This window comes from Solwaraspora sp. WMMD937, assembly GCF_029581175.1.
Taxonomy (GTDB): Bacteria; Actinomycetota; Actinomycetes; order Mycobacteriales; family Micromonosporaceae; genus Micromonospora_E.
This window is the reverse complement of the sequence record NZ_CP120738.1, coordinates 2,072,853-2,130,051: the sequence shown is the minus strand read 5'-3', so window position 1 is coordinate 2,130,051 and position 57,199 is coordinate 2,072,853. Positions and strand designations below refer to the sequence as shown.

Here is a 57,199-nt window from a genome sequence, read left to right as displayed (position 1 = left end):
CACCGGAAACTGCCAGACGTCGCGGTCCAGCCCGGCGGCGGTCAGCTCCTCGCGGGCGATCAGATCGGCGGCGCGCAGCAGGTCCAGCCGCTGCCGGTCGACCGCGCCGATGATCCGGATCGCCAGACCCGGGCCGGGGAACGGGTGCCGCCAAACCATCGCCTCCGGCAGCCCGAGTTGCAGGCCGAGCGCCCGCACCTCGTCCTTGAACAACGTGCGCAGCGGCTCGACCAGGGCGAACTGCAGGTCGTCCGGCAGCCCGCCGACGTTGTGGTGCGACTTGATGTTGGCGGTGCCGGTGCCGCCACCGGACTCCACCACGTCCGGGTAGAGGGTGCCCTGCACCAGGAACTCGACGTCACCGGCGGCGGCCACCTCGCGGGCCGCCGCCTCGAAGACCCGGATGAACTCCCGACCGATGATCTTGCGCTTCTGCTCCGGGTCGGTCACCCCGGCCAGCGCGCCGAGGAACTGGTCGGTGGCGTCGACCACCTTCAACTTGATCCCGGTCGCGGCGACGTAGTCCGACTCGACCTGCTCGGCCTCCCCTGCCCGCAGCAGCCCGTGGTCGACGAAGACACAGGTCAACTGGTCGCCGACAGCCCGGTGCACCAACGCGGCGGCGACCGCCGAGTCGACTCCGCCGGACAGCCCGCAGATGACCTCCTTGGCACCGACCTGCTCGCGGATCCGGGCCACCTGCTCGTCGATGATGTTCTGCGGCGTCCAGGTCGGCTCGATGCCGGCGATGTCGTACAGGAAGCGGGTCAGCATCAGCTGGCCGTGCGCGGTGTGCCCCACCTCCGGGTGGAACTGCACCCCGGCCCGCCGACCGGCGAGATCCTCGAACGCGGCGACCGGCGCCCCGGCCGAGCCGGCGGTGACCGTGAACCCTTCCGGCGCGGCGGTCACGCAGTCACCGTGACTCATCCACACCGGGATCTCGGTCGGCAGCTCCCGCAGCAGCACTCCGGCCTCGGGACGGGCGGCCAGCGGGGTGCCGCCGTACTCCCGGTTGCCGGTGTGCGCCACCGTGCCGCCGAGCGCCAGCGCCATCGCCTGGAAGCCGTAGCAGATGCCGAAGACCGGCACCCCACCGTCGAACAGCTTCGGGTCGACCTGCGGGGCACCGTCGGCGTAGACGCTGGCCGGGCCGCCGGACAGGATGATCGCGGCCGGCTCCTTGGCCATCATCTCGGCCACCGGCATGTCGTGCGGGACGATCTCCGAGTAGACCTTGGCCTCGCGCACCCGACGGGCGATCAGCTGGGCGTACTGGGCTCCGAAGTCCACCACCAGGACCGGACGCGGCGTGCTCATGCTCCGGAGCCTACCGACCGTCGCCGAACTGTCCCGACGATGGTTCAGGGTCGCGGCTCAGCTCGCCGGCGGGCGGCGGTCCGGAGCGCCCTTGACCGGCCAGCGGGCCATCGCCCGCTCGGCGAGCGCGACGATGGTCAGTGACGGGTTCACCCCCAGGTTCGCCGGCACCGCCGCGCCGTCGACCACATGCAGGCCCGGACAACCGAAAACCCGGTGGTACGCGTCGACGACGCCGTCGGAGCGGGTGGCCCCGATCACCGCCCCGCCCAGGACGTGGGCGGTCATCGGCACGTCGAACGGCTCGGTGACCGCGCCGCCCGGGATGCCGCCGATCTCGTCGGCGAGCAGCCGCACCGCCCGGTGACCGGTCGGGATCCAGCTCGGGTTCGGCTCGCCGTGCCCGTGCCCGGCGACCAGCCGCCCGCGTCGGTGGTACGTGGTCAGCGAGTTGTCCACCGACTGCATCACCAGCGCCACAATGGTCCGCCGGGACCAGTCCCGTACCGACAGCAGCCGCAGCGTCTCCCGGGGCCGGCCGGCCAGCGCGGCCAGCCAGCGGCGCACCCGGTGCGGCCCGCCTGCTACCAGCGCCGACTGTAGCAGCCCCATCAGGTTGGATCCGTCGCCGTAACGCACCGGCTCGACGTGGGTGCCCGGCTCCGGGTGGAACGAACTGGTGATCGCCACCCCGTCGGTGAAGTCGAGGGCGCGGCGGCGGGCGGCCCGGCGGGGGACAGACACGCCGAGGATCGCCTCCGAGTTGGTCCGGGTAAGGGTGCCGATCCGGGCGGAGATCGCCGGCAGCGCGCCGGTGGCGCGGGCGGCGTGCAGCAGCCGTTGGGTGCCGAGCGCCCCGGCGGCGAGCACCACCTGGTCGGCGGTGATCGTCTGCCGGCCGCCGACCCAGGCACCGGTACGGCGTACGTCGACCCGGTAGCCGGCACCGTCCGGACCCGGCCGCAGCCCGACGACCGTGGTCAGCGGCCGGATGTGCGCTCCGGCCCGTTCGGCGAACCACAGGTAGTTCTTCGGCAGCGAGTTCTTGGCACCGACCCGGCAACCGGTCATGCAGGAACCGCAGTGGGTACAGCCGACCCGGTCCGGCCCGGCCCCACCGAAGTACGGGTCGGCGACCCGCTCACCGGGACGACCGAGGTAGACGGCGACCGGGGTGGACCGGAACGTGTCGGCGGCACCCATCCGGTCGGCGACCGCCCGCATCGCCTCGTCGGCGGCGGTGGTACGCGGATAGTCGACGACGCCGAGCATCTGCTTTGCGCGGGCGTAGTGCGGGGCGAGTTCGGCCCGCCAGTCGGTGATGCCGGACCACTGCGGGTCGGCGTAGAAGTCGTCCGGCGGCTCGTAGAGCGTGTTGGCGTAAACCAGCGACCCGCCGCCGACGCCGGCTCCGGAGAGCACCAGCACTCCGGCCCGGCCGCTGCTCTCCCCCGTGGGTGTCTCCCCTGTACCTGTTCCTCCTGCGCGTACGCGGGCTGCTCCGCGTCGGCCGGCCGGGCGCAGCAGGGTCATCCGCTGGATGCCGTAGCAGCCGAGCGCCGGCATCCACAGGAACCGTCGCACCCGCCAGGAGGTGCGCGGCAACTCGTGGTCGGCGAAGCGGCGGCCGGCCTCCAGCACCAGCACCGAGTAGCCCTTCTCAGCGAGCCGCAGCGCGGCGACGCTGCCGCCGAACCCGGACCCGATCACGACCACGTCGTACCGCATCCCGCCATCATTACCGACTGGTAACCGCTGCACCACGAGCCGATCCGCCGATCCATCCGCTACCGGATCGGCAAGCAGCCAGAGGAAGTAGACCTAAGATGTAGACAGATTGTAGCCTGATACGTAGACTTCTTGTGCATGGCGACGACGACGATCCGGGTCAGCACGGCCACTCGCGACCGGCTGATGCGGACCCGCACGGAAGAGTTCGGTGACGCGCCGATTGACGAGGTCATCACGCGGCTTCTCGATGAGCACGCCGACCAGGCGCTGAGGGCAAAGATGCGGGCCGACGCAGAGCACGCTCGTGGCAACATCGACGACCTCGCGGAGGTTCGCCGCGTACAGGCTGAGATGGACGAGCTCAGTGCGTGGTGACGTTTACCGGCTGCGCGCACCCCGCGATGCCGTCGGTCGCGAGCAACAAGGAGCGCGGTACGCCGTGGTGGTGCAGTCCGACGATCTCAACCTGTCCACGACGATCGTCGCTCCTACCTCCACCTCAGCCCACCCGTACGTGTTCCGGCCCGAGGTCACCGTGCGCAGCGAGCCAACCCGACTCATGCTGGACCAACTGCGTGCCGTCGACGTCGAAAAGGCGATCGGCGAGCGCGTCGGCCGCCTGAGCCCGGCCGAGATGGTCGAGGTCAACCGGCTGCTACGCGCCGTTCTCGACATCCTTTGAGCCGGCCCAACTCCTGGATGGCAGACTACCGGACCCGCGCGTCGGGGTCCTGCATCGAAGCCGCCAGCGCTCGGGCGACCGCCGAGATGATCTGGCTGTCGTCCACGCCGAGTTGACGCGTCTCGCGGACGAACGCGGCAGCCTGGTGACGCAGCATCTCATCCGGACCGGGCCCGGCGGGCGGCGCGGCCGCGACCCGGGTGCCGCCGCCACGCCGGAGGTCACCAGCCCCGCCGCCTCGAGCTCGCGGTACGTACGGGCCACCGTGCCGGCGGCCAACCCCAGGTCGGCGGCGAGCTGGCGGACGGGCGGGAGGCGGTCGCCGGGGGTCAGCGCGAGCAGCACGTGGTGGGCTGCCGCATCGATTCACGGGCGGCTCCGAGGTTGACCGAGCGGTCCACGTCCATCATCATCTCAGGCTGGGGTCGTACTATCATCTCAGGCTGAGATGCGCAGCATCCGCTGATGCGTGTCGTCCACTTCGGGCAGGGATCCGCTTCGGACAGGGACCGGCTGCGGGCAGAGACAGGGCTAGGACACTGATCAAACGGACCTTCACCTTCGCCAAGCACCACACGCCCAGCAACGTGCGCGTGGCGGTGCGGTGGACGATGCTCGAGACGCGGATCGCGAGAAGCCGGCTGACGATCCCGGTAGTCGCCCGCTGCGAGTACGACAACATCTACCACTGCACGGTCCGCAAGACGGGCAGCCAGTGGGTGAAGGCCATCCTCAGCGACCCGGTCGTGTATCAGTACTCCGGCCTGCTGCCCTTCGATCAGCGGGTCCACCGGCGGCGTTACCCTGACGCCATTCCGCCCGGCCGGGTCGCATCGTCGCTCTTCGTCGGCTACAAACGCTTCGAAGCGATCCCCAAGCCGGAGAAGTACCGGGCCTTCTTCGTGATGCGGGACCCGCGCGACATCGTCGTCTCCAGTTACTTCTCGCTGCGGAACTCGCACACCCCGATGGGTGACGTCCTGCACCATCGGAAGATCCTCAAAGAGAAGCCGCGCAAGGAAGGCCTCCTCTACATCATCAACCACCTCGCGGAGAAGAACCTCTTCTCCGCGCTGCGGTCGTGGGTGGTCGCACCCAGCGCCGAGACGTTCCGCCTCTTCCGGTACGAGGATCTGACCGGTGAGCGACAGGCGGACGAGGTGGAAGAGTTGATGCGGCACTGTGGGATTGCCCTGCCTCCGGCCGAGTTGGCAGCGCTGCTCGACCGGCACGGGTTCTCCCGGATGCGCAAGAATCGCCTGGAAACCGGGCCGACGGCGCACTACCGCAAGGGCAAGGCCGGCGACTGGCTCAACCATTTCGACGACGACATCTACGAGGCATTCGTCGCGACGACCGGCAATCTCGTCGAGCTCTGCGGGTACCCCAGCCGAGACGAGGCGCGTGCTGCCCTGGACCCGAATGGTCAGCAGAGCCTGGACCCGAACGGCCAGTAGGCCACACCGATACGGATCGACCGTGGTGCGGGCCGATTCCGGCGGGGCGGGGCTGCGGTCCAGCGATTGAGCCATCACAATGCGTACATGGTCTATGACGCCAACCAGGTGCCTGAGCACCTGTTGATCAGGATCGAGCATCGGGACGACCCGGTATCGGCGGTTTCCGAGGACGACGCCCGCAACCGTGCGGCCGCCTATCCGAAGATCATGTGGGGTGCCCCGATCTACGGCTCTGCCCAGGAGGTGAACGGTCGGTGGCGGATTTTACGGCTGAACGCCGACAGCCCGCAGGATGCCCGTGACAGCCTCGCGTCCCACTTCCGGCGGCTGCACAGTGAGACACCGCAGACCCCCGAGCACGCCGCCGAGCGGGCAGAGTACGAAGCGGTGTACGAGCTGCTGGACTGGGAGGCGGTCGACGAACTGACCGTCAACGGTTCCCGCTACCGGATCATCCGAGCCCAGCCGTTCATCCGGATGGGCGCGGACGGGCCGGAGCCACCCCGGCCGACCGACCCGGACCCGTACCCGCCGGGCCAGACGATGCGGAACACGTCGCAGTTGGACGGATTCGTCATTAACCCGGCCGCCGGCACCGGACTGACCAACGGAATCGTCCGGATGGAGATGGTCTCCGCCTCCTACCATCCGAGAGCTGTCCCAGGGGACGTGCACGCCGATTCCCGGCTGGCGGTGACCACGCATCCGAACGTGGTGTTGCTCCCGGTCGGCTTCACCGTCGGAGAGTGCGTCGCTGGCAGATGGCGGCCGCGGTCGTCCACCACCTACGCTACGCCGCAGGACGCTCGGGACGCGGAGTCGTTCTCGATCTCCGACGTCGGGGTCAAGCTGGACGACGACACCCCGGTGGAGGAGTTCATGGCCGCGTACGAGCGGGCCCGCGCGGCGCACCGGCCGCCCCGCACCGACGACTTCGAGTTGAGGGGCGTCCCGTGCCGAGTGACCCGGGTGGAGACCTTCGTCCGGGTCGGCCCGGACGGCCCGGAGGGGCCCCGTCCGTCGGACCCGGACTCGCACCTGCCCCCGGCGCGGCTCATGCAGGAACCCGACGCCCAAGCATAGACATAGGTTGATGTAAAGGAAGCGCTCCCGTAACATACCCGGCACGGATGTTAACGCTCACCTAACTCTGACCTGCGCACAGAGTGCCAGGTCACCGTCCTGCTGGGAGAGTGCTACATGATCAAATCGAGAACAACCAGAGCCGGCCTGGCGTCGGCCGGGGCCGCGTTGCTGGCGTCGGCCGCGCTCGTCGTGGCGGCACCGGCCGGTGCCGCCGCGGCGGGCTGCTCGGTCAACTACGCGGTGTCGTCCCAGTGGCCAGGCGGGTTCGGCGCCAGCGTGACCATCACCAACCTCGGTGATCCACTGACCAGTTGGACGCTGACGTGGTCGTTCGGCGCCGGGCAGACAGTGACGCAGGCCTGGAACACCGCACTGACCCAGAGCGGCTCGGCGGTGACCGCCAGCAACGTGAGCTACAACAACGCCGTCCCCACCAACGGCACGGTGTCGTTCGGCTTCAATGGCTCGTGGACGGGCAGCAACCCGGCACCGACGAGTTTCGCGCTCAACGGTGTGACGTGTAACGGCGGCACGACCCCGACCACCGCACCACCACCCACCACCGCACCACCACCCACCACCGCACCACCACCCACCACCGCACCACCACCCACCACCGCACCACCACCCACCACCGCACCACCACCCACCACCGCACCACCACCCACCACCGCACCACCGACCTGCAACCTGCCGTCGACGTACCGCTGGACCTCCACCGGCGCACTCGCCCAACCCCGCTCCGGCTGGGTGTCGTTGAAGGACTTCACCCACGCCCCCTACAACGGCCAACACCTCGTCTACGCCACCAACCACGACCACGGCACCAGCTGGGGCTCAATGAACTTCGGCCTCTTCTCCAACTGGAACCAGATGGGCTCCGCCAGCCAGAACGCCATGCCCTTCGCCGCCGTCGCACCATCACTGTTCTACTTCGCGCCGCGTAACGTCTGGGTCCTGGCCTACCAGTGGGGCGGCCCCGCTTTCTCGTACCGGACGTCAACCAACCCCGCCGACGTCAACAGCTGGTCCGCCCACCAAACCCTCTTCACCGGCAGCATCAGCAACTCCGGCACCGGACCCATCGACCAGGCACTCATCGGCGACGACCAGAACATGTACCTCTTCTTCGCCGGCGACAACGGCCGCATCTACCGCGCCAGCATGCCCATCGGCAACTTCCCCGGCAACTTCGGCTCCAACTACACCACCATCATGACCGACACCACCAACAACCTCTTCGAAGGCGTCCAGGTCTACAAACTCCAAGGCCAACAGCGCTACCTCATGATCGTCGAAGCCATCGGCTCCCAGGGCCGCTACTTCCGCTCCTTCACCACCACCAACCTCAGCGGCACCTGGACCCCGAACGCCACCAGCGAGAACAACCCCTTCGCCGGCAGAGCCAACAGCGGCGCCACCTGGACCAACGACATCAGCCACGGCGAACTCATCCGCACCAACGCCGACCAGACCATGACCATCGACCCCTGCAACCTCCAATTCCTCTACCAAGGACGCGACCCCAACTCCGGCGGCGACTACGGCCTCCTGCCCTACCGCCCCGGCGTCCTCACCCTGCAACGCTGACCCACCCCACACCACACCATGACAAGGCGGGCCCGGCACCACGCCGGGCCCGCCACGCACCACCAGTCAGGGCTTGGCCGGAGCAGTGTCGCCGTACAGCCAGGCATCGAAGAATTCCCGCAACCGCTGGCCGGAGACCCGCTCGGCGACCGTGACGAACTCCTCGGTGCTGGCGTTGCCGTTGCGTCGCTCGGCCGTCCAGGTGCGGAGCAGGCGGAAGAACGCGTCGTCGCCGATGGTCAGCCGCAACGCGTGCACGGTCAGCCCGCCCCGCTTGTACACCGACTGGCTGAAGATCCCCGCCGGGCCGGGGTCACCGGCCGGGCTCACCCAGTCAATCCGGTCGTACTCCCGGTCGAACATCTCGTCGACGGTGGCCGCACCTTCGTGCTCGGACCACAACCACTCCGCGTACGTCGCGAAACCCTCGTTGAGCCACATGTCCCGCCAGTGCCGGATCGACACGCTGTTGCCGAACCACTGGTGGGCCAACTCGTGCGCGATCACCCAGGTGACCGGCCCGGAGTCGAAGAACACGTCGCCGTACACCGGCCGGGACTGGGTCTCCAGGGCGTAGCGGATCCGGTCGTCGTTCACCACCACGCCGCCGTATGCGTCGACCGGATACGGGCCGAACACCGACTCCAGGTAGTCGGCGATCTCACCAGTGCGGGCCATCGCCTGCTCGGCCGGGCCACCTTCCGGCAGATCGGCGGAGACGGCGGTCACCATCGGCCGGCCGGCGTGGGTGCCACGCTGCACCCGGTAGTCGCCGATCACCAGGGTGGTCAGGTAGCTCGCCAGCGGCGTGGACTCCGACCAGGTCCAGGTGGTCCAGCCGTCGGCGCTGCTGGTCGGCCCCGGTACGCCGATGCTCAGCGCAGCCAGCCCGTCCGGGACGGTGACGTCCATGTCGAAGGTCGCCTTGTCCAGCGGGTGGTCGTTGACCGGAAACCAGGTGCTGGCCGACTCAGGTTGGCCGAGCGCGATCGCCCCGTCGTCGGTCACATGAAAGCCGCCCGCGCCCAGGTCCGGGCTGGTCAGGAGCTCGGGCCGGCCGCCGTAGTCGACGACCACGGTGAACTGCGTACCGTCGGCCAGCCCGGTGGCCGGGGTGACGATCAACTCGTTGCCGTCGCGGCTGTGCCCGGCCGGGGTGTCGTCGACGGTGACCGCGTCAACGACCAGCCCGGCTAGGTCAAGGTTGAACCGGGACAGATCGGCGGTGGCGGTGGCGGTGATCGTGGCGGTGCCGTCGAGCCGCTCGCTGTCCGGGTCGTAGCGCAGCGTCAACTGGTAGCCGGCCACGTCGTAGCCACCGTTGCCGTACGTCGGGAAGTAGGGGTCGCCGATGCCGGCCGCACCGGGTTGGAAACCCCCCGTCGAGCTGTCGTCGCCCCGGTCGACCAGCTCCGGCAGTACGCCGCAGCCGGTGCCGGCGGCCAGCAGCACCGCCAGCAGCGCGGCCGGGCCGGACGTACGCCGCCGCGACCCGGACCACCGACTGCGGCCCGGTGCGGACGACGGACGGCGGATGGTCACCGGTCGAGGACCAGACCGACCCGCTGGAACTCCTTCAGGTCGCGGTAGCCGCACTTGGCCATCGCCCGGCGCAGCCCGCCGAACAGGTTCTGCTGGCCGTCCGGGGAGTCGGCCGGCCCGAACAGCAACTGCTCCATGGTGCCCAGCGGCTCGTCGGCCACCCCGAACGCGCCACGCGGCAGCTTCGGGTGGCTGGCCACCGAATGCCACCACGCCCCGGCTGCCGGGGCCTCGGCACACAGCGACAGCGGCTCACCGAGCATCACCGCGTCGGCACCGCAGCCCAGCGCCTTCGCGATGTCACCGGAGGTCTGCAGGTCACCGTCGGCGATCAGGTGCACGTACCGACCGCCGGTCTCGTCCAGATAGTCGCGGCGGGCGGCGGCCGCGTCGGCGATCGCCGTGGCCATCGGCACCCGGATGCCGAGCACCGAGTCGGTGGTCGACCACTCGTCCGCGCCGATCCCGACGATCACCCCGGCCGCGCCGGTACGCATCAGGTGCAGGGCCGTCTTGTAGTCGGTGCAGCCGCCGACCACCACCGGCAGGTCCAGGTCGGCGATGAACTCCTTGAGGTTCAGCGGCTCGTCGGTGGTGGAGACGTGCTCCGCCGACACCAGGGTGCCCTGGATCACCAGGATGTCCACGCCGGCGTCCAGCACCACCGGGGCCAGCGCCAGGGTGTGCTGCGGCGACACCCGGGCGGCGACGGTACCGCCGCCGGCCCGCATCTGCCGGACCCGTTCGGCGATCAGCTCGGGCCGGATCGGTTCGGCGTACACCTCCTGCAGCCGGCGGGTCGCCGGGTCGTCGTCGCCCAGCGCGGTCAGCTCGCCGAGCACCCTGCTCGGGTCCTCGTAACGGGTCCACAGCCCTTCGACGTTGAGCACACCGAGCCCGCCCAGCTCGCTCAGCTTGGCGGCGCTGGCCGGGCTCATCGTGGCATCCGACGGATGCGCCACGCACGGGATCTTGAACTGGTACGCGTCGAGCTGCCACGCGGTGGAGACGTCGTCGACGTCCCGGGTCCGCCGGCTCGGCACGATGGCGATGTCGTCCAGGTGGTAGCCGCGCTGCGCGGTCTTGCCCAGCCCGATCTCGACCACGTCACGCATGGCATATCTCCGTCATGGACAGGTCGACCGCCCGGCGGCTCGGCCACCGCGCGGGCAGGTCGACGGCGTAGGTCAGCGGGTGTGGTAGTTGGGGGCCTCGACGGTCATCTGGATGTCGTGCGGGTGGCTCTCCTTCAGACCGGCCGCAGTGATCCGGATCAGCTGGCCGCGCTGGTGCAGGTCGTCGATGCCTTCGGCGCCGACGTACCCCATGGCCAGCCGGACCCCGCCGATCAGCTGGTGCACGACGGTGGCCAGCGGTCCACGGTACGGCACCTGGCCCTCGACACCCTCCGGGACCAGCTTCTCGTCGCTGAGCACGTCGTGCTGGAAGTAGCGGTCCTTTGAGTAGGAGCGAGCCTGGCCACGGGACTGCATCGCGCCCAGCGACCCCATTCCCCGGTACGACTTGAACTGCTTGCCGTTGATGAACAGCAGCTCGCCAGGGCTCTCCTCGCAGCCGGCGAGCAGGCTGCCCAGCATCACCGTGTGCGCACCCGCGACCAGCGCCTTGGCGATGTCGCCCGAGTACTGGATGCCGCCGTCGGCGATCACCGGAACGCCGGCCGGGTGGCAGGCCCGGACCGCCTCCATGATCGCGGTGACCTGCGGTACACCGACTCCTGCGACCACCCGGGTGGTGCAGATCGCGCCCGGGCCGACCCCGACCTTGACCGCGTCCACGCCGGCTTCGACCAGCGCGCGGGCACCGGCGTAGGTGGCGACGTTGCCGCCGACCACGTCGACCTCGGTGTCCCGCTTCAGGGCCCGCACCATGTCCAGCACCCCGCGCTGGTGGCCGTGGGCGGTGTCCACGATCAGTACGTCGACGCCCGCATCGACCAGGGTCCGGGCCCGCTTGTACGAGTCGTCGCCGACGCCGATCGCAGCGGCCACCCGCAGCCGGCCGGCGTCGTCCTTGGTGGCGTCCGGGTACTGCTCGCTTTTGGTGAAGTCCTTCACGGTGATCAGCCCGCGCAGCCGGCCGGCGTCGTCGACCAGGGGCAACTTCTCCACCTTGTGCTGGCGCAGCAGGGCCAGCGCATCCGCCTTGGCAACCCCGACCGGGGCGGTGACCAGCGGCATCGATGTCATCAGGTCGCGTACCGGGCGGTTCTGGTCGGTCTCGAACCGCATGTCGCGGTTGGTGATGATGCCGACCAGGGCGCCCTGCTCGTCGACGACCGGGACGCCGGAGATGCGGTACCGGCCGCACAGTGTGTCGACGTGCCGCAGCGTGTCGTCCGGGCCGCAGGTCACCGGGTTGGTGATCATGCCGGCCTCGGAGCGCTTCACCAGGTCGACCTGGATCGCCTGGTCGTCGGCGGAGAGGTTGCGGTGCAGTACGCCGATGCCGCCCTGCCGGGCCATCGCGATCGCCATCCGCGCCTCGGTCACCGTGTCCATCGCGCTGGACAGCAGCGGTACGGACAGCCGCACGTTGCGGGTCATCGAGGTCACCGTGTTGACCCGGCTCGGGATGACGTCCGACTCGGCGGGCTGCAGCAGCACGTCGTCGAAGGTCAACCCGAGCGGCACCGCCCGGGCCGACCCGGCGGGCATCTCCGGCACGTGGCCGCCGAACGCGGCGGGGACCGGGGGCACGTGACCGCCGTTGGCGGTGCTGTCGACGACGGGCTGCTGGGTGGGCGAGTATTCCACGACTTCTTCCCCTGAGCTGGTCGGACGGTTCGCCTGAGGCCGGCGGCGGCTGATGCCCGGGCGCCGGGGCGGCAGGCGGCCCGGCGTGGGTGGCGGTTGACCGGCTCGCCCCGTCTGGCGGTGCGATGGTTCATCGTACCCACCGTCGGGCCGGCCGGGCGCGCCACCTGCGCGGCCAGCCGGACCGGGTGGGGCCCGCGCAGCCGGTACGGGTGGGACTACGGTGGAGGGGTGCACGAAGAGCCGATCGATCCGTTCAGCGGCGACCCCGCCGATCCGGCAGCCGGGCTGGAGGATCCCACCGAGGCCGGCGAGCCGGATTCGTTGACGCCCGCCGAACGGCAGGACGTGTTGGAGGACCTCGCCGACCTGGAGGTCTACCGGGCGCTGCTCGGCGCGGTCGGGATCCGCGGGCTGGTGATCGACTGCGAGGACTGCCGGGAGCCGCACTACTTCGACTGGGACCTGCTGCGCGGTAATCTGCGCCACCTGCTCGACTCCGGCCGGCCGAGGGTGCACGAGCCGGCCTTCAACCCCGACCCGGACCACTACGTGAGCTGGGAGTACGCCCGGGGGTACGCCGACGGCGTGCACGACACCCTGCGGGACGAGGCGGACGACGACCAGGACCGGCCGGCCTGAGGTCGGTCAGGCGACCAGTCCGGTACGGAATCCGGTGGCCACCGCGTGCGCCCGGTCCCGTGCGCCGAGCTTGCGGAACAGTCGTCGCGCGTGGGTCTTGACGGTGTCCTCCGAGACGAACAGGTCGCGGCCGATCTCGCCGTTGCTCTTGCCCTCCGCCATTCCGCGTAGTACCTGGAGTTCGCGTTCGGTGAGCCCGATCCGGCGTAGTGCGGTGACTCGACCGTCCGACGGCTGGGCGCCGTCCGGTCCGGCACCGTGCGCTACGCCGCCATTGGGTGCGCCGCCATCGGGTGCGCTGTCATTGGATGCGCCGCCGGTCGGCGCGCCGCCGGTCGGCGCGCCGTCGGGGTGCGGGACGGGTGCCGGTGCGTCGGCGGTGTCGGCGGCCGGCGCCGTCGCGGCTGCGTCGTCGCGTTGGTTCGGCACCACGTTCGGTCCGGTGGCCGGGTCCGCGCCGGCAACGGCCGCAGCCGTCTGCTCGGCGGCGCCGGTGACCGATCGCCCGGCGGAGTCGGTACCAGCGGCGGCAGCCCCGGGATGGTGAGTCGCCGCGCCAGCGGCGGCAGCCCCGGGGTGATGAGTCGCCGCGCCAGCGGCACCAATAGTGGCGGTCACCGCCGGGGCCGGTGCGGCTGCTGACTGCTCGGTCAGCAGTGCCGGCGTACGGCGGCCCGGCGCGGCGAGCAGCAGCAGGGTCTTCGCCACGGCGGTGACCAGATCGTCGGTGCCGCGCAGCAGCCCGCGGGCGCCAGCGGCCAGCGCGGCCGATGCCACCTGCGGGTCCTCCCCGCCGAACAGCACGATCACGCTGCCCGGCGAGCGGGCCAGTACCCGGCGGGTGAAGCTGGCGCTGTCCGGACGGGCCAGGGCGGTGTCGGCGAGTACGATCTCCGCTGGGCGTTCGGCGAGCCGCAGCATCACCTCCGGCTCGGAGACCGCTGTTCGTACTGCGGCGGAGAGACCGAGCCGGGCGGCAGCGGCGGTGATGTTCTGAGCTGCAACTACTGTTCGCACACACACGAGCACCTTGCGCACTTATGACTCCCCTCTCCCGCCAGCAGCAGATCACGCGAGGCACGCTCGCTCATGCGCTTTGCCACGAAAAAAGATGAAAGTTCAGGACCGGTGGCCACGTCGCCGACCGGCTATCGCGCGCAGGTTCCGACCCGGGTGTTCCCACCCGTTCCGGCACGGGTGATTGAGCAGTGGGACTCCCGGGTACCCCGGTGACACGAAGGACCGGAGCGCTTGCGCGGCCGGCCGCCCGGTCCTACCACGAAGTGTCCGCTGGAGCCGCGCGGAAGGAGGGGTGCAGATGTCGGATGTACGCCGACTGCCCGGACCGATCGTCGACCTGTGGGAGTGGCAGATCCTCGGTGCCTGCCGTGGCCGGGACAGCGCCCAGTTCTTCCACCCCGACGGTGAGCGGGGGTCGTCACGCAACCGCCGGGAGTCGGGAGCCAAGGCGGTCTGCCGGACCTGCCCGGTCCGCGCGGAGTGCGCCGCGCACGCCCTGTCGGTGCGCGAGCCGTACGGGGTGTGGGGCGGCTTCAGCGAGTCGGAACGGCTCCGGCTGATCGCCCTCGGCTGGGAGGATCTCGCCGACCGCCGCGGCGGCCGGGTCGACGTGCAACGGCTGGAAGCTCGGCTGGGCCGGCCGCACAAGTCGACCGTTCCGGCTCAGCGCCAACCAGAGTCGACCGCCGTCAGGCCGCAGCCGGCGGACTCGGCCACCGCCGCCTGACCACGGCCACGGCCACGGGTTCGAACATCCCTACTGGACTGTTACGCGGACCGAGTGCCAGCCGGTCGCCCCGTCCGGGGCGACCGGCTGGCGTAGTTCGGGCTGGGTGGCGCCGGTCCCGTCGGTTGCCCGGACCTGCAGCAGGTGCTCACCCGAGGTCGCCGGCCACTGCCAGACCCACTGCACCCAGGTGTCCGCGGAGACCGCCGGGGCCAGCTCGGCCTGCTGCCAGGGACCGTCATCCACCCGTACCTCGACACCGCTGATGCCCCGGTGCGGGGCCCACGCCACCCCGGCCACCGGTACGGTGCCGGCGGACAGTTCGGCGCGGACCCGGGGGGTGTCGATCCGGGACTGGGTCTTGATCGGGCCCTGCGCCGCCCAGCCGCGCGGCACCCAGTACGCGTCGAAGTCGGCGAAGCTGGTCAACTCCAGCTCGGTGACCCACTTGCAGGCGGAGACGTAGCCGTACAGGCCGGGCACCACCATGCGGACCGGGAAACCGTGCTCGACCGGCAGCGGTTGACCGTTCATCCCGACCGCGAGCAGCGCGTCCCGCCCGTCCAGCAGCGCCTCGGTCGGGGTGCCGCAGGTCCAGCCGTCGACGGACCGGCCGACGACCTGGTCGGCTCCGGGCAGCGGGCCCGCCTCGACCAGCAGGTCCCGCACCGGTACGCCGAGCCAGCGGGCGTTGCCGATGAGATTCCCGCCCACCTCGTTCGAGACACAGGCCAGCGTGACGTACCGCTCCACCAGGTCCATCCCGAGCAGGTCGGGGTAGCTCAGGGTGATCGGGTTGGTCACCCGGCCGTGGATCCGCAGTTGCCATTCGTCCGGGTCGACCTGGGGCACGACCAGCGCGGTGTCGATCCGGTAGAAGTCACGGTTGGTGGTGACGTACCGGCTCAGCCCCGGCGCCGCCGGATCCGCACCGGAAGGCAGCGGCGGCGCGGCGTCGACCGGGGCGGGCAGCGTCACGGCGGACCGGGCGGTCGCCACCCCCCGGCGTTGCGCCAGCCAGCGACCACCGGCACCGGTGATCAGGGCGGCGCCGACCGACACGCCGACGCGGGACAGGAACCGGCGCCGGTCGGCGGTGCCGGCACCGGGCCGCACCGGTGCCGGCGCCGGTTCAGCGGGCGACGCGGCGGAGGACGACGCGGCTGCGGCCGGCCGCAGCGGGCCGGCGAGCAGCGCCCAGAGCAGCAGCGCGGCGGCGGACGCACCGATCACCGCCGGCAGGACGGCGGCCGGCCCGGCGCCGGGCCGGGTGAGCGCGGCCGCCGCGCCGACCACGCCGAAGACCGCGATGCCGGCGAAGCCGACGGCGAGCCGGCGGGCGGCCAGCACCCCGATCACGGCCGCGAACCCGGCGAGCAGTACGCCGGTGCCGATCAGCAGCGCGGTCTTGTCGTGTACGCCGAACACGTCGATGGCGAACTGTTTCAGCGGCTCGGGGACGGTGTCGACGACCACCCCGCCGACCGCGACCAGCGGTGCCGAGCGGGCGCCGGTGGCGACGGCGACCAGCTCGGCCAGGCCCAGGGCGAGCGCGGCCGCGGCCACCCCGGCGAGCGCCGCGAGCGGCCCGGGCAGGTGGCCCGGTGGTTCGGTCTGCGCAGCTGGCCCGGTCGGCTCTGGCCCTGTCGCGTCCGGCACCGTCGGCTCCGGCCTCATCGCGTCCAGCCCATCTGTCCGGCACCGTACCGGGTCGACGGCGCATAGGTACTGCCGACGATACGCAGAATCCGCGTGATCAGAAACCTCGGACGGAGTGCGCCTCGGCCGTACTGATCACGCGGATCCAGGGTGTAGCAGGTGGAACTTCCGGTCAGAAACCGGGACCGTGCTGGTGGCCGTGCCCGTGGTCGTGACCGTGACCGCCAGCGGCCGGCTCAGCCTTCTCCGGCTTCTCCACCACGAGACTCTCGGTGGTGAGCAGCAGCCCGGCGATCGACGCGGCGTTGCTGACCGCGTTGCGGGTCACCTTCACCGGGTCGATGATGCCGGCCCCGGCCAGATCGACGTACTCACCGGTGGCGGCGTTGAGACCGTGGCCCCAGTCGCCTTCGAGCACCTTGCCGACCACGACGTACCCGTCGTAGCCGGCGTTCTGGGCGATCCACCGCAACGGCTCGTGCAGCGCCTTGCGGACCACCGACACGCCGACCTTCTCGTCGCCGTCGAAGCCGAGGTCGTCGTCGAGCACGGCGGCGATCTGGCTCAGCGCCGCGCCGCCACCGGGGATGGTGCCCTCCTCGACCGCGGCCTTGGTCGCGGCGATGGCGTCCTCGATGCGGTGCTTGCGCTCCTTCATCTCCACCTCGGTGGCGGCCCCGGCCTTGATCACCGCGATGCCGCCGGAGAGCTTCGCCAGCCGCTCGGCGAGCTTTTCCCGGTCCCAGTCCGAGTCGGACGCGTCGATCTCCTTGCGGATCTGGGTGACCCGGTCGGCGACCTCGGAGTCGTTACCGGCACCGTCGACCACCGTGGTGGTGTCCTTGTCGACCACGATCCGCCGGGCCCGGCCCAGCGACTCCAGCCCGACCGCGTCGAGCTTGTAGCCCAGCTCCGGGGCGATCAGCTCGGCGCCGGTCAGGATCGCCATGTCCTGCAGCATCGCCTTGCGCCGGTCACCGAAGCCGGGGGCCTTGACCGCGCAGATCTTCACGGTCTTGCGTACGGCGTTGACCACCAGGGTGGACAGCGCCTGCCCGTCGACATCCTCGGCGACGATCAGCAGCGGCTTGCTGTCCTGGACAATCTTCTCCAGCAGCGGCAGCAGCTCCTCGATCGAGGAGATCTTCTGGGTGGTGATCAGGATGTACGCGTCCTCGAGGACCGCCTCCTGCGCTTCGGCGTCGGTGACGAAGTGCGGGGAGATGAAGCCCTTGTCGAACTGCAGGCCCTCGGTGACCTCCAGCTCGGTGGCCAGGGTGGAGCCTTCCTCGACGGTGATGACGCCGTCGCGGCCGACCCGCTCCATCGCCTCGGCGATCAGCTCGCCGATCGTGGCGTCCTGGGCCGAGATCGTCGCGACCTGCGCGATCGAGCCCTTGTCGGCCACCTCCGCTGCCTTGGCCAGCAGCGATTCGGAGACCTTCTGTGCGGCCGCGTCGATGCCGCGCTTGAGGCCGGCCGGGTTGGCCCCGGCGGCGACGTTGCGCAGACCTTCACGGACCATCGCCTGGGCGAGCACGGTTGCGGTGGTGGTCCCGTCGCCAGCGACGTCGTTGGTCTTCGTCGCCACCTCCTTGACCAGCTGCGCACCGAGGTTCTCGTACGGGTTGGTGAGCTCGATCTCCTTGGCGATGGTCACGCCATCGTTGGTGATCGTCGGAGCGCCGAACTTCTTGTCCAGCACGACGTTGCGCCCGCGCGGGCCGAGGGTGACCTTGACCGTGTCCGCGAGCGTGTTGACGCCGTGCTCCAAGAGGTGCCGGGCGTCGTCCGAGAAACTCAGGATCTTCGCCATGACATTCCCTTCACAGGCACTAGCCGTCGGCCGGCCGGCGGCTGCCGGCACCGGCCGACGGGCGACGCCCCGAAGCCCCGGGCTGGGGCTTCGGGGCGTTCAGCACTGGCAGTAGGTCACTTCTCGATGACCGCGAGGACGTCGCGGGCGGAGAGCACCAGGTACTCCTCGCCGGCGTACTTGACCTCGGTGCCGCCGTACTTCGAGTAGATGACCGTGTCGCCGACGTTGACGTCAACCGGGATCCGGTTGCCCTTGTCGTCGACGCGGCCGGGGCCGACAGCGAGGACGGTGCCCTCCTGCGGCTTCTCCTTGGCGGTGTCGGGGATCACGATGCCCGACGCCGTGGTGGTCTCAGCCTCGTTCGCCTGGACCAGGATCCGGTCCTCGAGCGGCTTGATCGCAACCTTGGTCGCGGTAGTCACGGGCATACCCTCCTGGGGTATCTGGTTTTGGTGCCGGCCACGTGGGTAACCGGCGTCAATCTGCCTCATGTCCACCGGGCGGATCCGTCGTCGCGGGTGCCGGACCGCCTGGCGTTTCGCTCACCGGCGGGAGCCGGCGGGCTGGCACCCTCGACCCGAGAGTGCTAACCGCAGATTAGCAGTCGCCTGTGCGGAGTGCTAGCCCGATGGCCGAGCATGGACAATGTCGCGGTGCACCCGGACGAACTGGCCGCCCTGCGCGCCCCGGAGGGCGCGGCCGCGCTGGTTGCCGCGGCCGAGGTGCTGGCCGCGCCGGGCGGGGCGGATCCACTCGCGGCAGCGACCGCGCTGCGTACCGCCGGGGTGCCGGCAGCGCTGGCGACCGCCGCGCTGACCCAGGCCGCGCTGCGCGCCCGCGCGACCGGCAAGTTCGGCCCGGCCGCCGCCCGGATGTTCTTCACCCGCGCCGGCCTGGAGCAGGCCACCCGGTCGGTGGTCGCCGACCGGCGCGCCGCCCGGTTGCGCGCCGCCGGGGTACGCCACCTCGCCGACCTGGGTTGCGGTCTCGGCGCGGACTCCCTCGCCGCCGCCCGGGCCGGCATCCGGGTGTACGCGGTGGAGGCCGACCCGGCCACCGCCGCGATCGCCGCCGCCAACGCCGAGGCGACCGGGCTGGCCCACCTGGTCGACGTGGTCTGCGCCGACGCCACCGGAGTCGACCTCACCGGCTACGACGCGGTCTTCTGCGACCCGGCCCGCCGGTCCGGCACCGGTCGGCGCACCTTCGACCCAAACAACTACTCCCCGTCCTGGGACTTCATCCGGACCCTGGTCGCCCGGGTGCCACGGACCGTACTCAAGGTGGCACCGGGCATCGATCACAGGTTGATCCCGCCAGGAGCCGAGGCCGAGTGGGTCAGCGTCGACCGGGAGGTGGTCGAGGCGGCGTTCTGGTGCGGCCCGCTGGCCGACACCCCACGCCGGGCCACCCTGCTGCGGACCGGCCAGCCGGCCAGCGACCTGACCGGCGACGGCGGCGAGCCGGTCACCGTCGGCCCGGTCCGGCGTTACCTGTACGACCCGGACGGGGCGGTGGTCCGCTCGCACCTGGTCGCCGCGTTCGCCGCGACCGTCGACGGCACTCTCGCCGACGAGTCGATCGCCTACATCTACGCCGACACGCCGACCGACACGCCGTACGGCAGGTGTCTGGAGATCACCGACGTGCTGCCGTTCTCGCTGAAGCGGCTGCGGGCGCTGCTGCGCGAACGCGGTGTCACGCGGCTGGAGATCCTCAAACGCGGATCCCCGCTCGACCCCGCCCAGTTGCGCCGCGACCTGCGGCTGCGTACCGCCGTCGGGGCCGGCGTGGCGGCGAGTCTGGTGCTGACCCGGGTGGCCGGCGCCCCGACGGCGCTGCTCGCCCACCCGGTGCCGGCGCCGGGCCGGTGAGCGCGCCAGCCCGGTGAGCGCGCGGGGCCGGTAACGTCGCGCGGCATGGCAGGTACCGCGACTCCGGCGACGACGCTGCTGACCAAGCGGCGGATCACCTTCCAACTGCACCCGTACCGGGTCTCGCCGGACACCCCGGACTACGGCGCGGCGGTCGCGGCCGCCCTCGGCGTCGCCGCCGAGCAGGTGTTCAAGACGCTGGTGGCGCAGGTCGACGGGGCACTCGCCGTCGGCGTCGTGCCGGTCACCGGGGAGCTGGACCTGAAGGCCCTCGCGACGGCGCTCGGCGGCAAGCGCGCGGTGCTGGCCGAGCGGGTGCTCGCCGAACGGACGACCGGGTACGTCCGGGGCGGCATCAGCCCGATCGGGCAGCGTAAACGCCTGCCGACGGTGCTGGACGCCTCGGCGCAGCGGTACGCCGAAATGTACGTCTCGGCCGGTCGTCGCGGGTTGCAGTTGAGTATCACTCCGAGTGACCTCGCAGCGGTGACTGGCGCCCGATTCGCCCCAATCGCTGCTCACTGATCCGGTCAGTCGACGGGCAGATGTCCACCGCGTTGCTGAATTGTTATCGCGGGCAACAAAACTGGTGACGTCACCGTCTTGTGCCCGGCGCCACACTCCTAATACGTTGCCGGACACAACAAAAACCGCGATGGCCCAGCTCAGCCCCAGGCCGTTGCCGTCGCCGGCCGGGCCTCCGGAGCTCACCAGCGCCCCGCGAGCCCACGCCCGAGACCGCACGACACGCACCAGCACAACCCCTTGTACGCGAAACATCACCCTTCGAAAGGACCCGAGCGATGCGCAAAGGGATCCTCAGCACCGCCGCCGCCGGTGTCCTGCTCGCCGGCGGCCTGACCGCCTGTGGCAGCGACACCGGCACCGACACCGGCAGCGGCGACACGCCGACCCCGAAGATCGGCGTGATCCTGCCGGACAGCGCCTCCTCCGACCGCTGGGAGACCGCCGACCGGCGCTTCCTGGAAGAGGCGTTCGACGCCGCTGGCGTGCAGGCCACCATCCAGAACGCCCAGGGCGACAAGGCCCAGTTCCAGACCCTCGCCGACCAGATGATCACCGACGGGGCCACCGTCCTGATGATCGTCAACCTGGACTCCGGCACCGGCAAGGCCGTGCTGGACAAGGCCAAGCAGCAGGGCGTCGCCACCATCGACTACGACCGGCTCACCCTGGGCGGCTCCGCCGAGTACTACGTCAGCTTCGACAACGAGGCCGTCGGCCAACTGCAGGGCGAGGGCCTGGTCAAGTGCCTGACCGACGCCGGCGTGGAGAAGCCGACCATCGCCACCCTCAACGGCTCGCAGACCGACAACAACGCCACCCTGTTCAAGGCCGGCTACGACGGCGTGCTCGACCCGCTGTACGAGTCCGGCGAGTACGTCAAGGGCCCGGACCAGTGGGTGCCGGACTGGGACAACACCCAGGCCGCCACGCTGTTCGAGCAGATGCTGACCCAGACCGGCGGCGAGATCGACGGCGTGCTGGCCGCCAACGACGGCCTCGGCAACGCGGCGATCTCGGTGCTCAAGCGCAACGAGCTCAACGGTCAGGTGCCGGTCACCGGGCAGGACGCCACCCCGCAGGGCCTGCAGAACATCCTCGCCGGCGACCAGTGCATGACCGTCTACAAGGCGATCAAGGCCGAGGCGCAGGCCGCCGCCGACCTGGCGGTCGCGCTGGCGAACGGTGAGCGCAAGGAGGTCGCGCAGACCGTCACCGACCCGGAGACCAACCGGGAGGTGCCGTCGGTGCTGCTCACCCCGCAGGCCATCTACAAGGAGAACGTCGCCGACGTGGTCAACGACGGCTACGTCACCGCCGAGGAGCTCTGCACCGACGAGTTCGCCGAGCTCTGCGCCGAGGCCGGCATCAGCTGACCGGCGTACCGCCGACCGACCGGTAGCCCCGCCGCGGGTGTCACCCGGCAGCACCATCGCCGGGTGACACCCGCGGCGGCGGAACCGGCGCCGGCCGGGCACCCTCACGAAGGAGACCACCCGTGTCCGCGACCCCCCTGCTGCAACTGCGCGGGATCGACAAGAACTTCGGCCCCGTCCAGGTGCTGCGCAACGTCGACTTCGCCGTCCACGCCGGCGAGGTGACCGCGCTCGTCGGCGACAACGGCGCCGGCAAGTCCACCCTGGTCAAGTGCATCAGCGGCATCCACCCGATCGACCGCGGCGAGGTCGTCGTTGACGGCCGCCGGGTGCACATCCACAACCCGCGCGACGCCGCCTCGCACGGCATCGAGGTCGTCTACCAGGACCTCGCGCTCTGCGACAACCTCGACATCGTGCAGAACATGTTCCTCGGGCGGGAGAAGCGCTCCGGGATCGTCCTGGACGAGACCACCATGGAGCAGATGGCCGCGGACACCCTCGCCGGGCTCTCCGTCCGGACCGTCAAGTCGCTGCGGCAACTCGTCGCCAGCCTCTCCGGCGGCCAGCGCCAGACCGTCGCCATCGCCAAGGCTGTGCTGTGGAACAGCAAGGTCGTCATCCTCGACGAACCCACTGCGGCGCTCGGCGTCGCCCAGACCGCCCAGGTGCTCGAACTGGTCCGCCGGCTCGCCGACAACGGCCTCGCCGTCGTACTGATCTCGCACAACATGAACGACGTCTTCGCGGTGTCGGACCGGATCGCCGCGCTGTACCTCGGCCAGATGGTCGCCCAGGTACGGAGCACGGAGATCACCCACGCGCAGATCGTGGAGCTGATCACCGCCGGCCGCAGCGGTGACCTCGGCCTACCGGCCGACAACGGCACCGAGTACGCCGCCACCAACGGACCGGGAGCCGACCGATGAGCACCGCCACCTCCACAGTCCAGCGGCCCGCCGCCCCGGCCGACTCGCCCGGCGTCGGCGAACACCTGCGCAACTACTTCTCCCGGATCCGCGGCGGCGACCTCGGTGCGCTGCCCGCGATCCTCGGCCTCGTCGTGCTCTGCACGGTCTTCTCGATCGTGCGACCCAACTTCTTCACCGCCGGCAACTTCGCCAACCTGTTCATTCAGGGCGGCGCGGTCACCCTGATCGCGATGGGGCTGATCTTCGTCCTGCTGCTCGGTGAGATCGACCTGTCCGCCGGCTTCGCCAGCGGCGTCTGCGCCGCGATCCTGGCGGTCGTCTCCACCGAGATGGGACTGCCCTGGTACGTGGCGGTGCTGGCAGCCGTGGCCACCGGAACCCTGATCGGCACCGTCCTCGGGTTCTTGGTCGCCAAGGTCGGCATCCCGTCGTTCGTGGTCACCCTGGCCGCGTTCCTCGCCTTCCAGGGCACGGTGCTGCTGCTGATCGAAGGCGGCAAGAACGTCTCGCTGCGCGACGACGTGCTGATCGCGATCGTCAACCGCAACGTCCCGCCGGTCGTCGGCTGGGCGATCTTCGGCGTCGGGGTGGCCGGGTTCGCGCTGATCCAGCTGCTGCGCTACCGCACCCGGTCCGCCAAGGGCCTGGTCACCGACCCGATCGTGGTGGTGCTGGCCCGCATCGGAGTGCTGATCGCGATTGCCGGTGCCGCCGTCTACATCCTCAACCAGGAGCGCAGCATCAACCCGCTGATCACCTCGCTGCGCGGGGTGCCGATCGTGGTACCGGTCATCGTGGTACTGCTGATCTTCTGGACCTTCGTGCTGCGGCGCACCGCGTACGGCCGGCACATCTACGCGGTCGGCGGCAACCGGGAAGCCGCCCGCCGGGCCGGCATCAACGTCGACCGGATCCGGATCTCCGCCTTCATGATCTGCTCCTCGATGGCCGCCGTCGGCGGCATCGTGGCCGCCAGCCGCGCCAACTCGGTGGACGCCAACACCGGCGGCAGCAACGTGCTGCTGTTCGCCGTCGGCGCGGCGGTGATCGGCGGCACCAGCCTCTTCGGCGGCAAGGGCCGGGTCCTCGACGCGGTCCTCGGCGGCGCCGTGGTCGCGGTCATCGAGAACGGCATGGGACTGCTGAATGTCAGCTCCGGGGTGAAGTTCGTCTTCACCGGTCTGGTGCTGCTGCTGGCCGCCAGCGTCGACGCGCTGTCCCGCCGTCGCGCCGCCGCCGGGTCCCGATGACTGCGGAGACGACGAACCGATGCGGGCAGGACCCAGCCAGGAGGAGATCCGCCGGCACAACCTCGGCGCGCTGCTGCGGCACGTGCACGTGCACGGCGCCACCTCACGGGCCGAACTGACCACCACGCTGGGGCTCAACCGCAGCACCATCGGCGCGCTCACCGCCGACCTGGCCGCCGCCGGCCTGGTCAGCGAGGGCGGTGCCCGGGAAACCGGCCGGGCCGGACGACCGTCGCTGGTCGTCCGGCCCGCGTCCGAGCGGGTGTACGCGTACGCGCTCAGCATCGAGGTCGACCGGTTACGGGCCGCCCGGGTCGGACTCGGTGGCCGGATCCTCGACACGCGCACCGGCGACCGACCCCGGGGCACCCTCGCCGCCGAGGCGGTCGGCCCACTCACCGGCTTCGTCAAGGAGCTGCACCAGGCGGTGCCGGCCGGAGCGGTCTGCGTCGGCAGCGGCGTCGCGGTCTGCGGCATGGTCCGCCGCGACGACGGCATGGTCCGGCTCGGCCCCACCATGGGCTGGGTCGACGAGCCGCTCGGCGCGGCTCTGGCCGAGGCGCTCGGCGACGACCGGGGCGTCCTGGTCGGCAACGTCTCCGACGTGTGCGCGCTGGCCGAACACACCCGGGGCGCGGCGGTCGGCTGCGACCACGTCGTCTACCTGTACGGCGACGTCGGCGTCGGCGCCGGAATCATCGCCGGTGGCCGGCGGGTCACCGGGCACGGCGGGTACGGCGGCGAGGTCGGCCACATGGTGGTGCACCCCGGTGGCCGGCCCTGCCTGTGCGGATCCCGGGGCTGCTGGGAAACCGAGATCGGCGAACACGCGCTGATCCAGGCAGCCGGCCGCAGCGGGGAAGTCGTCGGCCGGGAGGCGGTGCTCGCCGTGGTTGACGCGGCCGACCGGGGCGACGGCCAGGCCCAGGCCGCGGTCCGCCAGGTCGGCAACTGGCTCGGCTTCGGCGTGGCCAACCTGGTCAACATCTTCAACCCGGAGACGGTGATCTTCGGCGGTACGCTGCGGGACGTCTACCTGGCGGCGGCTGCGCACGTGCGCAGCCGGCTCAACTCCAACGGACTACCGGCCTGCCGGGAACACGTCCGGCTGCGTACCCCGAAACTCGGCGACGACGCGCCGCTGATCGGCGCCGCCGAACTCGCGTTCGAGCAGCTGCTCGCCGACCCGCTCGACGCGGTGGCCGGCTGACCCCGGTCAGCCGACCGCCCGCGCCGACCCGAGGCCCTGCCAGGTGCGCCACAGCTCGGCGTACGGGCCGTCGGCGGCGACCAGCTCGTCGTGCGAGCCGAACTCGGTGATCAGCCCGTCCTCGACCACGGCGATCCGGTCGGCGTCGTGTGCCGAGTACAGCCGGTGCGCGATCGCGATCACCGTACGTCCGTGCAGCACCACGGCGAGCGACCGCTCCGTGCGCCGGGCGGTACGCGGATCGATCAGCGACGTCGCCTCGTCCAGCACCAGGGTCTGCGGATCGGCCAGCACCAGCCGGGCCAGGGCAAGCTGCTGGGCCTGGTCCGGACCGACCGGATGGCCGCCGGCACCGACCACCGTGGCCACCCCGTCCGGCAGGGCGGACACCCAGTCCAGTGCGTCGACGGCGGCCAACGCCTCGCGTACCTCGGCGTCGCTGGCGTCCGGTCGGACCAGCGCGACGTTGTCGCGCACCGTACCGATGAAGACGTGATGCTCCTGGGTTACCAGGGCGACCCGGCCGCGCAGCTGGTCCGGGGCGAGGTCGGTCAGCGGTACGCCGCCGGCGGTGACCGAACCGGCGGTCGGCCGCAGCACCCCGGCCAGCAGCCGGCCCAGGGTGGACTTGCCGGCGCCGGACGGCCCGACGATGGCGATCCGCTCCCCCGGCCGCGGCACCAGGGTGACCCCGCGCAGCACCTCCCGCCCGTCGACGTAGCTGAAGTGGACGTCGACCGCCGCGACCGGGTCGGCGGCGCACGCGCCGTCAGGTGCCGGCGCGCGGGGGACCGCGGTCGCGGGCCGGCCCGGCTGGGCGACGCCGAGCAGCCGGGCCAGCGACGCGGCACCGAGCTGCAGTTCGTCCAGCCAGTTCAGCAGCCGGTCCAGCGGGGCGGCCAGCATCTGCACGTAGAGCACTGCCGCGGTGACCTGTCCGAGCGTCACCCAGCCGCGCAGGTAGCACCAGCCGCCGATCGCCAGGGTCGCCGCGACCGGCACCACGTAGCTGATCTCGATCAGCGGGAACCAGACGGTACGCAGCCACAGCGTGTAACGCTCGGCCGCGTACTGCCGGGCGATGTCGGTGTCGGTGCGCCGCCGCCGGTGCTCCTGTCGGCGCAGCGCCTCGACGGTCCGGGCACCGTCGACGGTCTCGCTGAGCCCGTCGGTGATCCGCGAGTACGCGGCGCTCTCGGCCAGGTAGCCGTCCGGCGCCCGGCGCAGATACCAGCGGGTGCCTGCCCACAGCAGCGGCACCACGATCAGGCAGGGCACCGCCAGCACCGGGGCGACCAGCAGCAACGCCCCGAAGATGAAGGTCGCGGTGCTGATCGCGATCAGCGTCTCGGGCACCGCGAACCGCACCGACTTGGACAGCACGGCGACGTCGTGCGAGGTCCGGGTGAGCAGGTCACCGGTGCCGGCCTTCTCCACGGTCGACAGCGGAATGGACAGCACCCGGCCGATGAACTCTTCGCGCAACGCGGCCAGCACCCGCTCACCGAGCCGGGCCGATGCCACGTGGGCGTAGCGGGCCAGCACCGCCTGTAAGACCAGGAACCCGGCGATCGCCAGGGCGGTCCGGTCGACGGCGGCGATCGCCGCCGTGGACGTGGTGAGCGTCTCGACCAGGCCGCCGAGCAGCCGGGGCGCGGCGAGCCCGGCGACTGCGGCGCCCACGTGCAGCGCGAGAGCACCGGCCAGCATCCGTGGGTGCCGGCGGACCAGGACACGGGCGTACCGGCGGACCTCGGCCCGGTCCGCGACCGGCAACGCCGTCACGACGCCACCTCACTCAACGCCGCCGACTCGGTCGACGCCACCGGCTCGGCGCGGGTCACCAGGGCGGCGTACCCGGGTTCGGTGCGCAGCAGATCGGCGTGACTGCCGTCGGCCACCACCCGGCCGGCGTCGACGAACACCACCCGGTCGGCGTGTTCCAGCAGCAGCGGGCTGGTGGTGCAGACGACGGTGGTCCGGCCGGTCCGGGCGGCCGGCAGCCGGGCGGCGATCCGCACCTCGGTGTGCGCGTCGACGGCGCTGGTCGGCTCGACCAGCACCAGGATCGGCGGGTCGGCGAGCAGCGCCCGGGCCAGCCGGAGCCGCTGCTGCTGGCCGCCGGAGAACTCCCGGCCACGTTCGGCGACCTCGGCGTCGAGACCGGCGGGCAGCGCGTCGACGATGTCGGTGGCGCTGGCCGCGACCAGCGCCGCCCGGATCGCCTCGTCGCTGGCCCGCCCGGTGCCGTCGAGTTCGTCGCGCAGCCGGCCGGTGAACAGCCGGTCGTCGTTGTCGGTCACCAGGATCCGCTGCCGGACCGTGGCCAGGTCCAGCTCCCGCAGCGGTACGCCGGCCAGGGTGACCTCGGTGTCGCGGTAGCGGCCCAGCCGGTCGGCGAGCCCGGCGACGTCCTCCGGCGCGGTGGCCGCGACGGCGGTCAACTGGTACGGGTCCACCCGCAGGCCGGACGTCGGATCGACCAGGTCGCCGGCGCGGTCCGGCAGTCGGCGCGGCCGCGCCGGGTCGGTGAACTCGCCGGTGATGGCGAGCAGGCCCGCGACCCGGCGGGCGGCGACGTGGCCACGGGTCATGGTGTGCAGGAACTCGGTCAGCGTCCGGATCGGACCGGTCAGGAACGCGGTGTACGCGTAGGCGGCGACCAGCTGCCCGACGGTCAGCTCGCCGGAGAGCGTGAGCCGCGCCCCGAGCCAGGTCACCAGCACCAGGAACATCCCGGGCAGCAGCAGTTGGCCGGCCTCCAGGACGGACTCGACCCGGGCCAGTCGGTCGCCACGCCGCCGCAGCTCCTGCGACTGGTCCCGGTAGCGGTCGGCGAAGGCCGGTTCACCGCCGACGCCGCGCAGAATCCGCAGGCCGGTCACGATGTCACCGGCCAGGGTCGCCAGGGTGGCCTGCTGGTCCCGGTACGTCTGCTGGCGGCGGTGCAGCGGCCGCAGGCCGAGCCCGACGGCCGCCATCAGCACCGGCACCCCGATCACGATCACCAGCCCGAGCGGAACAGAGGTGCCGAGCAGGATCGCGGCGACCACGACGATCGCCACCACCGCACCGACCGCCCGGGCGACGACCTCCACCGCGCCGCCGAGACTGCTCATGTCGGCGGTCCCGATGCTCACCACCTCGCCGGTGGCCAGCCGTTTCGGCAGGGTGGCGCCGAGCCGGTTGGCCTGCCGTACGGTGAGCTGGACCGTGCGGTACGCGGTGGACAGCCAGTTGAACACGCCGAACCAGTGCTGGCTGATGCTGGCCGTCGCCTGGACCAGCCCCAGCCCCAGTAGCACCACCGACCAGCCGAGCAGCGCCTGCGAATCGCGGGCGTTGAGGCCGACGTCGATGGCATGTCCGACAACCGCCGGCATCAACGCCTGGCTGCCCATCCAGACCACGCTGAGCACCGATCCCCAGGCCACGGACACCCCGGCACGTCCGGCCAGCCAGCGCAGCAGACGCAGGACTGACCGGTGATCGGCTACGCCGGGATCGGCGACGGGCAGGGACCACATGGCATCGCGACGGTACGGCTACTTTGCGTGGCCGATCCACCGATTTTCCCATTTCCGCCGGCCGGTCGGCGGCGGCTTCAGCGGTCGACCTGGGTGAAGTCCCAGCTGTGCGGTGCACGGGTGACCAGCCGCAGCGGTGGTTCCGGCAACGACAACGGGCTGCTGCGCCACTTCGAGATGACCACCAGCCGGTCATCGGTCGACGAGAAGACCTCACTGGCCAGGTGCAGCGGGCTGTGTTCGATCTCCGGCAGCGCGGTGTCGCAGACCCAGGTGAGCAACTCGGTCAGGCGGGACGGCTCGGCCTTCGCCTCCCACATCCGCACGATCACGTCGCCGGACATTACACGCTCACCGTGGTCAACGGCAGCGCGGAGTCGGCCGGCAGGTCCAGCCGGCTGGCCGGTACCCCGGCGGCGACCAGATGCGAACCGAGCGCCGCGACCATCGCGCCGTTGTCGGTGCACAGTTTCGGCCGGGGCACCCGGACCCGGATCCCGTACCGCTCGCAGCGTTGCTCGGCCATCGCCCGCAGCCGCGAGTTGGCCGCCACCCCGCCACCGATGACCAGGGTCTCGACGCCCCGGTCCCGGCAGGCGTCGACCGCCTTGGCGGTCAGCACGTCGCAGACCGCCTCCTGGAACGACGCGGCGACGTCCGCCACCGGCACCGGCTCACCGGCCCGTTCCCGGGCTTCGACCCAGCGGGCCACCGCGGTCTTCAGTCCGGAGAAGGAGAAGTCGAACCGGTGCGCGGCGAGGTCCTTCGGCGCGGTGAGTCCACGGGGGAATGCGATCGCCGCGGCGTCACCGTCGCGGGCCGACCGGTCGATCGGCGGCCCGCCGGGAAACGGCAAACCGAGCAGCCGGGCCACCTTGTCGAACGCCTCACCGGCCGCGTCGTCGATGGTGGCGCCGAGCGGGGTGACTCCGGCGGTCAGGTCGTCGACCAGCAGCAGCGACGAGTGCCCGCCGGAGACCAGCAGGGCGATCGCCGGTTCCGGCAGCGGACCGTGCTCCAGGGTGTCCACGGCCACGTGGGCGGCGAGGTGGTTGACGCCGTACACCGGCTTGTCGGTGGCGATCGCGTAGCCCTTGGCCGCCGCGACACCAACCAGCAGGGCACCGGCCAGACCGGGGCCGGCGGTCACCGCGATCGCGTCGATGTCGGCCAGGGTGACGCCGGCGTCGTCGAGGGCCCGGCGCATCGTCGGCACGATCGCCTCCAGATGGGCCCGGCTGGCCACCTCCGGCACCACGCCGCCGAACCGGGCGTGTTCGGCCACGCTGGAGGCCAGCGCGTCGGCGAGCAGCGTGTGCCCACGGACGACGCCGACCCCGGTCTCGTCGCAGGAGGTCTCGATCCCGAGGACCAGAGGTTCGTCAGCCATCTCGCATCATCACCAGAGCGTCGGTGTTGCTGGGTTGGTAGTAGCCACGGCGTACGCCGACCGGTTCGAAACCGTACGCCGCGTACAGCCGCTGCGCGGGTGCGTTGTCCACCGCGACTTCCAGGAAGGTCCGGCCGGCCCCGCGCCGGGTGGCTTCGTCGAGCAGCCCGGCCAGCAGGGTCCGGCCCACGCCGCGCCGTTGGTGGCCCCGGCGTACCGCGACGTTCTGCACCCACGCCTCGTCGGGTGTCGCCGGATCGCCGGCCAGCGCCAGCCCGGCGTACCCGGCCAGCTGGTCGGTGCCGTCGACGACGGCCAGGTAGTGGTGCCCGTTGGCCAGCTCGTTCCAGAACATCTCGGCCGACCACTGTTCGGCACCGAACAGGTCGGCTTCGATCGGTACCGCCTGTTCGATGTGCCACCAGCGGAATCGGACGGTCCGCAGCTGCCCACCGACCTGGGTCACTGGAGCACCGGTTTGCGTCCGGCCGCCGCGACGGCGTCGGGCCGGCGCAGGTAGCAAGGGGTCAACGGCTCGGTGGGCGCGGCGGCGCGGACCCGGTCGGCCGCCAACCGCGCCAGCGGCAGGGCGTCCGGGTAGCGGGGCTCGGGGCGCACCGGTACGCCGAGCAGTTCGGCGTACCGCAGGGCGCCGTCGCCGACTGCCGTGGTGACGCCGAGACCCGCCAGGACTTCGGCGACGGCGGCCGGCGCGCCCACCGCCGGGTCGGTGAGCCGCTGACCGTCGGCGGCGTACACCGCCCAGTAGATCTCCCGGCGCCGCGCGTCGGTAGCGGCCAGCACCCGGCCGGTCGCGGCGTCGCTGCCGGCGGCGTCGCTGCCGGCGAGGTCGGTGCCGGCGGCATAGCCGAGCGCGTCGAGCGAGTTGACGCCGTACGTCGGGATGTCGAGGGCATGCGCCACGCTAGCGGCGGTGACCAGACCGACCCGCAGTCCGGTGAACGGCCCGGGGCCGAGCCCGGCCACCACTGCGGTCAGGTCCGCCGCCGCCGCGCCGGACTCGGCCAGGCAGGCAGCGATCTGCGGGGAGAGCAGTTCGCCGTGTGCCCGCGCGTCGACCGTACGTCGGCTGGCCAGCAGACGTACGTCGTCGGTGATCTCGGCCAGCGCGGCGGTCACCGCGGGAGTCGACGAATCCAGCACCAGTACCAGCACGGTATGCACCCTAACCGGACACCGCGGCCGGCTCCTGGCTGCCCTCGGCGCGCCCGTGGTCGGGTCGCCCCACACCCCCCGCGACCCCCGTGTCGCGCGTGTCGCGCGTATCGCCCGCCACTCATACTCTCCGGACCTGATGCCACACGTGCATCTTGATGCCACAGGTGCATCAAGCCTGGAGAGAGACCATGTCCCCCGCGCCGAACCTGGCCCGGTCCGGTCCGAGTCCGGTCCGAGTCCGGCCGCCCGGGAGTCCAACCAGCCGGTCACGCGCCGCCGGTCGGGAACCGGACATCCGTCGAGGATGGACATCATCGGTACCGGACAGGGAGCATCAGCGAATGGAATCGTCGACCCGGCTCGGCGGGGAGGTCGGCCGGCTGCTGCGGCAGGAACGCGAACTCCGCCGGCTGACCCAGCGGGATCTGGCCACGGCCACCGGAATCGCGCAAACCACCGTGGCCAGGGTCGAGTCCGGTCACCGGGGCGCGGCGCTGCCACTGGTCGAGCGGTTGTTCGCGGCGCTGGGCCGGCAACTCGTGGTCGGAGTCGAGGACCTCGACGAGGACGTGGACCGGCAGATAGCGCAACTCGCCGACCGCGGGATCGATGACCGGCTCCTGGACACCGACGTCGAGCGGTTCCGCCGCCACGTCGACGGAATCAGCTACGTCTTCGACGGTCCGACCGCCGCACTGCTGCAGGGCGCGCCGGTGCCGGCGCCCGGGGTGCACGTGGCCCTGCTCTGGTCCGAGGCGGACGCCATCACCGAATGGCTGACCGGCCGGTACGCGAGCCGGTGGATGGACCGCTGGCAGGAGTACCGGCACATTCCGGTCGATCCACGGCAGCCGTATCCACTCCGGTGGCAGACGATAGCCGGTGAGATCCACGCCCGGATGTGCGACAACCTCCCCGAGTCGATCGACGTACGGCACGGCGAGCGGCACTACCCGGTGGTGCCGCTGGCCGAGCTGGCGATCGCCGATCCGGGCGTCGCCCGGCTACTGGACCGGCACCGGGCGGGCCGCAGCGGTCAGCCGGTACCGGGGCGCGGCGGTTGACCGGTCAGCCGGCCACCGGCTGATCGGCACCACCGGTCCGGCTCCAGTCGATGCCGGGCAGGCCGGCGTCGGCCAGCGCCTTGTCGGTGGCGCTGAACGGCCGGCTGCCGAGAAAGCCCCGCGGGTTCATCGGGCTGGGGTGGCCGGCCTCCAGCACGACGTGCCCCGGGTTGGTGATCAGCCCGCGCTTCTTGCGCGCGTAGCCGCCCCACAGCAGGAAGACGACCCGCTGGTCACGGGCGTCGAGCGCGGCGATCGTGGCGTCGGTGAACTCCTCCCAGCCCTTGCCGGCGTGTGAGCCGGGCCGGCCCTGCCGCACGGTGAGCACCGCGTTGAGCAGCAGCACCCCCTGGGCCGCCCAGCCGGTCAGGTCACCGCTGCGCGGCATCGGCACACCGACATCGGTGCCCAGCTCCTTGAATACGTTGCGCAGCGACGGCGGCACCGATACCCCGTCGCGGACGCTGAAGCTGAGCCCGTGGGCCTGCCCGGCCCGGTGGTACGGGTCCTGGCCCAGGATCAGCACCCGGCACTGCTGCGGCGGGCACAGCCGGTACGCGGTGAAGAGGTCCGCCACCGGCGGGTACACCGTCTGGTCGGCGTACTCGTCGGCGACGTACCGGCCGAGCGCGGCGGTGCCGGCCGGGTCCAGGTGCGGAGTGAGCGCGGTGGCCCAGGCAGAAGGCAACATGGCCAGCAGGTCGAGCATCTCGGGAGCCTTTCGTCACGCCTCGGTGGTGGCCGCCGCCCGTCCTCATGGACAGCTGCGCGCCGTCCGGCACTCTACGGGTGGCCTACGACATCACCGTCCAGCATGGCCGGCCGGCTGGTCCAGCCCGGCGAGCCGACCCGACCAGCCGGGGCCCCGCCCAATCAACTCGGCGGTCCGGGAGTCGTCCTCGGCCCGGTGCATGCGGACCAGCAGGTGCGCCTCGGCGAGCTGCTCGACCATCCCCTCGCCCCACTCGACGACGGTGACCGCCCGGTCCATGTCGGCGTCCAGGTCGAGGTCGTCGATCTCGGCCCGCGGGTCGGGCGCGTCGCCGAGCCGGTACGCATCGGCGTGCACCAGGGTGAGCGTGCCGCCCCGGGCCGGATCCGGTTGGTGCACCCGGGCGATGACGAAGGTCGGCGAGGTGACGTCGCCGCGTACCCCGAGGCCGTCGCCGATCCCCTGCACCAGGGCGGTCTTGCCGGCGCCGAGCGGACCGGTCAGCACCACCAGGTCACCCTGGCGCAGCAGCCGGCCGAGACGGCGGCCGAGGTCGTGGGTGTCGGCCAGTTCGGGTAGCGGGATCCGGACGGTCATCGGGCAATTTTCGCAAGGAACGCGAACAGCGCCGCGTTGACCCGGTCGGCGTGTTCCAGCATCACCACGTGCCCACCGTCCGGGATCCTCACGTAGTCGGCGTCGGGCAGCCGACGCAGGATCTCCTCCGAATGGGTCACCGGGGTGATCATGTCCTTGTCGCCGACGATGACCAGGGTGGGGCTGCTCTCCAGGACCGCGAGCGCCGGGTACCGGGAGTGGGTCAGCAGGGTCCGCACGTACCGGGTGACGGTCTCCGCCGAGGTCCGCGAGTTCATCCGCTCCACGTAGCTGACCAGCGCCGGGCTGGGTCGGGCGGTGCCGAAGCCGTACTGGCGGGTCAGCAGCCAGGCGAGGTCGGCGGTGGCCACCCGAAGCCGGTCGATCACTGGACCGGTCAGCCGGGTGGCGTTGTTGACCAGCATCAGCAGCGGCGAGCCGGCCCGGCTGAGGATCGCCGGCAGACCGAGCCGGGCCTCGTCGACCAGACTGCCCGAGGTCGCCATCAGTACGGTGCCGACCACCCGGTCGCGGAACAGCTCCGGATGCCGTTGCGCCAGGGCCATGATGGTCATACCGCCCATCGAGTGTCCGACCAGGATCAACGGGGCGTCACCGGCGGCCTGCTCGATGACCGCCCGCAGCGTCTCACCGAGCGCGTCGATCTCGTAGTCGCCGGACTCCAGCCGGCCGGAGCGGCCGTGGCCGGGCTGGTCGTAGCAGACCAACCGGTACTCTCCCCGCCGGGTCAGCTCCCGGCGCTGGAAGTGGAAGGTTCCCATGTCCAGGCAGTAGCCGTGCACGAAGACGATGGTCGGCCGCAGCGGTGCCGCGTCGTCCGGCTCGACGATCTCCACGTAGACGTCGGTGCCGTCGGCGGCGGTGACCACCCGGGTCTCGTCGTAGGGCAGCTCGCCGAAGGGTTCGTCGGCGTACCGGTCCGCCACCTCCCGCTTGAGTCGGCGCACCAGGGCGCGTTCGACGGTGACCGTCGCGGTCACCCCGGCCGCCGCGACGCCGAGGGCCGCGCCGACGATGCCGGCGGTCCGGGCCACCTTCTGCGCACCGGCCCGCTGCCCGCTCATGGCCGGCTGTCCTGGTAGATCCGGGGCACCCGGGGACTACCGAACCGGGTGACGATCTCGTAGTTGATGGTGCCGACCGCGTCGGCCCAGTCGTCGGCGGTCGGGCCGCCGTCGCGTCCGTCACCGAACAATGTGGCCACCTCCCCAGCGTTGATTTCGTCGTCGCCGCAGTCGAGCACGATCTGGTCCATGCACACCCGGCCGGCGATCCGCCGCACCCGGCCGCCGAGGCGCACCGGCCCGGTGTTGGACGCGTGCCGGGGCACGCCGTCGGCGTAGCCGAGCGGCACCACGGCCAGGGTGCTGTCCCGTTCGGTGTGGTAGGTGTGCCCGTAGGAGACGCCCTGCCCGGCGGGGACCCGCTTGACCAGCATCACCCGGGCGCGGACGGTCATCGCCGGTCGCAGGCCGAAGGTCTCGCCCGGCACCGGGGACAGCCCGTAGCAGGCGATACCGGGCCGGACCAGGTCGAAGTGGGTGTCCGGTCGGGTCAGGGTGGCCGCCGAATTGGCCAGGTGCCGGTAGCGGGGTCGCAGCCCGTACCGGCTGGCCACGGCCAGCCCGTCGTGGTACGCCGCCAACTGCCGGTCGATGGTGGCGTGCCCGGGCGCGTCGGCGAAGACGAAGTGGCTCCACACCCCGACCACCTCGACGGTGCCGTCGGACTGCGCCTTGGCAGCCGTCTCGACCAGCTCTGGCCAGTCGTCGCCGGTGGCCCCACCCCGGGACAACCCGGTGTCGATCTTGAGATGCAACCGGGCCGGCCGGCCGGCGAGTCGGGCCGCGGCGACAGCCTCGGACAGCAGGGTGCGGCTGCCGACGCCGAGGTCGACGTCGGCGGCGACCGCGTCGTGCAGGGGCAGTCCGGGGCTGAGCAGCCAGGCCAGCACCGGCCCGGTCAGTCCGGCACCGCGCAGCTCCAGCGCCTCACCGAGGGTGCAGACGCCCAGCCAGTCCGCTCCGGCGTCGAGGGCGGCCCGGGCCGCCGGCACCATGCCGTGACCGTACCCGTCGCCCTTCACCACCGCCATCAGCTCGGCGCTGGTGCCGGCCCGCAGCCGGGCCACGTTGTCCCGGATCGCGTCCAGGTCGACCCGCACCTCTGCCTGCCACATGAGGCCAGCCTACTGACCGGTCACCTGACCGGGCAGGTTCCCGGCCGGTCGGGTCGGTGCCCGACCGGGTCAGATCATCGTCACCCGCCGAAAGGTCACCGTTGCCCACCGGTCAGGTCGGCCACCACCGGACGCAACGCGGCGGCAACCTCGACCGCGGTGACCGGCCCGCTGCGGGCGGCGGTCCGGCCGGCCAGGCCGTGCACGTACGCGGCGGCCAGCGCCGCCCGCTGCGGGTCCAGCCCGGCGGCGAGCAGCGAGCCGAGCAGGCCGGCCAGCACGTCGCCGGTGCCGCCGGTGGCCAGCGCCGGGGTGCCGGTGGCGTTCACGTACGCCCGTCCGTCCGGGGCGGCGACCACCGTACGGTCGCCTTTGAGCAGGACGGTCGCCCGCATCCAGGCGGCCAGCCGCAGCGCGGCCCCGACCCGGTCGTCGCCGGGTGGCTGGCCGGCGAGCCGGGCGAACTCCCGATCGTGCGGGGTGATCACGGTGGGTGCCTGCCGGCCACGCAACTGCTCCGCCCAGCTGCCGTCGACCAGCATGGTCAACGCGTCGGCGTCCAGCACCACCGGCACCGGCGCGGCCAGCACCGACCGCAGCTCGGTCACGGCGTGTTCCCCGCCGCCCAGCCCTGAGCCGCAGACCCAGGCCTGCACCCGGCCGGCGTCGGCGACCCGACCGGTGGCGATCACCGAGGGGTACCGGTCCAGCACCTGGGCGGCAGCGCTGCCGGCGTACCGGACCAGGCCGGTCGGCCCGGCGACCGCCCCGCCGACGGAGAGCACCGCCGCACCCGGATAGGTCGCCGAGCCGGTCGCCACCCCGACCACTCCCCGGGTGTACTTCTCGGCGGCCGGGGCCAGCTTCGGCCACCAGGCTGACACGTCGTCGCGGCCGGGCACCTCGAACGCGGGTGTGCCGCGCAGCCACGGTCGCAGGCCGATGTCGACCAGCTCCACGTGGCCGGCGCGGACTGCGGCCGGTCCGACCATCAGGGCCGGCTTCAGGCATCCGAAGGTGACGGTGACGTCGGCCCATACGGTGTCCGTCCTGACCGCAGCGGCTCCGGACCCGGCGGGGCCAGCTCCGGTCGACGGCACCGCAGCGCCGTCGGGCACCCCGCCGGTGTCGACCGCCACGCCGCTGGGCACGTCCACCGCGACCAGCACCGGCCGACCGCCGCGTGCCGAAGTGAGCTCGCCGGCCCGGGCGAGCGCACCGGCGGCCGGCTCCCGCAGCCCGCCGGTGCCGCCGATGCCGACGATCCCGTCCAGGATCAGGTCCGCGTGCCGGCCGGCACCGTCGGCGGTCCGACCGTCGGCCACCCGGCCGCCGGCGGACCGTAGCGCGGCGAGCCCGCCACAGTGGGCCCGGTCCGGTCGCAGCAGCCAGGCGGTGACCCGGGCGCCCCGGCGGGCCAGTCGGGCTCCGGCATACAGCGTGTCACCGCCGTTGTCCCCCGAGCCGACCAGCAGCAGCACCTCGGCGCCGTAGACCCCGCCACGCTCGGCGAGCAGGGCGGCGCACCTGCGGGCCAGGCCGGCGGCGGCCCGGTGCATCAGTGTCCCCGGTGCAACGGTCGCCATCAGCGCCTGCTCGGCGCTGCGGACGTCGGACACCCGCCACACCTGGATCATTCCTCGCACCTCCGCCGCGCCGCTCCGTCGCTAACCGCCCGCGGTCACCCTACCGGCGGTGGTGACCGGTGGGACGGTAACCGCTGCGCCGATTGTCCACAGGGTCCCCCGCCACGCTGTCGGTTCCGGATAGCGTCTGCCCATCGACGCATGCCGACGGAGGCGACACGGTGAACGGAGCCGACATGGGTGACCGGAGGCGACATGGGTGAACTGCCCGGCAACGACGTGGGCCCGGCCGGCGGCGGGCCGCTGCGCGTGCGGCCGGCCCTGCTGCACGACGCCGCCGACCGGTTGACCGGGCTGGCCTACCGGCTGGCACACGGGCTGGCCGGCCAGCCGGAGCTGACCGTCGCCGCACCGGGCTGGGCGGCGGCCGACCTGCTGGTCACGGTGGAGGCCGCAGTGCACCGGCAGGTGAGCCGGGCCGGCGCGGACGCGGCCGCCACCGGGCAGGCGCTGGCCAGGGCCGCCGATGAGTACGACGCCGCCGACTGGCGGGCGGTCCACCGGCTGGCCAGGTGATCACGTACCGGCAGCTGTGGCGGGCCGACCCGGCGGCCTGGCAACAGGCCGCGTACGGCTGGCGGCGCCGGCAACCAGCGGTCGAACGGCGGGCCGCCGAGGTGGCCGGGGCGGCCGGGGCGCTGCGCGCCGGCTGGTCCGGGCCGGCGGCGACCGCCGCCGACACCCGGTTGGCCGGCCTGGGTGACCGGCTGGACGCCGTCGGCCCGGCGCTGTGCGTCGTCGACCAGATCCTCAGCCGGTACGCCGACCAGCTGGCCCGGGCCAAGGCGGTGCTCGCCGACTGGGTCGCCACAGCGGGGGTGCTCGGTCTGTCGATCGACCGGGACGGCCGAGTCGGCGTGGACCCGGCGGTGACCCGCCCGGACGGGCCGACCCTGGCCGGTGCCCGCCGGGTCGCCGCCGGCGTCGCCGACGCGCTTGCCCTGGCCACCGAGGCGGACGTCGACGCGGCCCGCCGGCTCGACGCGGCCGCCACCGCCGCCAGCCAGGGCTGGCCGGCGCGGCCGCCGGCGACGCGCCCACCGCCGTCGGCCGCGCCGGCTGCGGTGCGGGCCTGGTGGGCCGGGCTGGACGATGCGCAGCGACGCTGGCTGATCCGGCACGAGCCGGCCCGGGTCGGCCGGTGGGACGGTCTGCCGGCGGCTGCTCGGGACCAGGCGAACCGGCTGCTGCTGGGTCGGCAGCGGGCGGCGTTGCTGGCCGAACGGGCGGCGCTGCTGGACAGCACGGACCCGACGGCGGTGCCGCGGTTGCGCCGGCTGGACCGGCTGATCGACGGCCTGGACACGGTCGACGACCGGCTCACGTCCGCAGCCGGCCCTCGGGCATACCTGCTGGCGCTGGACGGCGGTGCCGGCCGGCCGGGAGATCCGTCGGCCCCCGCCTCGACCGGCCGGGTGATCCTCGCGCTGGGCGATCCCGATCAGGCCCGACGCGTGCTGACCCACGTCCCGGGGATGGGCAGCGGTCTCGACCGGGTCGGCGGCGAGTTGGCCCGCACCGAGCAGGTGCTGCAACGTTGCCAGCAGTTGGCTCCACAGGAGTCGACCGCAGCCGTGTTGTGGCTGGACTACGCGGCACCGGCGTTCGTCGACGAGGCGGCCAGCACCGCCCCGGCGCGGGCCGGGGCCGCCGACCTGCGCCGGTTCCAGGATGGTCTGGGCGTCAACCGCGCCGGCGACCCGGGCGGGCTGACCGTGCTCGGACACAGCTACGGCTCGCTGGTGGTGGGTACGGCGGCGCAGGCACCCGGCCTGGCCGCCGACAACCTGATCTTCGTCGGTTCGCCCGGGGTGGGGGTGGACCGGGTGGACGAGTTGGCGGTGCCGGCCGACCGGGTGTGGGCCACCACCGCCGAGAACGATGTCATCCGCCGGGCGACCTGGCCGCAGCTGTGGCCGGGCGACCGGCTGTGGCACGGCGAGGACCCGAGCGGCGAGGACTTCGGTGCCCGGGTCTTCACCGGTGACGCGTCGGGGCATCTGGGCTACTGGGCCGGAGACAATCCGGCGCTGGACTCGATGGCCCGGATCGTGCTCGGCGTCGACCACCCGGCTGGCAGCCGGCCCGGCACGGGCGCGGCGGTCACTCCACGGTGACCGACTTCGCCAGGTTCCGGGGCTGGTCGACGTCGTGGCCCCGGGCGGCGGCGATCTCGCAGGCGAGCACCTGCAGCGGTACCGTGGTCAACAGCGGGGCCAGCAGCGTCGGGGTGCGCGGTACGTAGATCAGATCGTCGGCGTACGGCGCCACGGCGGTGTCGCCCTCCTCGGCGATCACCACGGTCCGGGCGCCCCGGGCCCGTACCTCCTGGATGTTCGACACGATCTTGTCGTGCAGCATGCCCCGGCCGGCCGGTGAGGGCACCACGCAGACCACCGGGGTGCCCTGGTCGATCAGCGCGATCGGGCCGTGCTTGAGCTCGCCGGCGGCGAAGCCCTCGGCGTGCATGTAGGCGAGCTCCTTGAGCTTGAGCGCGCCTTCGAGGGCGACCGGGTAGCCGACGTGCCGGCCGATGAACAGCACCTGGTTGGCGGTGGCGAGGTCCCGGGCGAGCTGGCGGACCGGTTCCATCGAGTCCAGCACCTGCCGCAGCTTGTCGGGCATCTCCTGCAGCTGACTGACCACGGCGGCCACCTCGTCGGCGTACTTGATGCCGCGCACCTGGGCCAGGTGCAGGCCGATCAGGTAGCAGGCCACCAGCTGGGTGAGGAACGCCTTGGTGGAGGCGACCGCGATCTCCGGGCCGCTGTGGGTGTAGAGCACCGCGTCGGACTCGCGCGGAATGGTGGAGCCGTTGGTGTTGCAGATCGCCAGCACCCTGGCCTTCTGCTCCTTGGCGTGGCGCAGCGCCATCAGGGTGTCCATCGTCTCGCCGGACTGGGAGATCGCCACCACCAGGGTGGACCGGTCCAGCACCGGGTCCCGGTAGCGGAATTCGCTGGCCAGCTCCACTTCGCACGGGATCCGGGTCCAGTGTTCGATGGCGTACTTGGCGACCATGCCGGAGTGGTACGCCGTACCGCAGGCGACGATGAAGATCTTGTCGGCGTCGCGCAGGTCCTGGTCGGTGAGGCGGACCTCGTCCAGCATGATCTCGCCGGTCTCGGTGAGCCGGCCGAGCAACGTGTCGGCGACCGCCTGCGGCTGCTCGGCGATCTCCTTGAGCATGAAGTAGTCGTAGCCGCCCTTCTCGGCGGCGGAGGCGTCCCAGTCGATGTGGAAGTCTCGGCCGAGCGCCGGCGCGCCGGAGAAGTCGGTGATCTCGATGCTGTCCGGGGTGATCAGGACGACCTGGTCCTGACCGAGCTCGACGGCGTCGCGGGTGTGCTCGATGAACGCGGAGACGTCGCTGGCCAGGTAGTGCTCGCCTGGGCCGCGACCGACCACCAGCGGGGAGTTGCGCCGCGCTCCGACCACCGCGTCCGGGATGCTGGCGTCCACCGCGAGCAGGGTGAACGCGCCTTCGAGGCGTTGACACACCCGACGCATCGCGGCGGCCAGCAGCCGCGGCCCCTCCGGCTCGCCGGCGGCCCGCAGGTCGGCCAGCGCGGCGGCGAGCAGGTGGGCGGCGCATTCGGTGTCGGTGTCGCTGACGAACTCGACCCCGTCGGCTTCGAGCTCGGCGACCAGCTTGGCGAAGTTCTCGATGATCCCGTTGTGAATCACCGCGACCCGGCCGTCCCGGGACACGTGCGGGTGGGCGTTGCGGTCGGTCGGTCCGCCATGGGTGGCCCACCGGGTGTGGCCGATTCCGGCGGTGCCGTCGCCGATGCCGATCGGGGCCGGGCAGCCGGAGCCGTCGGCCGGCGTGGTGTCACCGGCCGTGGCGGTGCCGAACCGCTCGTCGCCGAGCGCCTTCTCCAGGTTGGCGAGTTTGCCGGCCCGCTTCTCGGTGCGCAGTTCGTCGTCACAGACGATCGCCACGCCGGCCGAGTCGTAGCCCCGGTATTCGAGCCGCCGGAGCCCGTCCAGCACGATGCCCAGCGCCGGCCGCGTGCCGACGTACCCCACGATTCCACACATGGGTCGTAGCCTAGCCCACGATCGCTCATCGGCTGTGCGCATAACCCCAGCAATCAATCAAGCACGCTGAGCAGTAACCGACCAAACCCGCCTTATGGGCGCAAAGTATGGGTGCCGTCATCTGTTTCGATGGACCGCATAAAGTGGCGAGGTGGTCACCTCCCCCGGCGCCCCCGCCGACATCGACCCCCTGGTCCGCCGCATGCGCCCGTTCGGCACGACGATTTTCGCCGAGATGTCCGCTCTTGCCGTCCGCACCGGCGCGGTCAACCTCGGCCAGGGTTTCCCGGACACCGACGGGCCCACCGTGATGCTGACCGCCGCCACCGAGGCGCTGCGCAACGGACACAACCAGTACCCACCCGGTCCTGGCATTCCGGCACTGCGCACCGCCGTCGCCCGCAACCAGCAACGCTTCTGGGATCTCGACTACGACCCGGAGACCGAGGTCCTGGTCACCGCCGGCGCGACCGAGGCAATCACCGCCGCAATCCTCGCGCTGTGCGAGCCGGGCGACGAAGTCATCTGCTTCGAGCCCTACTACGACTCGTACGCGGCCGCGATCGCGCTCGCCGGGGCGGTCCGCCGGCCGATCACCCTGCGTCCCGACGGGGACGGCCGGTACGCCTTCGACCCCGGCGCACTGCGCGCCGCGGTCGGGCCGCGTACCCGCCTGGTGCTGCTCAACTCCCCGCACAACCCGACCGGCAAGGTCTTCACCGTCGCCGAGCTCACCGCGATCGCCGCGATCTGCCGGGAGCACGACATCTGGGCGGTCACCGACGAGGTGTACGAGCACCTCGTCTTCACCGACGCCGACACCCCGCACGTCCCGCTCGCCACCCTGCCCGGGATGCGAGACCGGACGCTGCGCATCTCGTCGGCCGGCAAGACCTTCTCCTGTACGGGCTGGAAGATCGGCTGGGCCAGTGGGCCGGCCGCGTTGGTCTCCGCCACCGCCCGGGTCAAGCAGTTCCTCACCTACGTCAACGGCGGGCCGCTGCAGCCAGCCGTCGCGGTGGCGCTGGACCTGCCGGACAGCTACTACACCGGGCTGCGGCAGAACATGCAGGCGCAGCGCGACCAACTGGTGGCCGGGCTGTCCAAGGCCGGATTCCGGGTGTTGGTGCCGGAGGGCACCTACTTCGCTACCGCCGACATCAGCGCGCTGGGCGGCACCGACGGGATCGAATTCTGCCTGTCCCTACCGGAGCGCTGCGGAGTGGTCGCGGTACCGACCCAGGTGTTCTACGACGAACCGGACGCCGGGCGGCTGCTGGTCAGGTTCGCCTTCTGCAAACGTCCCGAGGTCCTCGCCGAAGCGAGCCGCCGGCTGGCCGGCCTGCGACCAACCGGCTGATCAGGCGGGCCGGCGGACCGGGGCGGAGTCAGGCCGGGCTGGCCGCGCGGACGGCAGCGGCGATCCGCTCGGCGACGGAGCGGGCGGTCTCCACCGTCTCCGCCTCGACCATCACCCGGACCAGCGGCTCGGTGCCGGACGGGCGCAGCAGCACCCGACCGGTGCCGCCCAGCTCGGCCTCGGCCCGCTCGGCGGCGGCCCGAACGGCCGGGTCGGCGGCGCCGGCGACCCGGTCGCCGACCGGCACGTTGATCAGCACCTGGGGCAGCTTGGTGACGGCGGCGGCCAGGCCGGCCAGCGAGGATCCGGTGGCCGCCATCCGGGACATCAGCTGCAGCCCGGTGAGCACCCCGTCGCCGGTGGTGGCGTAGCTGGGCATCACGATGTGCCCGCTCTGCTCACCGCCCAGCGCCAGCCCGCTGGCCCGCAGCTCCTCCAGCACGTACCGGTCGCCGACCTTGGTCTCGACCAGCTTGATGCCCTCCCGGGACATGGCCAGCCGCAGACCGAGGTTGCTCATCACGGTGGCCACCAGGGTGTCGGCGGTCAACGTGCCGGCGTCGCGCATGGCCAGCGCCAGGATCGCCATGATCTCGTCGCCGTCCACCTCGGTGCCGTCGGCGGTCACCGCCAGGCACCGGTCGGCGTCGCCGTCGTGGGCCAGCCCAAGATCGGCACCGTGTTCGAGGACGGCGGCCCGGACCACGTCGAGGTGGGTCGAGCCGCAACCGTCGTTGATGTTGAGCCCGTTCGGCTCGGCGTTGATCGCGATGACCTCCGCACCGGCCTCCCGGTAGGCGACCGGGCCGACCTCGGCCGCCGCGCCGTTGGCGCAGTCGACCACCACCCGCAGCCCGTCGAGCCGGTGGTCGACCGTGCCGACCAGATGCCCGACGTAGTGCTCGGCCCCGTCCAGCAGGTCACTCACCCGGCCGATCCCGGCCCCGGTGGGCCGCCGTCGGCCGGTGGACCCGTCGCCCGCGATCGCCGCGCCGATCGCGGCCTCGATCTTCATCTCGAGGTCGTCCGGCAGTTTGTGCCCACCGGCGGCGAACAGCTTGATGCCGTTGTCCGGCATCGGGTTGTGCGACGCGGAGAGCATCACCCCGAAGTCGGCCTTGGTCTCGCCGACCAGGAACGCGACGCCGGGGGTCGGCAACACGCCGACCCGTAGCACGTTCGCGCCGGCGCTGGTCAGCCCGGCCACCACGGCGGCCTCCAGCATCTCGCCGCTGGCCCGTGGATCGCGGCCGACCACGGCCAGCGGCTGGCGGCTCGGATCCCGCTCGGCCAGGGTGTGCGCGGCGGCCACCGCGACCGCCAGCGCCAGCTCCGGGGTGAGATCGGCGTTGGCCCGCCCGCGTACGCCATCGGTGCCGAACAGCCGCGCCATACCAGTCATCCTCCGATGGTCCCGCTTACGGTGCCGCTCCGCCGCCCCGTCGGGGGTACGGATCCGCCCCGCTGTGATGGCGAGCGGGCCGGCAACCGATGAAGATACTGCCGATGAACGGAAGAATCCGCATCAACTAGACAAAAAAGCACGGACGGCCGAGAAACCCCACGATGGGGGTGTCCCAGCCGTCCGTTCAGCCGTGTCGGACTAGCGCTTCGAGTACTGCGGAGCCTTACGGGCCTTCTTCAGGCCGTACTTCTTGCTTTCCTTGACCCGGTCGTCGCGGGTGAGGAAACCCGCCTTCTTCAGCGCCGGACGGTCGTCGCCGTCGTTGGCGCACAGCGCCCGGGCGATGCCCAGCCGCAGCGCACCGGCCTGGCCGGTGATGCCGCCGCCGCGCAGGTTGGCGATCACGTCGAACGCCTCGGCCTTCTCGGCCGTCACCAGCGGCTCCCGGATCAGCTGCTGGTGCACCTTGCTCGGGAAGTACTCCTCGAGCTCGCGACCGTTGCAGGTGATCTTGCCGGAGCCGGGGACGATCCGCACCCGGACGATGGCTTCCTTGCGCCGCCCGACGGTCTGGATCGGGCGCTCGCCGCGCGGCGCGCGCACCACTGGCGGGGGCGTCACGGCGGTGGCCGACTCGGTCTCGGCAACGGCGACCGGGCTGGCCTCGGTGGTGTCGGTCATGCTGGTTCCTTCGCCCGCGCTCACTGCGCGATCTGCTTGATCTCGAACGGCACCGGCTGCTGCGCGCCGTGCGGGTGCTCGGCGCCGGCGTAGACCTTGAGCTTGCGGATCAGCTTGGCACCGAGCTTGTTGTGCGGCAGCATGCCTTTGACGGCCAGCTCGATCGCCCGCTCGGGGCGCTTGGCCAGCAGCTCGTCGTAGCCGACCTGCTTCAGCCCGCCGGGGTATCCGGAGTGCCGGTAGGCCACCTTGGTGTGCCGCTTGTTGCCAGTCAACGCCACCTTGCCGGCGTTGACGACGATGACGAAGTCACCGGTGTCGACATGCGGCGCGAAAGTCGGCTTGTGCTTGCCGCGCAGCAGCGTGGCGGCGTGGGTGGCCAGGCGGCCCAGCACGACGTCAGAGGCGTCGATCACATGCCACTGACGCTCGATCTCACCCGGCTTCGGGCTGTACGTACGCACAGGTCTACCTTGTCTCGTCGTCGGTCTGGGGTCGCGCGTCGGTCGTCAGGTAACGCGCGGGCCGTCGGGGCGACCCGGAACCGGGCGACCTGGCAGAGAACGCGCGCGCGAACGACAAGCATACCCCGGCTGACCTGGCACCATCGGACGGGGCCTCCCGCAGACGGTGAGCTACATCCACGGACGGTGACCTGGGACGGTGACGGGTCTGGCGAGGGACGCCCCTCGGTTGTCGCACAACAGCAGGCGACGATACCCGCTGCCCCGCACGCCGGTCAAAACGGCTGGTCGGCACCGGTACGCCGGAGATCTCAACAGATGGGCTGGCTAACCCCCTGACAACGGTCCGTGTGAGCTGCTCTTAGCAGGCTGGAAACAATCGGGACGTCGCGGCGAAATCGCCCCCCGGCACGCTTCGCACATGCCAGGCAGCGTGCAGGTGACCATCGGGCCGACCGGTGAATCCGTCGACCGGACCGTGGCCACCCACTGCCCGTACTGCGCCCTGCAGTGCGGCATGCGGCTGCACGCGAACGCCGACGGCGACGTGCAGGTGCTGCCCCGGCAGTTTCCCACCAACCAGGGCGGGCTCTGTCAGAAGGGCTGGACCGCTGCCGAGCTGCTCGACCACCCGCAGCGGCTGACCACCCCGCTGGTCCGTGACCGACCGGGAGCCGAGCTGCGGCCGGCCAGCTGGCCGGAGGCGCTGGACCGGATCGTCGCCGACGTCACCCGCACTCAGCAGGCACACGGCCGCGACGCGGTCGCGATGTTCGGCGGCGGCGGGCTCACCAACGAGAAGGCGTACGCGTTGGGCAAGTTCGCCCGAGTCGCGCTGCGCACCCGCAACATCGACTACAACGGCCGGTTCTGCATGTCCTCGGCGGCCGCCGCCGGGATCCGGGCCTTCGGCGTCGACCGTGGTCTGCCGTTCCCGATGGCCGACGTCGGCACCGCCGACACCCTGCTGCTGGTCGGCGCGAACGTGGCCGAGACGATGCCGCCGTTCGCCCGCTACCTGACCGAGATGAAACAGCGCGGCGGTACGTTGATCGTGATCGACCCCCGCCGCACCGCCACTGCCCGCCTGGCCGACCTGCACCTGCAGCCAACCCCCGGCACCGACCTCGCGGTGGCCAACGCGCTGCTGCACGTCGCGCTGCGGGAGGGCTGGGTGGACCAGGCCTACGTCGCCGAGCGGACCACCGGCTTCGACACCGTCCGGGCCACCGTCGCCGGCTACTGGCCGGCCCGGGTCGAACGGCTCACCGGCGTACCGATCGGCGATCTGGAGGCGACGGCGCGGGCGCTGGCCGGCGGCGACCGACCCGCGACCGACGCACCGCCCGCGAAGGTCGTCATCCTCACCGCGCGCGGAGCCGAACAGCACGCCAAGGGCGTCGACACGGTCAGCGCCTACGTCAACCTGGCGCTCGCCCTCGGGCTGCCCGGCCGGCCCGGCTCCGGCTACGGCTGTCTGACCGGCCAGGGCAACGGTCAGGGCGGCCGGGAGCACGGCCAGAAGGCCGACCAGCTGCCCGGCTACCGGCGCATCGACGACCCGGCGGCGCGGGCACACGTGGCCGGGGTGTGGGGCGTCGACCCGGCCGACCTGCCCGGGCCGGGGGTTTCCGCGTACGAGCTGCTGGACGCGCTCGGTACCCCGGCCGGGCCGAAGGCGTTGCTGGTCTTCGGCTCCAACCCGGTGGTCTCCGCGCCCCGTGCCGGCCGGGTGCAACGCCGGCTGGCCGAGCTGGACCTGCTGGTCGTCGCCGACTTCGTGCTGTCCGAGACAGCGGCGATGGCGGACGTGGTGCTGCCCACCGCCCAGTGGGCCGAAGAGGACGGCACCATGACCAACCTGGAGGGCCGGGTGCTGCGCCGGCACGCGCTGCGGCCACCCCCGCCCGGTGCCCGCACCGACCTGGCCGTCCTGGCCGACCTGGCGCAGCGGCTCGGCTGCCCGGCCGGGCAGTTCCCGGCCGACCCCGCCGAGGTCTTCACCGAGCTACGCCGGGCCACGGCCGGTGGCGTCGCCGACTACGCCGGGGTCACCTGGGAGCGGATCGACGCCGCCGACGGGGTCTTCTGGCCCTGCCCGGACCCGGACCGGCCGGACACCCCACGGATGTTCACCGAACGATTCGCCACCCCGGACGGGCGGGCCCGGTTCGTGCCGGTGGAGCACCGGGCCGCCGCCGAGGAGGTCTGCGCCGACTACCCGCTCTACCTGACCACCGGCCGGGTGCTGGCCCAGTACCAGTCCGGTGCGCAGACCCGGCGGATCGCACCGCTGCGCGGCGCCGCCCCGGAGGCCTTCGTGGAGCTGCACCCGGACCTGGCCGCCCGGCTCGGCGTCGCCGACGGCGAGCCGGTCCGGGTGACCAGTCGACGCGGTGAGATGCGCGCCCCGGCCCGGCTGACCGAGTCGATCCGCCCGGACACCGTGTTCGCCCCGTTCCACTGGGGCGGCGCGGGGCGGATCAACTCGGTCACCAACGACGCGTTGGACCCGACGTCCCGGATGCCCGAGTTCAAGATCTGTGCGGTCAGGGTGGAGCGAGCGTGAACCGTATCGTCATCGTCGGCCACGGCATGGCCGGTGCCCGCCTCGCCGCCGAGCTGCACGCCCGGCGCGGCGACTACAAGATCACCGTGTACGGGGCGGAGCGGCACCGGGCGTACAACCGGATCATGCTGTCTAACCTGCTCGCCGGCCGGGCCGACGAGCTGGACGTCACACTCACCGAGGCCGCCGGGCACGGCATCGACGTGCGGTCCGGGTTGGCGGTGACCTCGATCGAGCCGGCCACCCGGACGGTGCGCACCGCCGACGGCACCGCCACCGAGTACGACCACCTGGTGCTCGCCACCGGCAGCCGGGCCGTGGTCCCCGATTTGCCCGGCCTGACCCGTGCCGACGGCTCGGTCGGCCGGGCCGGATCGGCGGGCGAAGAGCCAGCCGCGCTGCCCGACCGGGTCGCGGTGTTCCGGACCCTGGACGACTGCCGGCGGATCCTCGCCGCCGCAGCCGGTGCCCGCACCGCGCTGGTACTCGGCGGCGGCCTGCTCGGGCTGGAAGCCGCCCGTGGGCTCGCCGCACGCGGGCTGGACGTGCGGGTGGTACACAAGGTCGGTCAGCTGATGGAGCGTCAACTCGACGCCACCGCCAGCGCGGTGCTCGCCGGTACCCTGGCCGGCCTCGGCGTCGGCACCGAGCTGGCCGCCGCCGCCGAGTCGGTCACCGCCACCACCGACGGGGTACGGCTGCGCCTCGGCGACGGCCGGGAGCTGAAGGCCGACCTGTTGGTGCTGGCCTGCGGTGTCCGGCCGGACACCGGCCTGGCCCGGCGGGCCGGGCTACGGGTCGGGCGCGGTGTGATGGTCGACGACCGGATGGCCACCAGCGACCCGCACATCTGGGCGATCGGAGACTGCGCCGAACACGACGGCGTCGTTACCGGGCTGGTCGCCCCCGCCTGGGAACAGGCCCAGGTGCTGGCCCGGGTGCTGGCCGGCGACGACCCGGGTGCCCGCTACCGGCCACTGCCGACGGTGACCCGGCTCAAGGCCGCCGGCATCGACCTCGCCGCGATGGGCGACACCCGGCCGGGCGCCGACGGGCAGACCGAGGAGCTCAGTTTCGCCGACCCGGCCCGCGGCACGTACGCCCGGCTGCTGATCCGCGACGACCGGCTGACCGGGGCGATCATGCTCGGCGACAACCCGGCCGTCGGCACCGTCATCCAGCTGTTCGACCGCGGCGGTCCGGTGCCGGCCGACCGGCGGTCTCTGCTGCTCGGCCGGTCGGTCGGCGGCACCGGCGCGGCACCGGCGACCAGTCCGGCACTGATGCCGGACGCGGCGACCGTCTGCCAGTGCAACACGGTCAGCAAGGGCGCGCTGGTGCGCTGCTGGCGCGCCGGTGCCCGGTCGGTCGCCGAAATGGTCGCCGCCACCCGGGCCACCACCGGCTGCGGCAGCTGCACCGACGCGGTCACCGGCATCGTCGACTGGCTCTCATCTGTGGATTCCGACGTGGAGGTACCAGCGTGAACCGGTTGATCGTCATCGGCAACGGCATGGTCGGGCAGCGCCTGGTCGAAGCGGTCCGCTCCCGCGACACCGACGGTGGATGGCAGGTGACAGTGCTCGCCGAGGAGTCGCGGCCGGCGTACGACCGGGTCCGGTTGTCGGCCTTCTTCGACGGTGTCGGGTCGGACGAGTTGAGCGTGCACACCCCGGACGACGGGGTGGACCTGCGGCTGGCCGAGCCGGCCCGGCGCATCGACCGGGACCGCCGGGTGGTCGTCACCGACCACGGCGAGTACGGCTACGACGCGCTGGTGCTGGCCACCGGCTCGTACCCGTTCGTCCCGCCGATCGACGGCGCAAACCGCCGCACCGACGGCGCCAACGGCGGCGGCCTGCGCGACGGGGTGTTCGTCTACCGGACGCTGGACGACCTGGTCGCCATCCGCGACTTCGCCACCGATCCGGCCGCCGGCCGGCGGGTCGGCACGGTGATCGGCGGTGGCCTGCTCGGCCTGGAGGCCGCCAACGCGCTGCGGCTGCTCGGCCTGCGTACCCACGTGGTGGAGTTCGCGCCCCGGCTGATGCCGGTGCAGATCGACGAGGCCGGCGGGGCGATGCTGCGCCGCTACGTCGAGGACCTCGGCGTCGACGTGCACCTGGGAACCGCGACGTCGGCGATCCGCACCGGGCCGGACGGTTCCCCGCACGGAGTGGCCCTCACCGACGGCACCGAACTGGAGACCGACCTGGTGGTCGTCGCCGCCGGCATCCGGCCCCGCGACGACCTGGCCCGCGCCGCCGGGCTGGCCGTCGGCGAGCGCGGCGGGGTGACCGTCGACGCCACCTGTCGGACCAGCGACCCGCACATCTGGGCGGTCGGCGAGTGCGCCGCGGTCAGCGTGGACGGCGAACCGGGCCGCTGCTACGGGCTGGTCGCCCCCGGCTACGCGATGGCCGAGGTGGTCGCCGACCGGCTGCTCGGCGGCACCGCTGCCTTCCCCGGCGCGGACACCTCCACGAAGCTCAAACTGCTCGGGGTGGACGTGGCGTCGTTCGGCGACGCGCACGGGGTCACCCCCGACTGCCTGGACGTCACCTTCACCGACCCGGCCACCCGCGTCTACGCCAAGCTGGTGCTCTCCGACGACGCGCGGACCCTGCTCGGCGGGGTGCTGGTCGGCGACGCGACGGCGTACCCGACGCTGCGGGCCAGCGTCGGCGGGCCGCTGCCGGGCCCGCCGCTGGCGCTGCTCGCCCCGGCCGGCTCCGACGGGGCCGCTGGCGGCGCCGGCATCGACGCGCTGCCCGGCAGCGCCCAGGTTTGCTCCTGCAACGCGGTCACCAAGGATCAGATCCTCGGCGCGATCGGCGACGGTTGCACCGACGTCGCCGGGATCAAGGCGTGCACCCGGGCCGGCACCAGCTGCGGGTCCTGCGTACCGATGCTCAAGCAGTTGCTGTCCGTCGCCGGGGTGGCCCAGTCGACCGCACTGTGCGAACACTTCGACCACAGCCGCCAGGAGCTGTTCGACATCGTCCGGGTACGCGGCGTCCGGACCTTCTCCCAGCTGGTCGCCGAGCACGGTCGGGGCCGGGGCTGCGACATCTGCAAGCCGGTGGTCGCCTCGATCCTCGCCTCGCTGGGCAACGGCTACGTCCTCGACGGCGAGCAGGCCACCCTGCAGGACACCAACGACCACTTCCTGGCCAACATCCAGCGCGACGGCACCTACTCGGTGGTGCCGCGGATACCCGGTGGGGAGATCACCCCGGAGAAGCTGATCGCGATCGGCGAGGTGGCCCGGGACTTCAACCTCTACACGAAGATCACCGGCGGGCAGCGGATCGACCTGTTCGGTGCCCGGGTCGAGCAGTTGCCGAAGATCTGGCGGCGGCTGGTTGACGCCGGCTTCGAGTCCGGTCACGCGTACGGCAAGGCGCTGCGGACGGTGAAGTCCTGCGTCGGCTCCACCTGGTGCCGCTACGGGGTGCAGGACTCGGTCGGCCTGGCGATCGCCCTGGAGCTGCGCTACCGGGGGCTGCGCGCCCCGCACAAGATCAAGTCTGCGGTCTCCGGCTGCGCCCGGGAGTGCGCCGAGGCGCGCAGCAAGGACTTCGGCATCATCGCCACCGACGTCGGCTGGAACCTCTACGTCGGCGGCAACGGCGGTTTCCGGCCCCGGCACGCCGACCTGTTCGCCAGCGACCTGTCCACCGAGGAGCTCGTCCGTACCATCGACCGGTTCCTGATGTTCTACATCCGCACCGCCGATCGGCTGCAACGCACCGCGGCCTGGATCGAGGCCATGGACGGCGGCCTGGACCACCTGCGATCGGTGATCGTCGACGACTCGCTCGGGCTGGCGGCCGAGCTGGACGAGGCGATGGCCCGACATGTCGAGTCCTACTCGGACGAGTGGCGCGACACGATCGACGACCCGGAGCGGCTACGCCGCTTCGCCTCCTTCGTCAACGCACCCGACACCCCGGACCCGTCGATCACCTTCGAGGTCGAGCGGGGCCAGCCGGTGCCGGCCCTGGGCGAGCGCCGGCCCGTCGCGCTCGGTCTCCCGACAACCCTGGAGGTACGCCGATGAGTGTGCAGACAGTCAACGTCACCGCCCGGTGGACACCGGTGTGCCCGTACTCCCGGGTGGAGCCGGAGCGGGGCGTGGCCGCACTGGTCGACGGCGAGCAGGTGGCGGTCTTCCGGACCTACGACGGGACGTTGTACGCAATCGGCAACCAGGACCCGGTGGCCGGTGCCCACGTCATGTCCCGGGGCATCGTCGGTACCCGGGGGGACATCCCGACCGTGGCGTCACCACTGCACAAGCAGGTCTACGACCTGCGTACCGGCGAATGTCTGGATCTGCCGGGCGTCGCCGTGCCGACCTACCGGGTGCGCTGTCGGGACGGGCTGATCGAGGTGCTCGGTCGGCGGCAGGACCAGTGATGTCCGACGAGCTGGCCGGATTCACCATCGGGGTCACTGCCGACCGGCGGCGCGACGAGCTGGCCGCGCTGCTGGAACGGCGGGGTGCCCGGGTGGTGCTCGCCCCGGCACTGCGGATCGTGCCGCTGGCCGACGACACCGAACTACGGGCGTCGACCCGGGCCTGCCTGGACAATCCGCCGGACGTGCTGATCGCCAACACCGGCATCGGCATGCGTGGCTGGCTGGAGGCTGCGGAGGGGTGGGGCTTGGCCGAGCCGCTGCGGGCGGTGCTCGGCGGCGCCTACATCGTGGCCCGCGGCCCCAAGGCCCGGGGCGCGATCCGGGCAGCCGGCCTGCACGACCAGTGGTCACCCGCGTCGGAGAGCTGTGACGAGGTCACCGACTATCTGCGGGCCCGCGGCGTGGCCGGCCAGGTGATCGCGATGCAGCTGCACGGGGAACGGCAACCGGAGTGTTCGGCGGCGCTCGAGGCGGCCGGCGCCACCGTGATCGAGGTGCCGGTGTACCGGTGGGCGCCGCCGACCGACCCGGCACCACTGCACCGGCTGGTCGACCTGGTCGCCGGCCGGCTCGTCGACGCGGTCACCTTCACCTCCGCGCCGGCGGTCGGAGCACTGCTGCGCGCCGCCGGACCCAACGCCGACGCGGTGCTCGAGGCGATGCGGACCGACGTACTGGCCGCGTGCGTCGGGCCGGTCACCGCGGCGCCGCTGCGCCGGCACGGAGTGCCGGTGATCGCACCGGCTCGCGCCCGACTCGGGGCGCTGGTCCGGACCATCGTCGACGAACTGCCTCGCCGGGCGGTCAACCTGAAGGTCGGCGGACACCTGCTCACCCTGCGCGGACACGCCGCAGTGATCGACGGTGAGCTGCGCCCGTTGGCACCGGCACCGATGGCGGTGCTACGCGCGCTGGCGCAGACCCCGGGACGGGTGCTGTCCCGAGCCGCGCTGCTGCGCACCCTGCCCCGAGGTGCCGACGAGCACGCCGTCGAGATGGCGGTGGCCCGGCTGCGGGCCGGGCTGGGCACGCCCGGGGTGATCCAGACCGTGGTCAAACGCGGCTACCGGCTGCCGATCGACTGAGGCAGGCCGCGCCCGGCGGGCCGAGGCCGCACGGCCGGGCCGGCCGAGGCCGCACGGCCGGGCCGGCCGAGGCCGCACGGCCGATTGAGCACGCGCCAGCCGGCGGCGCAGCGCGCCGCCGGCTGTGTTGCCGTACGGTCAGCCGACCGGCGTCGGATACCCTCGGCCGTGCTCGGCGCGCAGCGTCGCCATGGCGTGCTCGACGACAGTGACCAGCACACTCTTCGTCGAGTCCCGGCTGCGCGCGTCGCACATCACCAGCGGCACGTGCGGCGCGATGGCCAGCGCCTCCCGCACCTCCTCCGGCTCGTACTGTGGCGCGCCATCGAAGCAGTTCAACGCCACGAGGTACGGCAGCTGCCGGTTCTCGAAGTAGTCCAGCGGGGCGAAGGCGTCGGTGATCCGGCGGGTGTCCACCAGCACCGCAGCACCGACCGCGCCGCGGATGATCTCGTCCCACATGAACCAGAACCGGGTCTGTCCGGGTGTGCCGAACAGATAGAGAATCAGGTCGTCGGCCATGGTGATCCGGCCGAAGTCCATCGCCACCGTGGTGGTCTCCTTGCCGGGGACCTTTGACGGATCGTCGATGCCGACACCGGCCGAGGTCATCAGCGCCTCGGTGGTCAGCGGCGTGATCTCGGAGACCGCGCCGACCATGGTGGTCTTGCCCACCCCGAATCCACCGGCGATGACGATCTTCGCCGAGGTGATTCCCTTGTCCCGGCGGACGCCGGGACGGTCATAGCCTGCGAAGTCCACTTAGCACCCTCTCAAGAAGTTCCATCCGCTCCTCGTAGCCCTCTGTCTCAGTCGGAGCGGTGCTGTGCAACGCCAGCAGGCCGTCGGCGACCATGTCGGCGACAAGGACCCGTGCGACGCCCAGCGGGAGCCGGGTGTACGCGGCGATCTCCGCCAGTGACTGGGCACGGTTGTCGCAGATCGTGGCGATTCGATGCTTGTCGTGCCCGGCGAAACGGGACTCGGTGACCGCTGCCGCCGAGGCCACCAGCACCGCCTCCAGTGCGATGTGCTGCCGTGGCTCGGTACGCCCGCGGGTGACCGCATAGGGGCGGACCAGCGCTCCGCGCGGGTCCTGTCGTGGTTGGCCCATTGAGCGGTCACCTCCTCGTGGGTCTGCTGGCACGTCATCGGTGACGGTCCCTTGTGTCGCTGCGGAACTTCAGCCTCGGATCAGGGTCGGCCGCCCACGGCCTCCCGTGGCGCCGGGACCAGCGCGGCACCGACCCGCTCGACCAGCAATGCCATCTCGTACCCGACCTGACCGACGTCGCAACTACGGGCGGCGAGCACCGCCATCGACGAACCGTCGCTGATCGACATCAGGAACAGGTACCCGCTGTCCATCTCAATCACTGTCTGCAGCACGCCACCCGCGCTGAACATCCGCGACGCCCCGTCGGTGAGGCTGACCACGCCGGAGGTGATCGCCGCCAACTGGTCGGCCCGGTCCGCCGGCAGATCACGCGAGGAGGCGAGCAGCAGTCCGTCTGCCGAGACAGCCACGACGTGGGCGATCCCCGCCACGCTGTCGGCGAAGTTGCTGAGCAGCCAACCCATGTCCTGAATAGCTGCTGGCCTGTTCATTCGCTGGTCTCCTTGGTTGAGTTGGCGCGGTACTGCTCGCTGCCGGCGGTCCGGCCGCGTTGCACGCCACGGTGGTATGCCGACAACAGGCCGCGGACCTCATCCGGGGTCCGCCGGGTCGGCTCGCGGCCCTGCTTGGCCTCCACGCCACCCGGCACCAGCTGTGCCTGGGGCTGGCGCTTCGGCAGACCAGAGCGGGTGGTGCCGGCGGTCGCCGGCTCCGCTGCCTTACTGGCCCGGGCCCAGCCCTCGTCAGCGGCGGTACGCCAACTGCCGGAGTCGCCCGTCCGTTGCCGGGGGATGGCACCCGGCGCCGACGTCGCCGCGCCGGCCGGAGTGGACGGTGCGGGCGCCGGTGGCGCGGCCGGGGGTGGTGGTGCGGCGTTCGGCTGCACCGGAGCAGAGTACGCCGTCGGCTGTGGAGCCGACTGTCCCGGGTTGCGGGCCGGCAGCGGTGTCCTGGTCGGAGCGGGTGCCGGCGGGTACGCCGGTGCGGGCGCATTGGCAGCAGGCGGACGACCGGCGGTCGGCAGCGGCAGGACGGTGGTCTCGGCCGAGCCGTGTGACCGGAACCAGACCGCCTCCATCTCCCGGAAGATGGGCATCTCGGCGGCGTCCTCGGGCCGGGCACCGGGGTTGGCGGCCGCTGCGGGGTTGGCGGCCGCTGCGGGCGCGCCGCCGCCGGCCACCGGGCCGTGCGGCAGCTGGCCGCCGGTCCGTACCGCCGGGGCCAGCGGGTGCATGGTGGCCGGGATGACCGACTGGTCCGGGTAGCCGCTGGTACCGGCCGGTCGCACCGTCGGGTAGGCCACGGTCGGCGTACCGACGTTGGCCACCGGCGGTGCCGCCGCAGGCGGGGCGGCGGAGGCCGCCGGTGGGTACGCCGGCAGCCCCGGGTTGTACGTCGGCGCGGCCGGGCCGGCGGCCGGGGCAGCCGGTGCCCCGGACATGGGAACGCCGGACATCGGGGGGCCCGACATCGGCGAGCCGGACATCGGCGACGCGGAGATCGGGGCGGCGGATACCGGCGTCGACTGCCCGCCGGTGGTCACCGGGAAGGCGGCGGTAGGTGCACCGGCCACCGCGTTCCACTGTGATGACCGGGCGTTCTGCCACTGGTCGGTGAGGGTCGCCGTACGGCCGGGTGCCGCCGCCGGCGGACTCGAGATCGGCGACCAGGTCCCACCTGACGTGGGCGCGGCGGAGATCGGCTCGGCCGCCAAGGCCGGGCGTCCCCGCGTCATGACCGGCTCCCGGGTGCGCTGCGGCAGTACCAGGATGCTGCTCGGCAGCGTGGCCTGGGCGATAGTGCCGCCTTCCGGGTTGGGCCGCAGCTCGACCCGGATGCCGTACCGGCCGGCCAGCCGGCTGACCACGGCGAGACCCATCAGTCGGAACGCCGAGACGTCGACCGTGGACGGCTCGGCGAGCCTCCGGTTGAGATTGTCCAACTGCTCCTCGGACAGCCCCAGGCCGCGGTCCTCCACCTGGACCAGTACGTAGTCGCGCAGCCGCCGGGCGTCGGCGACGACCGTGGTGGTCGGCGGCGAGAACCGGGTGGCGTTGTCGAGCAACTCGGCGACGAGACGTACCACGTCGTTGACCGCATGCGCGGAGATCAGGATGTCGGTGTCGACGGTGCCGAACTCGATCCGGTTGTAGAGCTCGACCTCGGACTGCGCGGCCCGCAGCGCGTCGACCAGCAACGCGTCCTCGCGGCGCGGCGCCGTCGAGTCGGCACCGGCCAGGACCAGCAGGTTCTCGTCGTTGCGGCGCATCCGGGTGGCGAGGTGGTCGAGCTGGAACAGCTGGGCGAGCCGCTTCGGGTCCTCCTCACCGCGCTCGATCGCGTCGAGCTCGCCGATCATCCGGTCGACCAGCGTCTGGCTCCGGCGGGCCAGGGAGAGGAACATCGCCGACACGCTCGCCCGCAGCGCGGCCTGCTCGGCGGCGATCCGGACCGCCTCCCGGTGCACCACGTTGAACGCCTGGCCGACCTGGCCGACCTCGTCGCGGTTGGG

General features: G+C 72.2%; 51 protein-coding genes and 1 pseudogene (2 of these 52 only partly in view). 22 read left to right on the top strand and 30 right to left on the bottom strand.

The features are described 5' to 3' along the window. Window positions 1–1,320, bottom strand: the 5' portion of a protein-coding gene (guaA, locus tag O7621_RS09180; RefSeq protein ID WP_281551826.1) for a glutamine-hydrolyzing GMP synthase. Its footprint begins 234 nt before the window's first position; only the first 1,320 of its 1,554 coding nucleotides appear in the window; its start codon is at window positions 1,318–1,320; its stop codon lies off the left edge, out of view. A 57-nt stretch (window positions 1,321–1,377) separates the two neighbouring features. Continuing rightward, window positions 1,378–3,048: a GMC family oxidoreductase gene (locus O7621_RS09175; protein WP_282233583.1), complete on the bottom strand. Its 1,671-nt coding sequence runs from the start codon at window positions 3,046–3,048 to the stop codon at window positions 1,378–1,380. A 138-nt stretch (window positions 3,049–3,186) separates the two neighbouring features. Here O7621_RS09175 and O7621_RS09170 point away from each other — a divergent pair, with 138 nt between their 5' ends. Further along, window positions 3,187–3,426: a hypothetical protein gene (locus O7621_RS09170; protein WP_158632395.1), complete on the top strand. Its 240-nt coding sequence runs from the start codon at window positions 3,187–3,189 to the stop codon at window positions 3,424–3,426. Further along, window positions 3,416–3,733 (top strand): type II toxin-antitoxin system PemK/MazF family toxin, encoded by a 318-nt coding sequence (locus O7621_RS09165; protein WP_282233582.1) that lies wholly within the window; start codon window positions 3,416–3,418, stop codon window positions 3,731–3,733. Before O7621_RS09170 ends, O7621_RS09165 begins: the two co-directional genes overlap by 11 nt. A 25-nt stretch (window positions 3,734–3,758) precedes the next feature. Here the strand turns inward: O7621_RS09165 and O7621_RS09160 are convergent, their stop codons facing one another. Both O7621_RS09160 and O7621_RS09155 read right to left on the bottom strand, forming a co-directional pair. After that, window positions 3,759–3,890, bottom strand: coding sequence for a hypothetical protein (locus O7621_RS09160; protein ID WP_282234830.1), 132 nt, complete (start codon window positions 3,888–3,890; stop codon window positions 3,759–3,761). A gap of 116 nt (window positions 3,891–4,006) precedes the next feature. Beyond that, window positions 4,007–4,078, bottom strand: a pseudogene (locus O7621_RS09155) (hypothetical protein); the annotation flags it as partial. Between the two features lie 194 nt (window positions 4,079–4,272). Here O7621_RS09155 and O7621_RS09150 point away from each other — a divergent pair. The 3 genes from O7621_RS09150 (at window position 4,273) to O7621_RS09140 (ending at window position 7,869) form a co-directional block, all read left to right on the top strand. Further along, window positions 4,273–5,190, top strand: coding sequence for a sulfotransferase domain-containing protein (locus O7621_RS09150; RefSeq protein ID WP_282234513.1), 918 nt, complete (start codon window positions 4,273–4,275; stop codon window positions 5,188–5,190). A gap of 87 nt (window positions 5,191–5,277) precedes the next feature. Next, entirely contained in the window at window positions 5,278–6,276 is a 999-nt protein-coding gene (locus O7621_RS09145) for a DUF5954 family protein (protein ID WP_282233581.1), read from the top strand. A gap of 117 nt (window positions 6,277–6,393) precedes the next feature. Then, complete coding sequence (locus tag O7621_RS09140) at window positions 6,394–7,869, top strand: non-reducing end alpha-L-arabinofuranosidase family hydrolase (RefSeq protein WP_282233580.1); 1,476 nt, start codon at window positions 6,394–6,396, stop codon at window positions 7,867–7,869. 66 nt (window positions 7,870–7,935) lie between these two features. On the opposite strand, the gene O7621_RS09135 is transcribed toward O7621_RS09140, so the two are convergent. The 3 genes from O7621_RS09135 to guaB all read right to left on the bottom strand — a co-directional run bounded on the left by O7621_RS09135 (window position 7,936) and on the right by guaB (window position 12,089). Next, window positions 7,936–9,288 carry a M1 family metallopeptidase gene (locus O7621_RS09135; RefSeq protein WP_282234512.1) on the bottom strand — a complete coding sequence of 451 codons (1,353 nt, stop codon included), beginning with the start codon at window positions 9,286–9,288 and terminating at the stop codon, window positions 7,936–7,938. A gap of 119 nt (window positions 9,289–9,407) precedes the next feature. Next, window positions 9,408–10,526, bottom strand: a complete 1,119-nt coding sequence (locus O7621_RS09130; RefSeq protein WP_278173788.1) for a GuaB3 family IMP dehydrogenase-related protein — start codon at window positions 10,524–10,526, stop codon at window positions 9,408–9,410. Between the two features lie 72 nt (window positions 10,527–10,598). Next, window positions 10,599–12,089, bottom strand: a complete 1,491-nt coding sequence (gene guaB, locus O7621_RS09125; RefSeq protein WP_282234511.1) for an IMP dehydrogenase — start codon at window positions 12,087–12,089, stop codon at window positions 10,599–10,601. 330 nt (window positions 12,090–12,419) lie between these two features. On the opposite strand from guaB, the gene O7621_RS09120 reads away from it, so the two are divergent. Further along, window positions 12,420–12,830 (top strand): DUF5319 domain-containing protein, encoded by a 411-nt coding sequence (locus tag O7621_RS09120; protein WP_282233579.1) that lies wholly within the window; start codon window positions 12,420–12,422, stop codon window positions 12,828–12,830. Between the two features lie 6 nt (window positions 12,831–12,836). Here the strand turns inward: O7621_RS09120 and O7621_RS09115 are convergent, their stop codons facing one another. Then, a complete protein-coding gene (locus O7621_RS09115) occupies window positions 12,837–13,853 on the bottom strand; it encodes a helix-turn-helix transcriptional regulator (protein WP_282234510.1) in 1,017 nt (338 codons plus the stop codon). 295 nt (window positions 13,854–14,148) lie between these two features. Between O7621_RS09115 and O7621_RS09110 the strand changes: the two genes are divergently transcribed. Beyond that, window positions 14,149–14,577 carry a WhiB family transcriptional regulator gene (locus O7621_RS09110; protein WP_282233578.1) on the top strand — a complete coding sequence of 143 codons (429 nt, stop codon included), beginning with the start codon at window positions 14,149–14,151 and terminating at the stop codon, window positions 14,575–14,577. A 30-nt stretch (window positions 14,578–14,607) separates the two neighbouring features. Here O7621_RS09110 and O7621_RS09105 read toward each other — a convergent pair whose 3' ends face one another. The 3 genes from O7621_RS09105 to groES form a co-directional block, all read right to left on the bottom strand. Beyond that, window positions 14,608–16,173, bottom strand: coding sequence for a molybdopterin-dependent oxidoreductase (locus O7621_RS09105; RefSeq protein ID WP_282234509.1), 1,566 nt, complete (start codon window positions 16,171–16,173; stop codon window positions 14,608–14,610). Window positions 16,174–16,408: 235 nt separating this feature from the next. Beyond that, window positions 16,409–18,052: a chaperonin GroEL gene (gene groL / locus O7621_RS09100; RefSeq protein WP_282233577.1), complete on the bottom strand. Its 1,644-nt coding sequence runs from the start codon at window positions 18,050–18,052 to the stop codon at window positions 16,409–16,411. Between the two features lie 116 nt (window positions 18,053–18,168). Next, a complete protein-coding gene (groES, locus tag O7621_RS09095) occupies window positions 18,169–18,483 on the bottom strand; it encodes a co-chaperone GroES (protein WP_123606067.1) in 315 nt (104 codons plus the stop codon). 210 nt (window positions 18,484–18,693) lie between these two features. Here groES and O7621_RS09090 point away from each other — a divergent pair, with 210 nt between their 5' ends. The 6 genes from O7621_RS09090 to O7621_RS09065 all read left to right on the top strand — a co-directional run bounded on the left by O7621_RS09090 (window position 18,694) and on the right by O7621_RS09065 (window position 25,222). Next, window positions 18,694–19,929: a class I SAM-dependent methyltransferase gene (locus O7621_RS09090; protein WP_282233576.1), complete on the top strand. Its 1,236-nt coding sequence runs from the start codon at window positions 18,694–18,696 to the stop codon at window positions 19,927–19,929. A 45-nt stretch (window positions 19,930–19,974) separates the two neighbouring features. Then, window positions 19,975–20,454 carry a Cys-tRNA(Pro) deacylase gene (ybaK, locus tag O7621_RS09085; RefSeq protein WP_282233575.1) on the top strand — a complete coding sequence of 160 codons (480 nt, stop codon included), beginning with the start codon at window positions 19,975–19,977 and terminating at the stop codon, window positions 20,452–20,454. 278 nt (window positions 20,455–20,732) lie between these two features. Further along, window positions 20,733–21,830 (top strand): substrate-binding domain-containing protein, encoded by a 1,098-nt coding sequence (locus O7621_RS09080; protein ID WP_282233574.1) that lies wholly within the window; start codon window positions 20,733–20,735, stop codon window positions 21,828–21,830. A gap of 122 nt (window positions 21,831–21,952) precedes the next feature. Beyond that, on the top strand, window positions 21,953–22,759 hold the full coding sequence (locus O7621_RS09075) for an ATP-binding cassette domain-containing protein (RefSeq protein ID WP_282233573.1): 807 nt from the start codon (window positions 21,953–21,955) through the stop codon (window positions 22,757–22,759). Next, on the top strand, window positions 22,756–24,012 hold the full coding sequence (locus tag O7621_RS09070; protein ID WP_282233572.1) for an ABC transporter permease: 1,257 nt from the start codon (window positions 22,756–22,758) through the stop codon (window positions 24,010–24,012). The genes O7621_RS09075 and O7621_RS09070 overlap by 4 nt, the downstream gene beginning before the upstream one ends. A 19-nt stretch (window positions 24,013–24,031) precedes the next feature. Then, complete coding sequence (locus tag O7621_RS09065; protein WP_282233571.1) at window positions 24,032–25,222, top strand: ROK family transcriptional regulator; 1,191 nt, start codon at window positions 24,032–24,034, stop codon at window positions 25,220–25,222. 6 nt (window positions 25,223–25,228) lie between these two features. On the opposite strand, the gene O7621_RS09060 is transcribed toward O7621_RS09065, so the two are convergent. The 6 genes from O7621_RS09060 to tsaB all read right to left on the bottom strand — a co-directional run bounded on the left by O7621_RS09060 (window position 25,229) and on the right by tsaB (window position 31,315). Then, window positions 25,229–27,007 carry an ABC transporter ATP-binding protein gene (locus O7621_RS09060; protein WP_282233570.1) on the bottom strand — a complete coding sequence of 593 codons (1,779 nt, stop codon included), beginning with the start codon at window positions 27,005–27,007 and terminating at the stop codon, window positions 25,229–25,231. Continuing rightward, window positions 27,004–28,749, bottom strand: coding sequence for an ABC transporter ATP-binding protein (locus tag O7621_RS09055; RefSeq protein ID WP_282233569.1), 1,746 nt, complete (start codon window positions 28,747–28,749; stop codon window positions 27,004–27,006). The genes O7621_RS09060 and O7621_RS09055 overlap by 4 nt, the downstream gene beginning before the upstream one ends. Window positions 28,750–28,826: 77 nt before the next feature. Further along, window positions 28,827–29,081: a hypothetical protein gene (locus tag O7621_RS09050; protein WP_281555725.1), complete on the bottom strand. Its 255-nt coding sequence runs from the start codon at window positions 29,079–29,081 to the stop codon at window positions 28,827–28,829. Window positions 29,082–29,092: 11 nt separating this feature from the next. Further along, complete coding sequence (tsaD, locus tag O7621_RS09045; RefSeq protein WP_282233568.1) at window positions 29,093–30,139, bottom strand: tRNA (adenosine(37)-N6)-threonylcarbamoyltransferase complex transferase subunit TsaD; 1,047 nt, start codon at window positions 30,137–30,139, stop codon at window positions 29,093–29,095. Next, a complete protein-coding gene (gene rimI / locus O7621_RS09040; RefSeq protein ID WP_282234508.1) occupies window positions 30,132–30,584 on the bottom strand; it encodes a ribosomal protein S18-alanine N-acetyltransferase in 453 nt (150 codons plus the stop codon). Before rimI ends, tsaD begins: the two co-directional genes overlap by 8 nt. Window positions 30,585–30,601: 17 nt before the next feature. Beyond that, window positions 30,602–31,315, bottom strand: a complete 714-nt coding sequence (tsaB, locus tag O7621_RS09035) for a tRNA (adenosine(37)-N6)-threonylcarbamoyltransferase complex dimerization subunit type 1 TsaB (RefSeq protein ID WP_282233567.1) — start codon at window positions 31,313–31,315, stop codon at window positions 30,602–30,604. A 344-nt stretch (window positions 31,316–31,659) separates the two neighbouring features. On the opposite strand from tsaB, the gene O7621_RS09030 reads away from it, so the two are divergent. Beyond that, window positions 31,660–32,382, top strand: coding sequence for a helix-turn-helix transcriptional regulator (locus O7621_RS09030; protein WP_282233566.1), 723 nt, complete (start codon window positions 31,660–31,662; stop codon window positions 32,380–32,382). A 4-nt stretch (window positions 32,383–32,386) separates the two neighbouring features. Here O7621_RS09030 and ung read toward each other — a convergent pair whose 3' ends face one another. The 5 genes from ung to O7621_RS09005 form a co-directional block, all read right to left on the bottom strand. Further along, window positions 32,387–33,091, bottom strand: a complete 705-nt coding sequence (gene ung, locus O7621_RS09025) for a uracil-DNA glycosylase (protein WP_282233565.1) — start codon at window positions 33,089–33,091, stop codon at window positions 32,387–32,389. 93 nt (window positions 33,092–33,184) lie between these two features. Continuing rightward, window positions 33,185–33,691 (bottom strand): tRNA (adenosine(37)-N6)-threonylcarbamoyltransferase complex ATPase subunit type 1 TsaE, encoded by a 507-nt coding sequence (gene tsaE / locus O7621_RS09020; RefSeq protein WP_282233564.1) that lies wholly within the window; start codon window positions 33,689–33,691, stop codon window positions 33,185–33,187. Continuing rightward, a complete protein-coding gene (locus O7621_RS09015) occupies window positions 33,688–34,776 on the bottom strand; it encodes an alpha/beta hydrolase (protein WP_282233563.1) in 1,089 nt (362 codons plus the stop codon). The genes tsaE and O7621_RS09015 overlap by 4 nt, the downstream gene beginning before the upstream one ends. Then, complete coding sequence (alr, locus tag O7621_RS09010) at window positions 34,773–35,891, bottom strand: alanine racemase (RefSeq protein WP_282233562.1); 1,119 nt, start codon at window positions 35,889–35,891, stop codon at window positions 34,773–34,775. Before alr ends, O7621_RS09015 begins: the two co-directional genes overlap by 4 nt. 95 nt (window positions 35,892–35,986) lie before the next feature. After that, window positions 35,987–37,528 carry an NAD(P)H-hydrate dehydratase gene (locus tag O7621_RS09005; RefSeq protein ID WP_282233561.1) on the bottom strand — a complete coding sequence of 514 codons (1,542 nt, stop codon included), beginning with the start codon at window positions 37,526–37,528 and terminating at the stop codon, window positions 35,987–35,989. A 189-nt stretch (window positions 37,529–37,717) separates the two neighbouring features. On the opposite strand from O7621_RS09005, the gene O7621_RS09000 reads away from it, so the two are divergent. Next, the gene (locus O7621_RS09000; protein ID WP_282233560.1) at window positions 37,718–38,053 is read left to right on the top strand and encodes a hypothetical protein; all 336 of its coding nucleotides are present in this window, start codon (window positions 37,718–37,720) and stop codon (window positions 38,051–38,053) included. After that, window positions 38,050–39,654 (top strand): alpha/beta hydrolase, encoded by a 1,605-nt coding sequence (locus O7621_RS08995; RefSeq protein WP_282233559.1) that lies wholly within the window; start codon window positions 38,050–38,052, stop codon window positions 39,652–39,654. Before O7621_RS09000 ends, O7621_RS08995 begins: the two co-directional genes overlap by 4 nt. On the opposite strand, the gene glmS is transcribed toward O7621_RS08995, so the two are convergent. Beyond that, on the bottom strand, window positions 39,641–41,581 hold the full coding sequence (gene glmS, locus O7621_RS08990; RefSeq protein ID WP_282233558.1) for a glutamine--fructose-6-phosphate transaminase (isomerizing): 1,941 nt from the start codon (window positions 41,579–41,581) through the stop codon (window positions 39,641–39,643). The two genes, O7621_RS08995 and glmS, sit on opposite strands and share 14 nt — an antisense overlap. A gap of 151 nt (window positions 41,582–41,732) precedes the next feature. Here glmS and O7621_RS08985 point away from each other — a divergent pair, with 151 nt between their 5' ends. Next, complete coding sequence (locus O7621_RS08985; RefSeq protein WP_282233557.1) at window positions 41,733–42,941, top strand: pyridoxal phosphate-dependent aminotransferase; 1,209 nt, start codon at window positions 41,733–41,735, stop codon at window positions 42,939–42,941. A 28-nt stretch (window positions 42,942–42,969) separates the two neighbouring features. On the opposite strand, the gene glmM is transcribed toward O7621_RS08985, so the two are convergent. The 3 genes from glmM to rplM all read right to left on the bottom strand — a co-directional run bounded on the left by glmM (window position 42,970) and on the right by rplM (window position 45,491). Beyond that, the gene (gene glmM, locus O7621_RS08980) at window positions 42,970–44,334 is read right to left on the bottom strand and encodes a phosphoglucosamine mutase (RefSeq protein WP_282234507.1); all 1,365 of its coding nucleotides are present in this window, start codon (window positions 44,332–44,334) and stop codon (window positions 42,970–42,972) included. 210 nt (window positions 44,335–44,544) lie between these two features. After that, complete coding sequence (gene rpsI, locus O7621_RS08975; RefSeq protein WP_282233556.1) at window positions 44,545–45,027, bottom strand: 30S ribosomal protein S9; 483 nt, start codon at window positions 45,025–45,027, stop codon at window positions 44,545–44,547. A gap of 20 nt (window positions 45,028–45,047) precedes the next feature. Next, on the bottom strand, window positions 45,048–45,491 hold the full coding sequence (rplM, locus tag O7621_RS08970; RefSeq protein WP_123606095.1) for a 50S ribosomal protein L13: 444 nt from the start codon (window positions 45,489–45,491) through the stop codon (window positions 45,048–45,050). Between the two features lie 421 nt (window positions 45,492–45,912). On the opposite strand from rplM, the gene O7621_RS08965 reads away from it, so the two are divergent. The 5 genes from O7621_RS08965 to O7621_RS08945 are packed head-to-tail and all read left to right on the top strand — an operon-like array spanning window position 45,913 to window position 53,570. Beyond that, window positions 45,913–48,060: a molybdopterin oxidoreductase family protein gene (locus O7621_RS08965; protein WP_282233555.1), complete on the top strand. Its 2,148-nt coding sequence runs from the start codon at window positions 45,913–45,915 to the stop codon at window positions 48,058–48,060. Further along, a complete protein-coding gene (locus tag O7621_RS08960) occupies window positions 48,057–49,547 on the top strand; it encodes an FAD-dependent oxidoreductase (protein ID WP_282233554.1) in 1,491 nt (496 codons plus the stop codon). Before O7621_RS08965 ends, O7621_RS08960 begins: the two co-directional genes overlap by 4 nt. Next, window positions 49,544–52,123, top strand: coding sequence for a nitrite reductase large subunit NirB (nirB, locus tag O7621_RS08955; RefSeq protein WP_282233553.1), 2,580 nt, complete (start codon window positions 49,544–49,546; stop codon window positions 52,121–52,123). Before O7621_RS08960 ends, nirB begins: the two co-directional genes overlap by 4 nt. Window positions 52,124–52,125: 2 nt before the next feature. Next, window positions 52,126–52,482, top strand: coding sequence for a nitrite reductase small subunit NirD (gene nirD, locus O7621_RS08950; RefSeq protein WP_278174747.1), 357 nt, complete (start codon window positions 52,126–52,128; stop codon window positions 52,480–52,482). Then, entirely contained in the window at window positions 52,482–53,570 is a 1,089-nt protein-coding gene (locus O7621_RS08945) for a uroporphyrinogen-III synthase (RefSeq protein ID WP_282233552.1), read from the top strand. Before nirD ends, O7621_RS08945 begins: the two co-directional genes overlap by 1 nt. 138 nt (window positions 53,571–53,708) lie before the next feature. On the opposite strand, the gene O7621_RS08940 is transcribed toward O7621_RS08945, so the two are convergent. From O7621_RS08940 to O7621_RS08925, 4 genes are all read right to left on the bottom strand, one after another. Next, complete coding sequence (locus O7621_RS08940; protein WP_282233551.1) at window positions 53,709–54,332, bottom strand: ATP/GTP-binding protein; 624 nt, start codon at window positions 54,330–54,332, stop codon at window positions 53,709–53,711. Beyond that, on the bottom strand, window positions 54,313–54,684 hold the full coding sequence (locus O7621_RS08935) for a DUF742 domain-containing protein (protein WP_123606102.1): 372 nt from the start codon (window positions 54,682–54,684) through the stop codon (window positions 54,313–54,315). The genes O7621_RS08940 and O7621_RS08935 overlap by 20 nt, the downstream gene beginning before the upstream one ends. A gap of 80 nt (window positions 54,685–54,764) precedes the next feature. After that, window positions 54,765–55,178, bottom strand: a complete 414-nt coding sequence (locus O7621_RS08930; protein ID WP_123606103.1) for a roadblock/LC7 domain-containing protein — start codon at window positions 55,176–55,178, stop codon at window positions 54,765–54,767. Continuing rightward, on the bottom strand, window positions 55,175–57,199 hold the 3' portion of the coding sequence (locus O7621_RS08925) for a sensor histidine kinase (RefSeq protein ID WP_282233550.1). 1,215 nt of this gene lie beyond the right edge of the window; only the last 2,025 of its 3,240 coding nucleotides appear in the window; its start codon lies beyond the right edge, outside the window — the gene reads right to left on this strand; its stop codon occupies window positions 55,175–55,177. The genes O7621_RS08930 and O7621_RS08925 overlap by 4 nt, the downstream gene beginning before the upstream one ends.

Excerpts from the sequence above, each read along its gene's own strand:
- ung (WP_282233565.1), bottom strand. The coding sequence starts at position 33,091 with ATGCTCGACCTGCTGGCCATGTTGCCTTCTGCCTGGGCCACCGCGCTC.
- O7621_RS09110 (WP_282233578.1), top strand. The coding sequence starts at position 14,149 with ATGTCGGATGTACGCCGACTGCCCGGACCGATCGTCGACCTGTGGGAG.
- glmM (WP_282234507.1), bottom strand. The coding sequence starts at position 44,334 with ATGGCGCGGCTGTTCGGCACCGATGGCGTACGCGGGCGGGCCAACGCC.
- O7621_RS08965 (WP_282233555.1), top strand. The coding sequence starts at position 45,913 with ATGCCAGGCAGCGTGCAGGTGACCATCGGGCCGACCGGTGAATCCGTC.
- O7621_RS09065 (WP_282233571.1), top strand. The coding sequence starts at position 24,032 with ATGCGGGCAGGACCCAGCCAGGAGGAGATCCGCCGGCACAACCTCGGC.
- O7621_RS09145 (WP_282233581.1), top strand. The coding sequence starts at position 5,278 with ATGGTCTATGACGCCAACCAGGTGCCTGAGCACCTGTTGATCAGGATC.
- ybaK (WP_282233575.1), top strand. The coding sequence starts at position 19,975 with ATGGCAGGTACCGCGACTCCGGCGACGACGCTGCTGACCAAGCGGCGG.
- alr (WP_282233562.1), bottom strand. The coding sequence starts at position 35,891 with ATGTGGCAGGCAGAGGTGCGGGTCGACCTGGACGCGATCCGGGACAAC.
- tsaE (WP_282233564.1), bottom strand. The coding sequence starts at position 33,691 with ATGACCGTCCGGATCCCGCTACCCGAACTGGCCGACACCCACGACCTC.
- tsaD (WP_282233568.1), bottom strand. The coding sequence starts at position 30,139 with ATGGCTGACGAACCTCTGGTCCTCGGGATCGAGACCTCCTGCGACGAG.
- O7621_RS09005 (WP_282233561.1), bottom strand. The coding sequence starts at position 37,528 with ATGATCCAGGTGTGGCGGGTGTCCGACGTCCGCAGCGCCGAGCAGGCG.
- O7621_RS09090 (WP_282233576.1), top strand. The coding sequence starts at position 18,694 with ATGGACAATGTCGCGGTGCACCCGGACGAACTGGCCGCCCTGCGCGCC.
- O7621_RS09175 (WP_282233583.1), bottom strand. The coding sequence starts at position 3,048 with ATGCGGTACGACGTGGTCGTGATCGGGTCCGGGTTCGGCGGCAGCGTC.
- O7621_RS09140 (WP_282233580.1), top strand. The coding sequence starts at position 6,394 with ATGATCAAATCGAGAACAACCAGAGCCGGCCTGGCGTCGGCCGGGGCC.
- guaB (WP_282234511.1), bottom strand. The coding sequence starts at position 12,089 with ATGCCCGCCGGGTCGGCCCGGGCGGTGCCGCTCGGGTTGACCTTCGAC.
- rpsI (WP_282233556.1), bottom strand. The coding sequence starts at position 45,027 with ATGACCGACACCACCGAGGCCAGCCCGGTCGCCGTTGCCGAGACCGAG.
- O7621_RS09015 (WP_282233563.1), bottom strand. The coding sequence starts at position 34,776 with ATGAGCGGGCAGCGGGCCGGTGCGCAGAAGGTGGCCCGGACCGCCGGC.
- O7621_RS09055 (WP_282233569.1), bottom strand. The coding sequence starts at position 28,749 with ATGTGGTCCCTGCCCGTCGCCGATCCCGGCGTAGCCGATCACCGGTCA.
- O7621_RS09030 (WP_282233566.1), top strand. The coding sequence starts at position 31,660 with ATGGAATCGTCGACCCGGCTCGGCGGGGAGGTCGGCCGGCTGCTGCGG.
- O7621_RS08935 (WP_123606102.1), bottom strand. The coding sequence starts at position 54,684 with ATGGGCCAACCACGACAGGACCCGCGCGGAGCGCTGGTCCGCCCCTAT.
- O7621_RS09130 (WP_278173788.1), bottom strand. The coding sequence starts at position 10,526 with ATGCGTGACGTGGTCGAGATCGGGCTGGGCAAGACCGCGCAGCGCGGC.
- O7621_RS09080 (WP_282233574.1), top strand. The coding sequence starts at position 20,733 with ATGCGCAAAGGGATCCTCAGCACCGCCGCCGCCGGTGTCCTGCTCGCC.
- O7621_RS09070 (WP_282233572.1), top strand. The coding sequence starts at position 22,756 with ATGAGCACCGCCACCTCCACAGTCCAGCGGCCCGCCGCCCCGGCCGAC.
- groES (WP_123606067.1), bottom strand. The coding sequence starts at position 18,483 with ATGCCCGTGACTACCGCGACCAAGGTTGCGATCAAGCCGCTCGAGGAC.
- O7621_RS09170 (WP_158632395.1), top strand. The coding sequence starts at position 3,187 with ATGGCGACGACGACGATCCGGGTCAGCACGGCCACTCGCGACCGGCTG.
- O7621_RS09160 (WP_282234830.1), bottom strand. The coding sequence starts at position 3,890 with ATGCTGCGTCACCAGGCTGCCGCGTTCGTCCGCGAGACGCGTCAACTC.
- O7621_RS08945 (WP_282233552.1), top strand. The coding sequence starts at position 52,482 with ATGTCCGACGAGCTGGCCGGATTCACCATCGGGGTCACTGCCGACCGG.
- O7621_RS08930 (WP_123606103.1), bottom strand. The coding sequence starts at position 55,178 with ATGAACAGGCCAGCAGCTATTCAGGACATGGGTTGGCTGCTCAGCAAC.
- groL (WP_282233577.1), bottom strand. The coding sequence starts at position 18,052 with ATGGCGAAGATCCTGAGTTTCTCGGACGACGCCCGGCACCTCTTGGAG.
- glmS (WP_282233558.1), bottom strand. The coding sequence starts at position 41,581 with ATGTGTGGAATCGTGGGGTACGTCGGCACGCGGCCGGCGCTGGGCATC.